This is a genomic window from Pseudovibrio sp. WM33 (assembly GCF_001623165.1).
GTDB lineage: Bacteria > Pseudomonadota > Alphaproteobacteria > Rhizobiales > Stappiaceae > Pseudovibrio.
In genome coordinates, this window is record NZ_LMCK01000090.1 from 131275 (window position 1) to 188945 (window position 57671).

The 57671-nt window shown below is 51.5% G+C and carries 55 protein-coding genes (2 of these 55 only partly in view); 25 read left to right on the forward strand and 30 right to left on the reverse strand.

Going from position 1 to position 57671, the window contains the following annotated elements; all coding sequences use genetic code 11:
- Together PsWM33_RS28475 and purQ are read left to right on the forward strand one after the other, a co-directional pair.
- Nucleotides 1–21, forward strand: partial view of a phosphoribosylformylglycinamidine synthase-associated small membrane protein gene (locus PsWM33_RS28475; protein WP_193757775.1) — the 3' portion only. 87 nt of this gene lie to the left of the window's left edge; 21 of the gene's 108 nt are visible here — the last part of the coding sequence; its start codon lies beyond the left edge, outside the window; the stop codon is at nucleotides 19–21.
- A gap of 45 nt (nucleotides 22–66) precedes the next feature.
- Nucleotides 67–738, forward strand: coding sequence for a phosphoribosylformylglycinamidine synthase subunit PurQ (purQ, locus tag PsWM33_RS15980; RefSeq protein ID WP_063300878.1), 672 nt, complete (start codon nucleotides 67–69; stop codon nucleotides 736–738).
- Nucleotides 739–806: 68 nt separating this feature from the next.
- On the opposite strand, the gene chrA is transcribed toward purQ, so the two are convergent.
- Together chrA and PsWM33_RS15990 are read right to left on the reverse strand one after the other, a co-directional pair.
- Nucleotides 807–2033: a chromate efflux transporter gene (gene chrA, locus PsWM33_RS15985; protein ID WP_063289572.1), complete on the reverse strand. Its 1227-nt coding sequence runs from the start codon at nucleotides 2031–2033 to the stop codon at nucleotides 807–809.
- Nucleotides 2034–2105: 72 nt separating this feature from the next.
- Nucleotides 2106–2918, reverse strand: a complete 813-nt coding sequence (locus PsWM33_RS15990; protein WP_063300879.1) for an AraC family transcriptional regulator — start codon at nucleotides 2916–2918, stop codon at nucleotides 2106–2108.
- A 147-nt stretch (nucleotides 2919–3065) separates the two neighbouring features.
- Between PsWM33_RS15990 and PsWM33_RS15995 the strand changes: the two genes are divergently transcribed.
- Entirely contained in the window at nucleotides 3066–3602 is a 537-nt protein-coding gene (locus PsWM33_RS15995; protein ID WP_063300880.1) for a peroxiredoxin-like family protein, read from the forward strand.
- A gap of 67 nt (nucleotides 3603–3669) precedes the next feature.
- Here the strand turns inward: PsWM33_RS15995 and PsWM33_RS16000 are convergent, their stop codons facing one another.
- A complete protein-coding gene (locus PsWM33_RS16000) occupies nucleotides 3670–4716 on the reverse strand; it encodes an FUSC family protein (protein ID WP_063300881.1) in 1047 nt (348 codons plus the stop codon).
- Between the two features lie 11 nt (nucleotides 4717–4727).
- The gene (locus PsWM33_RS16005) at nucleotides 4728–5711 is read right to left on the reverse strand and encodes an HlyD family secretion protein (RefSeq protein WP_208994586.1); all 984 of its coding nucleotides are present in this window, start codon (nucleotides 5709–5711) and stop codon (nucleotides 4728–4730) included.
- A gap of 285 nt (nucleotides 5712–5996) precedes the next feature.
- On the opposite strand from PsWM33_RS16005, the gene PsWM33_RS16010 reads away from it, so the two are divergent.
- The 5 genes from PsWM33_RS16010 (at nucleotide 5997) to PsWM33_RS16030 (ending at nucleotide 10609) form a co-directional block, all read left to right on the forward strand.
- Nucleotides 5997–6587, forward strand: coding sequence for a hypothetical protein (locus tag PsWM33_RS16010; RefSeq protein ID WP_208994587.1), 591 nt, complete (start codon nucleotides 5997–5999; stop codon nucleotides 6585–6587).
- Nucleotides 6588–6814: 227 nt separating this feature from the next.
- Entirely contained in the window at nucleotides 6815–9016 is a 2202-nt protein-coding gene (gene purL, locus PsWM33_RS16015) for a phosphoribosylformylglycinamidine synthase subunit PurL (protein WP_193778421.1), read from the forward strand.
- A 113-nt stretch (nucleotides 9017–9129) separates the two neighbouring features.
- Nucleotides 9130–9363 (forward strand): BolA family protein, encoded by a 234-nt coding sequence (locus PsWM33_RS16020; RefSeq protein ID WP_057462580.1) that lies wholly within the window; start codon nucleotides 9130–9132, stop codon nucleotides 9361–9363.
- A 130-nt stretch (nucleotides 9364–9493) separates the two neighbouring features.
- Nucleotides 9494–9829 carry a Grx4 family monothiol glutaredoxin gene (gene grxD / locus PsWM33_RS16025; protein WP_063289577.1) on the forward strand — a complete coding sequence of 112 codons (336 nt, stop codon included), beginning with the start codon at nucleotides 9494–9496 and terminating at the stop codon, nucleotides 9827–9829.
- 117 nt (nucleotides 9830–9946) lie between these two features.
- Entirely contained in the window at nucleotides 9947–10609 is a 663-nt protein-coding gene (locus PsWM33_RS16030; RefSeq protein ID WP_063300882.1) for an HAD family hydrolase, read from the forward strand.
- A gap of 839 nt (nucleotides 10610–11448) precedes the next feature.
- Here PsWM33_RS16030 and PsWM33_RS16045 read toward each other — a convergent pair.
- The 6 genes from PsWM33_RS16045 to PsWM33_RS16070 form a co-directional block, all read right to left on the reverse strand.
- Nucleotides 11449–11946 carry a hypothetical protein gene (locus tag PsWM33_RS16045; RefSeq protein WP_063300885.1) on the reverse strand — a complete coding sequence of 166 codons (498 nt, stop codon included), beginning with the start codon at nucleotides 11944–11946 and terminating at the stop codon, nucleotides 11449–11451.
- Nucleotides 11947–12042: 96 nt separating this feature from the next.
- Entirely contained in the window at nucleotides 12043–13008 is a 966-nt protein-coding gene (gene ttcA / locus PsWM33_RS16050; protein WP_063300886.1) for a tRNA 2-thiocytidine(32) synthetase TtcA, read from the reverse strand.
- Between the two features lie 131 nt (nucleotides 13009–13139).
- The gene (gene rpsD, locus PsWM33_RS16055; protein WP_057462588.1) at nucleotides 13140–13757 is read right to left on the reverse strand and encodes a 30S ribosomal protein S4; all 618 of its coding nucleotides are present in this window, start codon (nucleotides 13755–13757) and stop codon (nucleotides 13140–13142) included.
- Nucleotides 13758–13995: 238 nt separating this feature from the next.
- Complete coding sequence (locus tag PsWM33_RS16060) at nucleotides 13996–15441, reverse strand: alanine/glycine:cation symporter family protein (RefSeq protein WP_193778422.1); 1446 nt, start codon at nucleotides 15439–15441, stop codon at nucleotides 13996–13998.
- 152 nt (nucleotides 15442–15593) lie between these two features.
- Entirely contained in the window at nucleotides 15594–16367 is a 774-nt protein-coding gene (gene murI, locus PsWM33_RS16065) for a glutamate racemase (RefSeq protein WP_063300888.1), read from the reverse strand.
- On the reverse strand, nucleotides 16367–17137 hold the full coding sequence (locus tag PsWM33_RS16070) for an RNA methyltransferase (RefSeq protein WP_063300889.1): 771 nt from the start codon (nucleotides 17135–17137) through the stop codon (nucleotides 16367–16369). The genes murI and PsWM33_RS16070 overlap by 1 nt, the downstream gene beginning before the upstream one ends.
- 288 nt (nucleotides 17138–17425) lie before the next feature.
- Here PsWM33_RS16070 and PsWM33_RS16075 point away from each other — a divergent pair, with 288 nt between their 5' ends.
- The gene (locus tag PsWM33_RS16075) at nucleotides 17426–18016 is read left to right on the forward strand and encodes an HdeD family acid-resistance protein (protein WP_208992032.1); all 591 of its coding nucleotides are present in this window, start codon (nucleotides 17426–17428) and stop codon (nucleotides 18014–18016) included.
- A 90-nt stretch (nucleotides 18017–18106) separates the two neighbouring features.
- Here PsWM33_RS16075 and PsWM33_RS16080 read toward each other — a convergent pair whose 3' ends face one another.
- Nucleotides 18107–18697, reverse strand: a complete 591-nt coding sequence (locus PsWM33_RS16080; RefSeq protein ID WP_063300890.1) for a DUF2585 domain-containing protein — start codon at nucleotides 18695–18697, stop codon at nucleotides 18107–18109.
- Nucleotides 18698–18923: 226 nt separating this feature from the next.
- The gene (gene fabF, locus PsWM33_RS16085; RefSeq protein WP_063300891.1) at nucleotides 18924–20186 is read right to left on the reverse strand and encodes a beta-ketoacyl-ACP synthase II; all 1263 of its coding nucleotides are present in this window, start codon (nucleotides 20184–20186) and stop codon (nucleotides 18924–18926) included.
- Nucleotides 20187–20645: 459 nt separating this feature from the next.
- On the opposite strand from fabF, the gene PsWM33_RS16090 reads away from it, so the two are divergent.
- The 3 genes from PsWM33_RS16090 to PsWM33_RS16100 all read left to right on the forward strand — a co-directional run bounded on the left by PsWM33_RS16090 (nucleotide 20646) and on the right by PsWM33_RS16100 (nucleotide 24362).
- Nucleotides 20646–21863 carry an NADP-dependent isocitrate dehydrogenase gene (locus PsWM33_RS16090; RefSeq protein WP_063298038.1) on the forward strand — a complete coding sequence of 406 codons (1218 nt, stop codon included), beginning with the start codon at nucleotides 20646–20648 and terminating at the stop codon, nucleotides 21861–21863.
- A 184-nt stretch (nucleotides 21864–22047) separates the two neighbouring features.
- Nucleotides 22048–23169: a hypothetical protein gene (locus tag PsWM33_RS16095; protein ID WP_063300892.1), complete on the forward strand. Its 1122-nt coding sequence runs from the start codon at nucleotides 22048–22050 to the stop codon at nucleotides 23167–23169.
- 212 nt (nucleotides 23170–23381) lie between these two features.
- Complete coding sequence (locus tag PsWM33_RS16100; protein WP_063300893.1) at nucleotides 23382–24362, forward strand: glycerophosphodiester phosphodiesterase family protein; 981 nt, start codon at nucleotides 23382–23384, stop codon at nucleotides 24360–24362.
- Here the strand turns inward: PsWM33_RS16100 and PsWM33_RS16105 are convergent.
- From PsWM33_RS16105 to recA, 3 genes are all read right to left on the reverse strand, one after another.
- Nucleotides 24352–25527 carry a cyclic nucleotide-gated ion channel gene (locus PsWM33_RS16105; protein ID WP_063300894.1) on the reverse strand — a complete coding sequence of 392 codons (1176 nt, stop codon included), beginning with the start codon at nucleotides 25525–25527 and terminating at the stop codon, nucleotides 24352–24354. The genes PsWM33_RS16100 and PsWM33_RS16105 overlap by 11 nt on opposite strands.
- 188 nt (nucleotides 25528–25715) lie before the next feature.
- Nucleotides 25716–28376, reverse strand: a complete 2661-nt coding sequence (alaS, locus tag PsWM33_RS16110) for an alanine--tRNA ligase (RefSeq protein WP_063300895.1) — start codon at nucleotides 28374–28376, stop codon at nucleotides 25716–25718.
- Nucleotides 28377–28566: 190 nt separating this feature from the next.
- On the reverse strand, nucleotides 28567–29631 hold the full coding sequence (gene recA / locus PsWM33_RS16115; protein WP_063298041.1) for a recombinase RecA: 1065 nt from the start codon (nucleotides 29629–29631) through the stop codon (nucleotides 28567–28569).
- A 301-nt stretch (nucleotides 29632–29932) separates the two neighbouring features.
- Between recA and PsWM33_RS16120 the strand changes: the two genes are divergently transcribed.
- The 3 genes from PsWM33_RS16120 to PsWM33_RS16130 all read left to right on the forward strand — a co-directional run bounded on the left by PsWM33_RS16120 (nucleotide 29933) and on the right by PsWM33_RS16130 (nucleotide 32665).
- Complete coding sequence (locus tag PsWM33_RS16120; RefSeq protein ID WP_063300896.1) at nucleotides 29933–30856, forward strand: carbohydrate kinase family protein; 924 nt, start codon at nucleotides 29933–29935, stop codon at nucleotides 30854–30856.
- 32 nt (nucleotides 30857–30888) lie between these two features.
- Nucleotides 30889–31803, forward strand: coding sequence for a pseudouridine-5'-phosphate glycosidase (locus PsWM33_RS16125; protein WP_063300897.1), 915 nt, complete (start codon nucleotides 30889–30891; stop codon nucleotides 31801–31803).
- Between the two features lie 394 nt (nucleotides 31804–32197).
- Complete coding sequence (locus PsWM33_RS16130; protein ID WP_063301110.1) at nucleotides 32198–32665, forward strand: hypothetical protein; 468 nt, start codon at nucleotides 32198–32200, stop codon at nucleotides 32663–32665.
- A 71-nt stretch (nucleotides 32666–32736) separates the two neighbouring features.
- Here the strand turns inward: PsWM33_RS16130 and cckA are convergent, their stop codons facing one another.
- The 7 genes from cckA to flgB all read right to left on the reverse strand — a co-directional run bounded on the left by cckA (nucleotide 32737) and on the right by flgB (nucleotide 38842).
- Nucleotides 32737–35301, reverse strand: a complete 2565-nt coding sequence (gene cckA, locus PsWM33_RS16135; RefSeq protein WP_063300898.1) for a cell cycle histidine kinase CckA — start codon at nucleotides 35299–35301, stop codon at nucleotides 32737–32739.
- Between the two features lie 95 nt (nucleotides 35302–35396).
- Nucleotides 35397–36473 carry a flagellar biosynthesis protein FlhB gene (gene flhB, locus PsWM33_RS16140; protein WP_063300899.1) on the reverse strand — a complete coding sequence of 359 codons (1077 nt, stop codon included), beginning with the start codon at nucleotides 36471–36473 and terminating at the stop codon, nucleotides 35397–35399.
- Between the two features lie 11 nt (nucleotides 36474–36484).
- On the reverse strand, nucleotides 36485–37258 hold the full coding sequence (gene fliR, locus PsWM33_RS16145) for a flagellar biosynthetic protein FliR (RefSeq protein ID WP_063289596.1): 774 nt from the start codon (nucleotides 37256–37258) through the stop codon (nucleotides 36485–36487).
- Nucleotides 37259–37301: 43 nt separating this feature from the next.
- Entirely contained in the window at nucleotides 37302–37568 is a 267-nt protein-coding gene (fliQ, locus tag PsWM33_RS16150; RefSeq protein WP_057462613.1) for a flagellar biosynthesis protein FliQ, read from the reverse strand.
- A gap of 57 nt (nucleotides 37569–37625) precedes the next feature.
- The gene (locus tag PsWM33_RS16155) at nucleotides 37626–37934 is read right to left on the reverse strand and encodes a flagellar hook-basal body complex protein FliE (protein WP_208860463.1); all 309 of its coding nucleotides are present in this window, start codon (nucleotides 37932–37934) and stop codon (nucleotides 37626–37628) included.
- 35 nt (nucleotides 37935–37969) lie between these two features.
- The gene (gene flgC, locus PsWM33_RS16160; RefSeq protein ID WP_057462615.1) at nucleotides 37970–38395 is read right to left on the reverse strand and encodes a flagellar basal body rod protein FlgC; all 426 of its coding nucleotides are present in this window, start codon (nucleotides 38393–38395) and stop codon (nucleotides 37970–37972) included.
- A gap of 39 nt (nucleotides 38396–38434) precedes the next feature.
- Nucleotides 38435–38842: a flagellar basal body rod protein FlgB gene (gene flgB, locus PsWM33_RS16165; protein ID WP_082827033.1), complete on the reverse strand. Its 408-nt coding sequence runs from the start codon at nucleotides 38840–38842 to the stop codon at nucleotides 38435–38437.
- A 445-nt stretch (nucleotides 38843–39287) separates the two neighbouring features.
- On the opposite strand from flgB, the gene PsWM33_RS16170 reads away from it, so the two are divergent.
- Both PsWM33_RS16170 and fliP read left to right on the forward strand, forming a co-directional pair.
- Entirely contained in the window at nucleotides 39288–40742 is a 1455-nt protein-coding gene (locus tag PsWM33_RS16170) for a flagellar biosynthetic protein FliO (RefSeq protein ID WP_063300900.1), read from the forward strand.
- Between the two features lie 10 nt (nucleotides 40743–40752).
- Nucleotides 40753–41514 carry a flagellar type III secretion system pore protein FliP gene (fliP, locus tag PsWM33_RS16175; protein ID WP_082827034.1) on the forward strand — a complete coding sequence of 254 codons (762 nt, stop codon included), beginning with the start codon at nucleotides 40753–40755 and terminating at the stop codon, nucleotides 41512–41514.
- An 84-nt stretch (nucleotides 41515–41598) separates the two neighbouring features.
- On the opposite strand, the gene PsWM33_RS16180 is transcribed toward fliP, so the two are convergent.
- From PsWM33_RS16180 to PsWM33_RS16200, 5 genes are all read right to left on the reverse strand, one after another.
- On the reverse strand, nucleotides 41599–45603 hold the full coding sequence (locus PsWM33_RS16180; protein ID WP_208994588.1) for a hypothetical protein: 4005 nt from the start codon (nucleotides 45601–45603) through the stop codon (nucleotides 41599–41601).
- A 105-nt stretch (nucleotides 45604–45708) separates the two neighbouring features.
- Complete coding sequence (locus tag PsWM33_RS16185; RefSeq protein WP_063300901.1) at nucleotides 45709–46407, reverse strand: MotE family protein; 699 nt, start codon at nucleotides 46405–46407, stop codon at nucleotides 45709–45711.
- Nucleotides 46404–46970, reverse strand: coding sequence for a DUF6468 domain-containing protein (locus PsWM33_RS16190; RefSeq protein WP_057462618.1), 567 nt, complete (start codon nucleotides 46968–46970; stop codon nucleotides 46404–46406). The genes PsWM33_RS16185 and PsWM33_RS16190 overlap by 4 nt, the downstream gene beginning before the upstream one ends.
- Nucleotides 46971–48194: a flagellar motor switch protein FliM gene (gene fliM, locus PsWM33_RS16195; RefSeq protein WP_063289603.1), complete on the reverse strand. Its 1224-nt coding sequence runs from the start codon at nucleotides 48192–48194 to the stop codon at nucleotides 46971–46973.
- A gap of 11 nt (nucleotides 48195–48205) precedes the next feature.
- Complete coding sequence (locus PsWM33_RS16200) at nucleotides 48206–48703, reverse strand: flagellar basal body-associated FliL family protein (RefSeq protein ID WP_057462619.1); 498 nt, start codon at nucleotides 48701–48703, stop codon at nucleotides 48206–48208.
- Nucleotides 48704–48982: 279 nt separating this feature from the next.
- Here PsWM33_RS16200 and flgF point away from each other — a divergent pair, with 279 nt between their 5' ends.
- From flgF to flgH, 4 genes are read left to right on the forward strand one after another with little or no spacing between them, the layout of a single operon-like run.
- Entirely contained in the window at nucleotides 48983–49723 is a 741-nt protein-coding gene (flgF, locus tag PsWM33_RS16205; protein ID WP_063292781.1) for a flagellar basal-body rod protein FlgF, read from the forward strand.
- An 11-nt stretch (nucleotides 49724–49734) separates the two neighbouring features.
- The gene (flgG, locus tag PsWM33_RS16210; RefSeq protein ID WP_057462621.1) at nucleotides 49735–50517 is read left to right on the forward strand and encodes a flagellar basal-body rod protein FlgG; all 783 of its coding nucleotides are present in this window, start codon (nucleotides 49735–49737) and stop codon (nucleotides 50515–50517) included.
- 12 nt (nucleotides 50518–50529) lie between these two features.
- Nucleotides 50530–51498, forward strand: a complete 969-nt coding sequence (gene flgA, locus PsWM33_RS16215) for a flagellar basal body P-ring formation chaperone FlgA (RefSeq protein WP_063300902.1) — start codon at nucleotides 50530–50532, stop codon at nucleotides 51496–51498.
- Nucleotides 51498–52259 carry a flagellar basal body L-ring protein FlgH gene (gene flgH, locus PsWM33_RS16220; RefSeq protein WP_063300903.1) on the forward strand — a complete coding sequence of 254 codons (762 nt, stop codon included), beginning with the start codon at nucleotides 51498–51500 and terminating at the stop codon, nucleotides 52257–52259. Before flgA ends, flgH begins: the two co-directional genes overlap by 1 nt.
- A gap of 357 nt (nucleotides 52260–52616) precedes the next feature.
- Here flgH and dksA read toward each other — a convergent pair whose 3' ends face one another.
- Together dksA and PsWM33_RS16230 are read right to left on the reverse strand one after the other, a co-directional pair.
- Nucleotides 52617–53033 (reverse strand): RNA polymerase-binding protein DksA, encoded by a 417-nt coding sequence (dksA, locus tag PsWM33_RS16225; protein WP_057462624.1) that lies wholly within the window; start codon nucleotides 53031–53033, stop codon nucleotides 52617–52619.
- Between the two features lie 158 nt (nucleotides 53034–53191).
- Nucleotides 53192–53629 (reverse strand): flagellar assembly protein FliX, encoded by a 438-nt coding sequence (locus tag PsWM33_RS16230; RefSeq protein WP_057462625.1) that lies wholly within the window; start codon nucleotides 53627–53629, stop codon nucleotides 53192–53194.
- Between the two features lie 249 nt (nucleotides 53630–53878).
- Here PsWM33_RS16230 and PsWM33_RS16235 point away from each other — a divergent pair, with 249 nt between their 5' ends.
- From PsWM33_RS16235 to PsWM33_RS16250, 4 genes are all read left to right on the forward strand, one after another.
- Nucleotides 53879–54997, forward strand: coding sequence for a flagellar basal body P-ring protein FlgI (locus tag PsWM33_RS16235; protein WP_057462689.1), 1119 nt, complete (start codon nucleotides 53879–53881; stop codon nucleotides 54995–54997).
- Complete coding sequence (locus PsWM33_RS16240) at nucleotides 54997–55326, forward strand: rod-binding protein (RefSeq protein ID WP_057462626.1); 330 nt, start codon at nucleotides 54997–54999, stop codon at nucleotides 55324–55326. The genes PsWM33_RS16235 and PsWM33_RS16240 overlap by 1 nt, the downstream gene beginning before the upstream one ends.
- Nucleotides 55323–55823 (forward strand): flagellar protein FlgN, encoded by a 501-nt coding sequence (locus tag PsWM33_RS16245; RefSeq protein WP_057462627.1) that lies wholly within the window; start codon nucleotides 55323–55325, stop codon nucleotides 55821–55823. The genes PsWM33_RS16240 and PsWM33_RS16245 overlap by 4 nt, the downstream gene beginning before the upstream one ends.
- Before the next feature lie 192 nt (nucleotides 55824–56015).
- A complete protein-coding gene (locus tag PsWM33_RS16250; protein WP_063300904.1) occupies nucleotides 56016–56480 on the forward strand; it encodes a hypothetical protein in 465 nt (154 codons plus the stop codon).
- A 210-nt stretch (nucleotides 56481–56690) separates the two neighbouring features.
- Here the strand turns inward: PsWM33_RS16250 and PsWM33_RS16255 are convergent, their stop codons facing one another.
- Nucleotides 56691–57671, reverse strand: partial view of a flagellin N-terminal helical domain-containing protein gene (locus PsWM33_RS16255; protein WP_063300905.1) — the 3' portion only. 639 nt of this gene lie beyond the right edge of the window; 981 of the gene's 1620 nt are visible here — the last part of the coding sequence; its start codon lies off the right edge, out of view; the stop codon is at nucleotides 56691–56693.

Consider the following 57671-nt stretch of genomic DNA (forward strand, 5'->3'; position numbering starts at 1 on the left):
GCGGTGTTTTTACTTCTGTAAAATCTCGTCTGTAACAAGCGGCCCTCCATCCAAGAGGAAACATTCATGAAATCCGCAGTGATCCTATTCCCCGGTTCCAACCGGGATCGCGATATGATCAAAGCGCTGGAGCAGATCTCCGGCCAGCCTGTTGCCACGGTATGGCATACTGAAACTGAGTTGCCGGACGCAGACCTTTACGTTCTGCCAGGCGGCTTCTCCTACGGCGATTACCTTCGCTCAGGTGCGATTGCAGCACGCTCCCACATCATGCCAGCCCTCAAAGCTGCAGCAGATCAGGGACGTCACGTTCTCGGCGTATGTAACGGTTTCCAGATGCTAACTGAGGCAGGCCTGTTGCCAGGTGCGTTGATGCGCAATGCATCCCTCCACTTCGTGTGTAAGGAAGTTGTGCTGGAGACCACCAGCACCAACAGCGCTTTCACATCGCATATGGAAAAAGGCAAAGTCTGGCGCTGTCCGGTGGCACACCATGACGGTAACTACTTTACTGATGCAGAAACCCTGAAAGAACTCGAAGGCGAAGGCCGCGTCGCATTCCGCTATGCTGACAGGACTAACCCAAACGGTTCTCTCAACGACATTGCGGGCATCACCAGTGCCAAAGGCAACGTTCTCGGCATGATGCCTCACCCTGAAAATCTCATCGAAGATCTTCATGGTGGCCTCGAAGGCCGTGCTTTGTTTGAAAGCGTGATGCAAAGCCTCGCTGCTTAATCAGCAAAGACAACAAGTTCTAAGACCCGGGATGCGCAGCACTCCGGGTTTTTTATTGTCTGAAGGTTTTAAATGAACGCAAAGCCGATCCCGGTCAGGCCAAGAAGTACCACGACCACCCATGGCGGCGATTTGAAAGAAACCAGCAGAACAAATCCGCAAAGCGCAGCTGCAAAATCTTTCGCCTCTAAAATCGCACTGGTCCAGACAGGCGCATATAAGGCCGCTCCAAGAACACCAACAACAGCCGCATTTGCACCAGCCATGATGCCACGTGCAGAAGGTGTCTGACGCAGCACGGCCCAGTAAGGCAGACCGGCAATTAATAACAACGCCCCGGGCAGGAAGATACCCAGCAACGCGATGCTCGCCCCAATCCACGCCGCATAGCCTGTCTGCATTTCAGCGCCCAGATATCCGGCAAATGTAAACAAAGGCCCCGGCACTGCTTGCGTTGCGCCATATCCGGCAAGGAAAGAGCTCTCACTTACCAGTCCTTTGCCAACCACCTCAGCTTCCAGCAGTGGTAACACCACATGCCCTCCACCAAACACAAGTGAACCGGAATGGTAGAAGCTGGCAAACACCCCCAGCAACGGATCAACAATAACATCACTCAGAACGGGCAGACCAAAAAGCAGCACAGCAAATAGAATGGCAGAAAGAAGACCAATCCTCCGCCTTGGGGCAAAAAGAACCTCATGCACGTCGGCTTTGGGCTCTGAGCGGCAAAACAAAAAGCCTCCCAGACCACCAGCCACAATCGCCGCGATCTGCCCTCCGGCACCACCGAAGGCAACAACAAGAACCACGGCCAGTACAGCAAGCCCGGCTCTGAGTTGATCCGCACAAAAGTTGCGAGCCATTCCCCAGACAGCCTGAGCAACAACAGCAACCGCCACCAGCTTGAGGCCATGAATCAGCCCCACACCGACGGGGCCTTCAAAAGCGCTCGCCCAATAGGCAAATCCAAAGAGCAGCAAGGCTGACGGAGCTGTAAAGGCGAAGAAGGCAGCCAAAGCTCCCAGCGGCCCCGCCCGCATAAGTCCAAGCCCAAACCCAACCTGACTGCTGGCTGGTCCCGGTAGGAACTGACACAACGCAACCAAATCACCATAGGCTTCTTCAGAAAGCCACTTCCGGCGCTTTACGATCTCCTCGCGAAAATAACCCAGATGAGCGATCGGCCCACCAAACGAGGTTAAGCCCAGCTTCAGGAAGGCAAAAAAGACTTCCGATACATGACCTTTGACAGGTTCATCCGTCAGATTAATTGGGCGTTCTGTAAAACTCATGGACAGCTCATTTGTATTCTCAAAAGAAAGCAGAGGTGTGACATTAGGACAAACACGCAGAGTGCATGTACACTAAGCAGCCACAACTGTTTTCGTTGCAACATTGCGAGGAAGCTCATTGTAGCGCCGCTGATAGGCCCGTGACAACGCCGTCGGTGAAGCAAATCCAACCCGTGCTGCAACGCTTTTCAAAGGGCGCCCAGCCTCTAGGTCCAATTTAGCCAATGCCAGTCGCCAGTTGCTCAAATACGACCCTGGCGTCTCCCCCATGACCTCCTTGAAGTGCACAGCAAACTGCGTGCGCGACATGCCAGCAACTTCTGCAAGACTTTCCAGTCGCCACTGCTTGGAAGGGTCTTCATGGATGGCAATAAGTGCTTGCGCCAGATTAGGATGAGCCAAACCGGCAATCAAACCACTGCAAGCAACACCGGACCGCACCGCATGACGCAGCAGCCGGATCACGACCACTTCACACAAGCGATTGATCACGGCAGCACTTCCACATCGAGGTGAAAGCACTTCTTCCACGACCAATGCAGCAAGACTCTCCAGCTCCGGTGCATCCTTGAGGTAAATCTCCACGTAATCAGGCAAAGCAGTGCTCAGCTGTGATCCCGGCCCACCAAACTCAACCCGAGCTCCGGCAAGAACAACAGTATCCTCGCAGATACGCTTAACTTCAGTAGGATTATTGGGGCTGACAGGAAGAAACACAAGCTTCCGGAAACCTTGCATACACCGAAGAATGAAAAAGTTGCCCTGAAGCACCTCATCCTCAGTATTTTTAAGAATATATGCCTCCACTTTAAAGCGTTCAATAAGCGAAGAAAGGCGATCATATCGCAGCTCTCTCGGTTTCACCTCAGCAAGTGCAGTGGCCATATCCGAACTCTCGGTCAGTTATTTCGAACAAAAAGCAATTAAACGTTCAATATCATATCAAATACAAATCAGCCACTGCTAATTGCCCTTTCAAAAAATCGAATTGAGCAAAGCTACAAAAAGAAAATTTAGCTCAGGAGAATAATAATGCTTATCCCTCGCAAGACAGTCCCAAGCTTATCTGCGAACCTCGTTGGTGGTGGTACATTCGATCTGTCAGCCGATGCTTCTGACTTTGCCACTCTGGTCGTTTTTTACCGTGGTCTGCACTGTCCCATTTGTGCGACCTACCTGAAAGAACTGGAACGCCTGACACCAGAGTTTGAGGAACGTGGTGTAAAAACCATTGCCCTCTCAACCGATACAGAGGACCGTGCCCAAACATTTTCCAATGCGATTAAAGCAGACAAACTGCGCGTTGGTTATGGCGTTACTCTGACAAAAGCACGTGAATGGGGTCTGTTCATTTCAGCAGGCCGCGGAAAAACGTCTATCGGTATCGAAGAACCAGGTCTCTTTGCTGAACCCGGCCTGTTCTTCGTAAGGCCTGACGGCACTCTTTACTTCGGGAATGTGCAGACTATGCCATTTGCACGCCCTGACTTTAAACCAATGCTCGGTGCTCTCGACTTCTGCATCAAGAATGATTATCCCGCTCGCGGTGAATACACCGGGGCTCTTTAATCAATTGTACCACAAACACTATTCTTGATGCACAGGGAGGTTGCGATTTCGCAGCCTCTCTTTTTTATTAGTCCTTCGTCTTCTGGGATGGATGCTCCCGGGCGATATGTTCGATGTTCCTAGGTTCGGCACCTTGCCACACTCTGACTGCATACAGGACTGCAATGCCTAAGACTGCGCCCAAAACAACACCGACCAAACGGTCAAGTACACCCTCAATATCATTTACTGGCCCGGACGAAGTAAGGACAGCAATAACAAAGGCATAGCCACCTTGTGTACCTGCATAGGCCCAATAGCTTTTGCTGTGATGAAGCGCACACAAAAAGAACAGTCCGCAAAAAACACCTATCACCCACCAGAAGAATGACTGCAGCCCCAGCATCACCAAAAACAATCCCAGCAGCCCACCCATCAGACAGCCAACCAACCTATTTAGAGCAACTTTTTTGACTTCCTGAACCGGACCGTAAAGAACCACAAGAGAAGTAATGGTAATCTGCACCATGGCAATCAGATCATGCTTCACATAAATGATTGGCGCAGCTATCGCGACTATGGCCCCTGTTATGCAAAGAGCCATAACCCAGCTATAGTCAACTTCTTCAAGCCTGCTAATACCAATGGGGCCGAAGCCGACCTTGATAGAACTGCCCTTGGTCAGCCAATACATAACAACGGTCGCAACTCCTACCCCAATCAAGACGGTAACACTCCGATCCACCATCTTAGAAAAAAGTGCATTTATCTCGACCACTGAGATGTACATTGCAAGCATCGCAGTGATGGTGCCAAGCAACCAGGCATAGCTGTAATCTGGGCTTGCCATCCGTTTGTAAATTGCGAGCGCAGCAAGCCCTCCAATCGCAATCACTTGGAAAATAGGAATGTTTCTGAACATGATAGCAAGCGTGTAGCCAAACACGGCACCAGCAATCGTACCGAATAATCGTTGAGCTCCTTTGCGCCATACGTTAGTCCAGTCTGCATTTGCTACAGTCATCGCAGACATTGCCGCCCACCAAGGGTCATCCGCATCCGCAGCAAGCGCAACAACAGAAGCCAGCGTTACCATCAAAGCCGTACGAAAACCATTGTGATAATCCAGCTTCATCTGCCTCTCCCCTAATGCACAAGAAAGATGCGAGCGTCGCCGCCATGCATCGGCTGATGATGTTCAAGATATTCGCCCATATCGATCTCAACAGGAAACCGTTGAGAAAGCCGGATCCAGGCAGTCGTCAAGGGAATGTATGGCAATACCCTCAAATCTAAATCCATTCTGGACACACCGCGCCCAATAGATCTCACCGTACCTTTATGAATGCGGTAAGGATCACTAGAAACTTGAAACCACACCGTCTGTCCAGGAATGAGACGAGCCGCGTGACGTTCCACCAAATTGGCTATAATTCTCCAGTTCGTGTTCGTGATCAAAGCCAGTTGAGGAATGCCTTCCAGCACATAATTACCCGGGTTAACCGTGTATTCGCTGACCACACCATCGACAGGCGATAAAAGAGACGACTTACGAAGATTATATTGCGTAAGAGCTGTAGCTGATTGAGCCGCCTCATAAGTGGAGCGCATCACCTCAACCAGATGCGTAGCCGCTCTCAAGGCATCACGCGCAGAATCCGTTTCCGCGTTTGCCTCCTCCAACGAGAGCGTAATGTTATCGAGGCGCTGCTGTGTCACAAATCCATTATCGGTCAATTCTTCAAAGCGTTGCTGCTGCGCAGACAGATTAGCAACCTTGGCAACGGCAGCAGTCACAGAAGCTTCCGCAACCTGCACTTCCGCTTCAGACCGGCGGAGACTGGCCAGTGCCTTTGCTTCTTCTGCTCGTGCTTCCTGAACAGCTAAGGCAAAGGGTTCAGGATCAATTTGCAGGAGGAGTTCTCCGGCCCCAATTTTCGTGTTCCGGGCAACTGGCACTTCGGTAACAAACCCAGAGATTTCTGGAGCAACGCGCACAACATCTGCGGAGACATAAGCATCAGCGGTGTAGGTGAAGAAGTAATCTATGATCATATAAGCGCCGATCAAGGCGCATGCGCCTATGATCACCTTGATCGGACCACTTATTTGATAAATGCCTCCAGGCACCCTTTATCTCCGCTCACCTGATACTACGCAAAACATAAGTATCGGCGAATTCTTGTTAGACAAACCGGCGTTAAGCACTGGCAAAAGGCGCCCATTTGGAGGCACGAGAAAGCATCGCAAATGAGGGTTTTAAATTCGTGAAAACCATCCCTCTAAATTCAAAGTAGGTAGTAAATACAGTAATTTAACGAAGATTTCCAAAGTGTAAATTTTAAACACACGCTCATTGCAAGCTACGAAACAGAAAGCTAACCAGCTCTCAAAGCTTCCATTGAAAACTGTTCAGTGGATGTGATTGCATCTGTCAAAGAGTATGCAGTTTACGGAAATCAACCCAACACCGAAGAAAGAAAACCAATGGCCCACTTTCGGAAGTCAGTCTCTGCATCATCAACGTTTGCAGCAGTGTTTTTCTTCTTGATAGCCTCATTGGTCTCAGCTCAAGCTGAGCAGATAGATGTTCGAGCAGCAAGTTTCGCACAGACAGGACAACTGGCGACTTTTGGACTCTATAACAACGCAATTATTACCGACCAACTCAACCTTAAACGCATCAACGCAGACTACGTTTTCATGGGGGCAAATCCTAAAGATCCGTTCGAGCTGGTTTCAGGTAGCTGCTTTGGTGGCGCACTCGTGCAGAATTCAAAAATTCAGGGCGGCGGCGTGTGCAGCCTTAAAGACAAAAATGGGGCCCCTTTTGCCATCAGCTTTGAAGTCTCCACGATTGAAGGTGGCAAATATTCAGGGACTTGGGCAATTCTGGGTGGCAGTGAAAAATGGGCCTCCGCTAAGGGCAGCGGTACCTGGAGCCGTTTCCAGCTTCCCAACATGCACCTTTCCGTTACTGACTTAAAAGGCGAAGTCACTTTTTAAGGGTTACGCAACAGCACCTCTATGGTGAATAATTTTGCAGGTAGGTCAAAAATTTGGCACTTGCATACGAAAGTACCTGAAGTGTACTTCCAGACATCATTTTATCGCGGTTCTGGCGCAAAAATCGCAAAAATTCGGTGTCCTGATGTTTCCTTTTTACTATGAATCCTGTTAAGCAGCCCGTGACATTTGGCCCCGGCGCACTGCGCCCAAATTTTCTGAGTGTGATGATCCAAAATAGCGTCAAGATCACCCCCGAACTCATTGAGGCCCACGGTCTTAAGGAAGATGAATATGCTCGCATCCTGGAGCTGATTGGCAGAGAGCCAACCTTCACCGAGCTTGGAATTTTCTCCGCAATGTGGAACGAGCATTGCTCCTACAAATCCTCCAAGAAATGGTTGAAGACACTCCCGACCACCGGACCTCGTGTTATTCAGGGACCGGGCGAGAACGCAGGCGTTGTCGACATCGACGACGGGCAGGCAGTCGTCTTTAAGATGGAAAGCCACAACCACCCATCCTACATCGAGCCATATCAGGGCGCGGCAACTGGCGTTGGTGGCATTCTGCGCGACGTGTTCACCATGGGTGCACGTCCGGTCGCAGCCATGAACGCTCTGCGCTTCGGTGAGCCAGATCATCCACGCACCCGCCACCTCGTATCCGGCGTTGTTTCCGGTGTGGGTGGATACGGCAACTCCTTCGGTGTCCCGACAATGGGCGGCGAAGTTGAGTTCCACAAATCCTATAACGGAAACTGTCTGGTCAACGCATTTGCAGCGGGCCTTGCCGATTCTGACAAGATCTTCCTGTCTGAAGCAAAAGGGGTTGGCCTCCCGGTCGTATACCTCGGTGCCAAAACAGGCCGTGACGGTGTTGGCGGCGCCACAATGGCATCCGCTGAGTTTGATGATTCCATTGAAGAGAAACGTCCAACTGTTCAGGTTGGTGATCCATTCACTGAAAAGTGCCTGATGGAAGCCTGCCTTGAACTGATGAAGACCGGCGCAGTCATCGCCATTCAGGACATGGGCGCAGCTGGCCTTACCTGTTCAGCAGTTGAAATGGGCGCAAAAGGTAACCTTGGCATCGATCTGGATCTCGACAAAGTCCCAGCCCGCGAAGAGAACATGAGTGCCTATGAGATGATGCTCTCTGAAAGCCAGGAGCGCATGCTCATGGTTCTAGAGCCATCCAAGGAAAAAGAAGCCGAAGCCATCTTCACCAAGTGGGGACTGGACTTCGCAATCTGCGGTGTAACCACAGATACCCTGCGCTTTGTTGTGAAGCAGCACGGCGAAATCATGGCCGATCTGCCAATCAAGGAACTCGGCGACGAAGCTCCTGAGTATGATCGTCCTTGGACACAGTGGGCTGAGCCGGAAGAAATTGCAGCAGCCAATATTGAAGAGCCAGCAGATTACAAAGAAGCTCTGCTGAAGCTTATCGGTGGCGCTAACGGATCCTCCCGTCGCTGGGTCTATGAGCAATACGACACCCTCATTCAGGGCAACTCTGCAGCAACTCCGGGCGGTGACGCTGGCGTCATCCGCGTGGACGGAACAGACAAGGGTCTTGCATTCTCCGTAGACGTCAACCCGCGCTATTGCTACGCAAACCCATATGAAGGCGGCAAGCAGGCAGTTGCAGAAACCTACCGCAACCTGTCCGCAGTTGGGTCCCTTCCGCTGGCGATCACCGACAACCTGAACTTCGGCAATCCCGAAAAACCTGAGATCATGGGCCAATTCGTTGGCTGCTTGAAAGGCATCGGTGAAGCATGCGAAGTGCTGGAAACTCCGATCGTCTCCGGTAACGTGTCTTTGTACAACGAAACCTATGGCGAAGGCATTCTGCCAACACCTGCAATCGGCGGCGTTGGCCTGCTCAAAGACGTGACCAAGCGCGTTGGCAGTGCATTCGTTAGCACAGGTGAAACCATCATTGTGCTGGGGGGCAAAGGCAAACACCTCGGTTCATCTCAGTATCTGCAGGAAGTTCTAGGCAGCGATGAAGGTGCCCCTCCTTCAGTGGATCTGGAAGTTGAAAAGCTCACCGGAACGTTCGTACGTGAAGCCATCACCGCGGGCCGCATCACAGCAGCTCATGACATCTCGTCTGGCGGCCTTGCTGTTGCTCTTGCGGAAATGGCCATCAAAGGCAAGCTCGGTGCTACTGTAAAAATCACCGGCGAACATCCTCATGCCATTCTGTTTGGCGAAGATCAAAGTCGCTATGTTGTGACTGTGGCAGAGGAAAAGCTCGCTGCCTTCTTGGAAGATGCGATCGACGCTGGTATCAGCACGGAAGAAATCGGTAAGACTGGAGGTGATACTCTCGTTCTTTGTGATAAAATCAGTGCGTCAGTTGAAGAGCTGAACAATGCTTTCGAGGGATGGTTCCCGCATTTTATGCAGGCGAGCTGATACTCGTCCACCGAACTGCTAAACTGAGTTCTAAATAAGATTCGCTTCCCTCCTCATTTGGGTGAGGGAAGCAGCCAAACAGAAGTAACCCAGTCGGGCAAGGAGGCATACCCATGGCCATGGACGCAGGCGAACTACAAAACCTTATCAAAGAGGCTTTGCCAGACGCACACGTGGAAATCAGAGATCTGGCAGGTGACGGCGACCATTACGCCGCTGTCGTTATCTCAGAGAGTTTCCGCGGTAAATCCCGCGTACAGCAGCACCAGTTGGTGTATCAGGCTCTTAAGGGTAAAATGGGCGACGATTTGCACGCATTGGCGTTGCAGACCTCTGCTCCAGAATAACAAAACTAAGGCAGTGCGACCTTTCTCTTGCATTATCCCTGCAAGTTCCCATATGAGTGCCGCACTACGAACAATATACAATCACGGTCACCGGGCTTTGACCCCGGTCGAGCGAAAGGAACTCGACGACATGAGCGATATCCAAAGCTGGATCAAACACGAAGTAGAAAACAACGATGTAGTGCTCTTCATGAAAGGCACTCCAAACTTCCCACAGTGTGGCTTCTCCGGCCAGTCTGTGCAGATTTTGGATTACATCGGCGTAAAATACGTCGGTCATAACGTTCTGGAAGACGATAGCCTCCGTCAGGGCATCAAAGATTATAGCCAGTGGCCAACAATTCCACAGCTCTACGTCAAAGGCGAGTTCGTTGGTGGCTGTGATATTATCCGTGAGATGTTCCAGTCTCAGGAACTTCAGGCTCTGCTCTCAGAAAAAGGCATCGAGATCGCACCAGCTGCGTAAGTCTCTGCTGAACATAAAATTCATAAAACGGGCCTTCGCATGGAGGCCCGTTTTTTGTTGTCAGGCATTTGAAAACCATTAGGTTATTCTGTAAGCATTCCTCAAAGCAGGCAACATATGTTTAAGACCATTGTTTTCGATTTGGATGGCACTATTTGCCATCACAAAGCATCCTACTCCAAAATGTTCTTTGATATTTTTGGCGAACAGTTCAACATGCATAGCGACACTTGGCTACGCCACATGCTGCACAATGGCGAGCACACCGGGTTGGAGGCTGTGCAGTCGTGTTTCCCAGACATGCAGGCTGACGAACAGAAGCACGCACTGGCAACGTTCACCCAGAGATGGGCGGAGGCACAAGCTCCTTTCTCTGGCATTTTTGAAGCAATCGCACTTTTGAAGGCGAACTTTGACTGCCAGATTGGTGTCATGACCAATGGTCCTTCAAATTTCCAATGGGCTGTCATGAACAAGCTTGGAATTCTGGATCACGTCGACTTTGCGTACGCCAGTGGCGATACATTCCCCGCAGAGTGCAAACCAAGCGTGTCCCTTCTTCGCAAGCTTGAGAACAAACACGACTTTATCGCAGAAACAGCTCTGTTCATTGGTGATAATCTGGAAAAAGACATCAAACCCGCCTGCGAAGCAGGTTGGAGTGCCCTCCATGTTGCTCCCCACGAACAAAAAGCAGATGCGCTGCCCCTTAAAAACTTCACAGAAGCAATAGCGCAGGCAGAATGCTTAGAGGTTAACTGGAGTAGCCTGACCGCTTAACCTTCCTGAACGCTAAATGAACACACCTCTCAGAGCTCTCTCACATTCCCCTTGCTAAAACAGTCTCACCAACAGTTCATCGGGGGATGAGAGATGCAAGTTTATCTGAGAGTTTTGCTCCTTGGCATAATCACAGGCACCACAATGGGTGCAGTCGCCGCAGCCATTACGCCAACCACGAAGGAAGGGTTAGCTCGCTACGAGTGCAACCACATAACCGTTTTCCAAAAACCGTCTCTACTGAACGGCCCTGACGCCTGTAAGTACTATGGGGGGATGAAGTGAGAACTCAGCTGCACTCATACTGCTGCTTCACCACGGTGATAACACCGTCTCGCAAGTTGAAGCGCTCAGTCAGCTTGCTACAGCTATCACACAGCGGAACAATCTGAGCCCGACTTCCGCTCAGCCATCTCAGGTGTGATCCTTGGGTGGGCTTTCTATGACAATCTGCATTGCTGCATGTAGATGGCCAGTCACGTTTTGAATGTCTGATCCAGTGCAACTTCCAGGAACCGCACTGACAGGATTGATCAGCAGTATCTCTCTGCTTTTTCCATCCAAGGCCGTTCAAGCCATCAATCACCATATTCATAGTTACCTCCAATGCCTTTCGTGGAAAATTCACATCGAGAAACTAAAAAAATATCGCCACGTTAAACCCAAGCCTGACCGTCGTAATATCTGTCCTAATTCAACTTTAGTTACAGGGTTTGGATACAATCTTTATTGAATAGGTAAAATAACGTAGCTTTTGCAATTATTTCTCACAGTTTACGTATTTTTATTACCTAACAAGAATTTAAAATACCGCAGGGAATCTCCAGCAACATTGGAGATCAAACACCATTGAGCCGGCGATACTGGTTGATTTGCCCTGCCATTTCTTCAGGAGACTGCTTGTAGGTGCCTGGTAGCACCCCATCAACACCCAACCCACGCACAGCTTGAGCATAAGGAAACTTCCGCTTTCCCTTCAAATCCAGCACAACGCGCTTGGCCAGCTTAAACCCCATAAAGCTGAGTTGCTTTACATCCACACTCTCAATCTCATTCCAGGCCAATCTGCGCTTAATGAGAGCACGGTGATAAATAATCCCGCCTTTTCCAATCTCGGCATAATTGAGCGAGGGAAGATGAAAGATGCAAGCAGTGCCAAGTGCGATGGTAATGCCAATCAGAAAGAACGTGGTGATGCTTATACCAAACACCTCTTCAAGCAACGGAGAGAGATCTGCAAATCCTCGCAACTGTGAAAACACCACAAACATCAGCGCGGTAAAGACGTTTTGCAGAACCAAAGCCGTGTTACGTGCCCGAAATCGAAGTGGTGTCATGTCTCTATCCAATGCAACCGATCAATCTATCGAAAAAGCAAAACCGCTCCATCAAAAGATGCAGCGGTTTGGGATTACAGCAGTTAAGCCAAATGACTAAAACTCATTGCCAAACAGTTTCTCAGTCATCGCAGCAGCGGCGGAGCAAGGTTCCTGATCACTCTCTCCCAGCTCGCCTGTATTAGGACGCAGGCCAACAAAATCAAACGCCTGTGCATCATGTAAATGAGATGGACGCACGTGCGCCAGAGCACGAGCCATAATGCCCAGCCGGCCCGGGGTCTCCTTCTCCCACTGTTGCAACATCTTCTTCACCTGAACACGCTGCAAGCCATCCTGTGAGCCACACAGGTTACAAGGAATGATTGGGAAGTCCATTGCCTTGGAGAACTTCTCGATATCCACTTCAGAGGAGGTCATCAGCGGACGCAGCACCATCAGGTCACCTTCATCATTCACTAACTTCGGCGGCATGGAGGCCATACGTCCACCAAAGAACATATTCATCATAAAGGTTTCCAAAGCATCGTCCCGGTGATGCCCCAGCACAATTGCCTCACAGCCCAGCTCACGCGCAGTGCGATATAAAATACCGCGGCGCAGGCGAGAGCACAGGGAGCAATAAGTAGACGTTTCAGGCAGCTTGTCAGTCACAATGCCGTAGGTGTTCTCGCGCACGATCTTGTTAGGGATTTGGTAGCGCTCAAAGAACTCAGGCAGAATGTGCTGCGGAAAATCTGGTTGGGACTGATCAAGGTTGCAGGCGATCAGGTCAACAGGAAGAAGACCACGCCACTTCAGATCCATCAGAACAGCAAGCAGAGTATAGCTGTCTTTACCGCCAGAAAGGCAGATGAGCCATTTGGTTTTCTCCGGGCTCGCCCCATCCGGAACCATCTTATAGTCAGAGATTGCCTGACGAGTTTCACGCAGCAAACGTTTACGCAGTTTTTTGAACTCAACCGAACTTGGCACCTCACGGAAAAGTGGATGACACTCTGAATCGAAACTCTTGTCCTCAGCGGCTGTATCAGTGGCGTGTTCTGCGCTTAACTGGCTCATGGCGTTATCTTATCTTCACTCGTTCTCAATCAAAAATGGCGAATGCATTATGCTGCGGGAGGAATAGCACCACCAAAAGAAAAGGGCCACCCAAAGGGCAGCCCAAATCAAATCCTTCAGGATCAAACCTATTAGCGGGAATAGAATTCCACAACCAGGTTTGGTTCCATCTGAACTGGGTAAGGCACGTCGCCAAAAGCAGGAACACGAGCAAATGTCGCGGTCAGCTTGTTGGTGTCAACGTCAAGGTAGTCAGGAACGTCGCGCTCAGCGGACTGTACTGCTTCCAGTACGATTGCCAGCTGCTTGGACTTTTCACGAACTTCAATAACGTCACCAGGCTTACACATGTAAGAACCGATGTTTACGCGGCGACCGTTTACGTTCACATGACCGTGGTTGATGAACTGACGAGCAGCAAACACAGTGAGAACGAATTTTGCGCGGTAAACAACTGCGTCAAGACGGCACTCGAGAAGACCGATAAGGTTTTCAGAAGTATCACCGCGCTGACGGGAAGCTTCATCATAAGTCTTACGGAACTGTTTCTCAGAGATGTTGCCGTAGTAGCCTTTCAGCTTCTGCTTAGCGCGCAGCTGCACACCAAAGTCAGAAAGCTTACCCTTACGACGCTGACCGTGCTGGCCTGGGCCATATTCACGACGGTTCGCAGGGCTTTTAGGACGACCCCAGATGTTTTCACCCATCCGACGGTCTAATTTATACTTGGCGCTCTGGCGCTTAGACATCGCAGTTTCCTTAGCGTTTATCTGTAATTTTAAAGGAAACGCGCCCTCCTTTTCCTTCACAAACCCAAAGGCTCACAAAGATTGACAGCGGTCCTGGCAAATAGCGCATGCCGAACCACACGGGTGCGTAAAATCAAAGCGGCTCCATAGGAACCGCCATGAACAGCGCATTCCTATTGAAATTGCACGCAAGAGTCAACGGAATATGACAGCAAACAGCTGAGAAATAAGAGCACTATCAATAGCGCTTTTGTGCTTCTTCACCACGCTCTTTGCTCCAGATCGTGGCATCAACCCCATCCGCAAGTTCAGGATGTTCGGCAATGTCAAACATTGGCTCCTTCCCTTCCTTCAGCTGCTTGATGTAATCCTTGGTGATCAAAGTCACTTTTGGTGCCAGAAGCACAATCGCGGCCAGATTGATAGTCGCCATCACAGCCATAGCGGCATCCGCTGCATTAAACACAGTGCCGACTGTCTGCAAGGTACCCCAAAACACCATTGCCAACGAGAGAAGGCGAAGGATTGTAAGTCCCGGTTTCCAGCCATGCTCCAAATAAATCATGGCATTCTCCGCATAGGAGTAATTTGCCACGATCGAGGTAAAAGCAAAGAAAAAGATCGCGATAGCGATGAAATAGACACCAAAATCACCAACATGCGCTTCTGCGGCTGATTGTGTCAGCGATATACCGGTCACACCTGTTGTTGGGTCGTAGATGCCGGAAAGCAGAATAATCAATGCAGTCGCAGTACAAATCACAATCGTATCGATGAAGACACCCAGCGCCTGCACGAAGCCCTGAGAAGCAGGATGATGTGGATCAGGAACGGCTGATGCAGCAATGTTTGGTGCAGATCCCATTCCAGCTTCGTTTGAATAAAGACCACGGCGGACACCGTTCAACAGTGCTGCCATCACACCACCGGATATCCCGCCAACCGCTTCTTCAAGACCAAAGGCGTGCGCGACAATACTCCATAAAACACCTGGCACTTCTTCGTAGTTCGCAGCCAGAATACCAAATGCAATCACCACATAAGCAATCGCCATAAACGGAACAACAACCTCTGCAAAATGTGCAATCTTTCGTAGCCCACCAAAGATGACCAGCCCAGCGGCCAGAACAAGCACCACGCCTGTGACGATCTCCGGCACGTTAAAAGCACTGCTCATAGCATCAGCGATGGAGTTGGACTGCACTGCGGAGAATACGATACCAAAAGCAAAAATCAAAGCAATTGCAAAGACATGACCAAGCAGCTTGCTCTTCAAGCCTGCTGCCATATAAACCGCTGGACCACCGCGAAACTGACCGTCGTCATCTTCGACCTTATAAAGCTGGGCTAACGCACTTTCTGCGTAGGCAGTTGCCATGCCAACCAGAGCAACCATCCACATCCAGAAGATTGCCCCCGGCCCGCCCAGCGTCAGCGCGACTGCAACCCCGGCGATGTTACCGGTACCAACTCGTGACGCCAGACTGGTACACAAGGCCTGAAACGGGCTAATCCCGTTGCGATCTTCATGCCTCGATTTGAGAAGAACACTGAAACACTGCCCAAAATAACGAAACTGGATAAAGCCTAATCGAAACGTGAAAAACACACCAACGGCAAGCAAGCCATAAAGCAGAACGAAATTCCAGAGGATGGTATTGGTGTAATCGACAACAGTATTGATGATATCCAAGGCTTCGACTCCAGCAAATCCGCAGGTGCCGACTGGGTATCAAAACAAATTCAAGATCCGCCTAGAACAACCAATTAAATAAGAGAGGATTTGAGCCAAGGCAGGCAACACTCCAGCAACCTATACGCTTACAAGAGAGCCCCTCAGCTGGTCAGGAAAAACAGATCCTCACACCCGGTCGCCACAGATCCCGGTTCCATCACCTGAATCAGCCGTCTGGCAATCGCGGACGCTGGATCAATCCACGTGACGGGCCAGGGAGCCACTTGCTCCATTTCTTCCTGCAAAAAAGGATAGTGCGTGCATCCAAGCACAATGCAATCGGTGCGCTGACCGTCTTTCTCGACAAAGCAAGGAACAATTTCCTGCCGCAAGCGATCAAGGTCAACTGCTCGACCTGCCAGCTTGTCTTCTGCAAGTGCAGCAAGACCAGTCGCCCCAACAAGTGCAATATGGTGCTCAGGCGCAAACTCGATGATCAGGTCCTGCGTGTAGTCACGCTTTACAGTCCCCGGCGTTGCAAGCACTGCAAAAACGCCGCTTCGTGTTTGTTCAGCAGCAGGCTTAATAGCAGGAACAGTCCCAACCACAGGAACGCTCAACATCTCTCGTAATCTCTTGAGCACAAGCGTCGAGGCCGTATTACAAGCCACCACAACCGCGCTCGGTTGCCACGCTTCACTGACGGTCTGCACCAATGAGCAGATGTGTTCACGCAGTTCCGCCGCATCCCAGTCGCCATAAGGGAAAGCCGCACGGTCCGCCAGATACAGCAGTGCAACATCAGGAAGCATTCGCTTGATCTCACGCTGCACAGACAGCCCCCCGACACCACTATCCAACACCAACACACGGCCAGACGCATCCGCCCGCATGTGCATTTGCTGAAATAGAACGACAGGGGAGCCGGTCAGCATCAATCTTTGTCCTTCACGCCATACTTCTCAAAGCAGGAAATCACACCACGCATGATACGCACTTCATTTTCGGTGAGATCTGCTTTTTGAAAGATGTTGCGCAGCCTGCGAATTGTTACTGGCTTCTTTTCAATAGGTCGGAAGAACCCGCGAGAATCTAGCCCTGCTTCCAGATGCTCAAACATTCGTTGAATGGACTCTTGTGTTGCCAGCTCTCCATCATAATCGTCCAAGGAGAAAGGCAGTGCACCTGCTGTAGCCACACGGCGCCATTCATAGGCACATACCAGAACAGCCTGGGCAATATTCAAGGACGCATAGGTTGGATCAACCGGAAGGGTCACAATTTTATTTGCAAGCGCCACCTCGTCATTGTTCAGGCCCCAGCGTTCTCGGCCAAACATATAACCGGACGAGATCCTGCGCGCACCCTGAGCAACACTCTCAGTCGCGGCCTCATCAGGTCCAACAACAGGCTTTGGAATGTCACGGCTACGTGCGGTCGTTGCAAAAACGAGTTTCAGATCGGCAACAGCTTCTTCAACACTGTCGAAAACCCGTGCTGCATCAATAACATGATGTGCCCGGCTGGAAGCTGAGCGTGCTTTTTCACTCGGCCAACCGTCGCGTGGGTTGATCAGACGCAGGTCGTGCAGACCAAAATTGGCCATAGCACGAGCAACCATACCGATGTTTTCGCCAAGTTGAGGTTCACAAAGAACGACAACAGGAGGAATGGCAATATTTGTTTCAGGAGTGCTTTCAGACATGCGGATCCTCTAGCCGATCACACTGGAAATTACCAGAGCCGTTTTGCCTCCCAGCAGTCTCAGAAAACGCAAACTCCTATCAGAATAAGCCTGTCGTTTTCCCTCGGCGATAAGTCACCACCTGCACCTCAGTCACATGATATGGCGTAGGAACTCTGACCAATCACCTAAAGAGGGTAAAATTCGGCGAATTCAATCAAGAGTAAAGCTGTGTTTTGCTGTTACCTAGAGTGTTAGCCGTTTCAATGCAGCCTCTGAATGGCATGACCCTCTACGAAGGAGACCCCGATGACAATGTCTGGACAAGAACCCAACGCAGGTGGCACCCCGCCTACAAATGTCCCGGACCTCACGCAGTTAGTGCGTGACAACTGGTTGAAGTTTCTGGTGCTCGGAGTATTGATGGTGATTGGTGGTACGATTGTGTTGGTCATACCATACGCGTCCTCCATCGCAGTAGCACTGGTAATTGGATTGGTTCTGATAGTCGTCGGGGTTCTTCAACTCTGGCACGCCATGCAGGTAAAAGAATGGGGAGGCTTCCTCGGACAATCACTGATTGGAATCATAGCACTGGTTGGTGGAGTAGCAATCTATTATAACCCTGTCGCCGGAACAGGAGCACTGACACTCGTGCTCTCTGCTGTCTTCATAGCGCAAGGCATCGCGCAGGTGTTGTTCTCATTCCGTTTGCGACCTCACGCCAGTTGGGGCTGGATTCTGGCCTCTGGTATCATAGCAATGGCAGCCGGCTTGATGATCCTGCTCGACTTCCCTGCTTCAACCGCTTGGGCTCTGGGCCTTGTGGCCGGCATTTCCATCATGTTCAATGGCTGGAGTTATGTGGCCATCGCACTGGCCGCGCACAAGAAAGCATAGAGTGCTTTGATTGAGAACTTCATTGCGAAAGTGAACTCAGAAAGACAGCGTGCCGCGCAATCTAAAAATGAGCGCGGCACAGTTTTGTAATCAGTAGGCCTGCATCTGCCATTCTTTGATGGCATCCAACGGATAAACCAGCATGATCACATTGAGTGTGAGGTTATCCCTGATGATCGCCCCAACAATCAACTCCATGGCAAGAATGAGCACAACAGACAGCCAAACTGGTAACCGTGAAGCAAGCCAAAACCCGAAAATCATCCAGATGATATCAAACACGGAGTTCAGAACACTGTCGCCAAAGTAATCTAGGGCGATAGTCGCTTCACGGTAACGATTGATGATGTAGCTGGAATTCTCGACAAGCTCCCATGTCGCCTCAACAATAACCGACAGAACCAGCCGGAAGCCCATTGGCCAGCCTGCCCCACCTGTAAAGAGACGGCCCATCCACCAGAACAAAGCATAAAATAGCATGCCGTGGATGATGTGAGACGGCGTGTACCAATCTGAGATGTGCTGGCTGCTATCAGCACTGTTGGTAGTGCCCGCCCAAAGTTTGATCACCCCACATTTGCAGATTGGTTCCCGCCCCATAGCAAGAAGGATAGCGGCAGTCGCAATTAGCAACAGAACGGTGATCAAAGCATAGTGCTTGTTGTTCAAACGGTTGAGCATCAATCAAACTTTCAAAATGAGCAGGAACTAAAATCATATCTGCGAAGGATGAACAGGACCTTCAAACAGGCCTGCGTATATAAGCAACACCTAATTAAATCAACGAAAACTGCTAGAAACGTGAGTTGAATTAGGTCAGTAAGGTGCAGCTAAAAGAACAATGTGGCAAAAAGAAAAGGCCCAGAGAACCCCTGAGCCTTTTCCAAAACTATGTTGTCGCCAGCTGTCAGCTCGGCTTTCCAAAGATCACGGAGGCATTCACCCCACCAAAACCAAAGCCGTTGGACATGACGTATTTCAGGTCTTTCTCTTTGGATGCATTCGCCACCAGATCAAACTGAGAAGCCTCATCATCAGGCTCTTCCAGGTTCAGTGTCGGAGGAAGCACACCTTCCCGCAGTGCCATAATAGAAGCGATTGCCTCAAGAGCACCGGCAGCTCCCAAAAGGTGCCCCGTCGCAGACTTGGTTGAAGAAACAGCCAGATCTTTCCCACGATCTCCAAACACAGCCTGAATGCCTGCAATCTCTGCAGCGTCCCCAACTGGTGTGGATGTACTGTGGGCATTGATATAATCAATATCGTCAGGATTAATCCCTGCCTGCTTCAATGCTTTACGCATCGCAGCTTGCCCACCTGCGCCATCCGGAGGAGAAGCTGTCACATGGTGGGCATCAGCTGACGTGCCATACCCCAGGATCTCAGCAAGCGGTGTCGCACCGCGAGCAAGGGCATGCTCAAGCGTCTCAATCACCAACATCGCAGCCCCCTCACCCATGACAAATCCATCACGGTTTTTGTCAAAGGGACGAGAAGCTTTACTAGGCTCATCATTAAACCCGCTCGACAGCGCACGGGCTGCAGAAAAGCCAGCGAATGAGACAGCATCAATACAAGCCTCAGCACCACCAGCAAGGGCGACACTTGCCTCACCACTCCTGATCATGCGCACCGCATCACCAATGGCCTGCACACTGGCAGCACATGCGGTCACCGGCGTTCCCAAAGGCCCTTTAAACCCATTGGCAATCGAAACCTGACCCGCTGCAAGGTTCGCCAGAAAGCTCGGCACAATGAACGGCGACAATCGCCGCGGACCTTTGGTCTCCACAGCGCGTGTAGCTCCGGTCATAGCTGGAAAACCACCAACCCCGGATGCAATGATCGTCGCAGTACTTTCCTTCTCTTCGTCCGTTTCAGGACGCCAGCCAGCCTGTTCAACGGCTTCCTTGGCTGCAACCAGAGCATAATGGATAAATAAGTCCATCTTCTTCTGGTCTTTAAAAGGAATAGCAACACTGGCATCAAAGCCAAATTCATCTTCGTCGATGGTTGGAACCTGTCCTGCCACCTGACAAGCATGCTCGCTTCCATCAAATCTGGTAAGAGCGCGAATACCACTTTCAGAAGCTACCAGTCTCTTCCAAAACGGGTTGATCCCAACACCTAGGGGCGAAACAACCCCCATACCGGTTACAACAATCCGCATCTTCCCTTACTCCTAAGTCAAAGAACGCAGGAACCGACTCCTGCGCGCTCTACAAAATGCTCGCGTCCCAATTATGACGCCATCAGGTCGCCAGAGTAATTGGATATGTTTTGAGAGTTAAGAACAAACTGCACAATTGCAACTCATAGTGGATAACATCTTGGGATTGCGGAGTAATCAGTTTTTGCGCCCTAAGCAGAATGATCGACAATCCACTCGAAAAGGAGAAAGGTCTGACAAGATTATGGGCAGCAACTCACACCACGCATGAGAGCAAATACAGTTGAAATTGCAGTTTGTTAGCAAACACCACTTCTGTGCGGCATACGAATTTGGTATTACAGGCCAACCGAGCTAGCATTTCCACTGGCATTAAATTGCGCACATGTGTATACACATGGCAATTCGAGCCACTTCAGGCTCCATTTTCATGTACCTAAAAACACGAGGTCTACTAATATGGCGAAGATCAAGGTAGCAAATCCAGTCGTCGAGCTCGACGGCGATGAGATGACTCGCATCATTTGGCAGTTCATCAAGGACAAGCTGATCCATCCTTATCTGGACATCGATCTGAAGTACTACGACCTCGGCATTGAGTCCCGCGACGCAACAGACGATCAGATCACCGTTGATGCTGCAAACGCAATCAAAGAACACGGCGTTGGCGTTAAGTGTGCAACCATCACTCCAGATGAAGCACGCGTTGAAGAATTTGACCTGAAGCGCATGTACCGCTCTCCAAACGGCACCATCCGTAACATCCTGGGTGGCGTTATCTTCCGTGAGCCAATCATCATGTCCAACGTTCCGCGTCTGGTTCCAGGTTGGACTCAGCCAATCATCGTTGGCCGTCACGCATATGGTGATCAGTACCGCGCGACCGACTTTAAATTCCCTGGCAAAGGTAAGCTGTCCATCAAATTCGTTGGTGACGACGGCGCTGAGATTGAGCACGAAGTATTCGATGCTCCTTCAGCAGGTATCGCAATGGCGATGTACAACCTGGATGATTCCATCCGCGACTTCGCCCGTGCTTCCATGAACTATGCTCTTGGCCGTAAGGTACCTTGCTACCTGTCCACCAAGAACACCATCCTCAAAGTATACGATGGTCGCTTCAAAGACATCTTCCAGGAAATCTATGACGCTGAGTTCAAAGAGAAGTACGAAGCAGAAAAAATCTGGTACGAGCACCGTCTCATCGATGACATGGTTGCTGCATCCATGAAGTGGTCCGGTGGTTACGTTTGGGCTTGTAAGAACTACGACGGCGACGTTCAGTCCGACACCGTTGCACAGGGCTTCGGTTCCCTTGGCCTGATGACTTCCGTTCTCATGTCACCAGACGGCAAAACCGTTGAAGCAGAAGCTGCACACGGCACAGTGACCCGTCACTTCCGTCAGCATGAAAAAGGTGAAGACACTTCCACAAACTCCATCGCATCTATCTTTGCATGGACCCGTGGCCTGGCTCACCGCGCAAAACTCGACAACAACGCTGAGCTGAAGAAGTTTGCTGAAACTCTTGAGCAGGTATGTATCGATACAGTTGAAAGCGGTCACATGACCAAAGATCTGGCTCTTCTCGTAGGTCCAGAACAGAAGTGGCTCACCACAACTGGCTTCCTCGACAAAGTCGACGAAAACCTTCAGAAAGCTATGGCTGCTGCATAAGTACTGCCAAAGCGCTGATTTATGAAAAGGGTGCCTCCGGGCACCCTTTTTTGTGGGCGAAACAATTGCGCAGGCCAGTCAGCCAAACCGATTGAAATTCCAGTACTCCATTTAAATCAAGGGAGCCCCGAACAATGCATCCTTCACGAATACGGCCCTACCGTAATCAAAAAGGATCCAGACGATGAAACCACAACTCTTACTGTTCCTGCTCGGCGCGGGATTGGCAAACTTTGCACAAGCTCAGGATAATGACGCCATAACCGCCAAGAAAATTGGCCCATACTTCCAGCTGGAAATACAAACTACAGTCTCGTCTGGTGAAAAAAAGAGCTCGATCTTTGTGATGGATACAGGATCAACCGGCATCGTTGGCTCTGCAGGCTTTTTTATTCCCACAGCTGAAGAGCAGGTAAGTTCCACCTGCACCACCCTGTCCTACTCCAGCTCAGGGAACACCTATGCTGGATACATAATCAATCGCGATCTCTCGTTTGGAACGCCCGGCAAGGTCCCTACAAAACACCTCAAAAACTTTCCGGTCTTTGCCGCCGTACAGCACTGCCCAAATAGTAAGAACAAGCCCACCTGCTCAAAGTCCCCCGCACCCACTTGCAATCTCAACCCTAAGGTTTTCATGATGGGTGTTGGTTTTGACAGTCCTCATGGCATTTCCCAGGTGGATGCAGATCAAGCCACTCCCGCAAATCCATTTCTTAACCTGGTCGACGACAATGGCGTCTCTTTTGAGAACCAGAATTACGCCCTCACAAGCACGCACTCAAACAGCAGCAGTCTTGATGTCTATCTGGCATCCCCTCAAAACCCACTCCCCAATCTGGGCAAAACACTCACGCTTCCACTATCTACGTCACCAACAAATCCAACGGCTTTGGTGGCACCTGTCCTCCCCTTTGCAATCACAAGCAAGTCCAACGGCGAGATCGTTTATCCGCCAACCGGTCCCCAACCAGCCCGCGTTCTCCCGGATACAGGTATTTCATATGGCATAGTCTCAGTAGCTGAAAACACGCCCCCGTGTTGTACTGCCAGCCCTAACAGCGGACCGATTGAGACGTCAGACTATGAGATGCAGCTTTACGTAAATGAGCAAAGCAAAGAGCCTCTGGTGGCACTAAGCTATGGGAGCAATCAGGCTCTCGGCCACTCAGCCAGATGGTCCTTAGGGCACAAGGATGTTAGTCCGATGCTATTTAACAGCGGCCAGCTGTTTTTTGAGCATTGCAATTACTTCTACTCCCCCGCGGATAAGCAAGTGACCCTAAGCTGCGCTTCAGGAAAATAAGGCTAACAGGGAGCGGAACAGCTGCTCTGACGCTCCCTGACGAACAGACCAATCAGATTTCAACATGCATCTGCCTGATTATCGCAATTTCCCAAGGGCTTCACCGGCACCTCGATGCCGAAATCTTGAGTACGCCAAAACAACGCCTAAGTGAGAACACATTAGGCTTTCAACCTAGGCGGACGGTCTCTGTTTCCAACCCGGCGCCTCTTATGTTTAAAAAGATTGTCCTGCTGCTCCTCCTCGCCTTTGCCGGGGTCTACCTCTACAACGCCTCATGGCTTTCAAGCCAACCCTTATCCGGCAAACCTAGGTTCATTGCTCATCGCGGGGTCCACCAAACCTATCATCGCAACGAGCTGACCAATCAGACTTGCACCGCAGAACGCATTGACGCGCCTTCTCATTCCTATCTGGAAAACACAATTGCCTCTATGAAAGCCGCGTTCGAAGCTGGCGCAGATATTGTGGAGCTGGATGTACACCCGACTGCAGACAACAAACTCGCCGTCTTTCATGATTGGACACTGGACTGCCGCACCAATGGCCTAGGCATCACCAGATCTCATTCACTTGCAAAGCTCAAAGCACTGGACATCGGCTATGGCTACACCGCAGATGGCGGAAAAACCTATCCATTGAGGGGAACCGGCATAGGTGCCTTACCAGAACTTGAGGAGGTGTTCCGCGCCCTCCCCGGCAAGAAGTTCCTGATCAATTTCAAGGAGAAAGAACTACGCTCGGCAGAACTCCTTCAAGAGAAACTCAGCAGACATCCGGAATGGAAAAAGCAAATCTGGGGAGTCTATGGAGCTGCCGCCCCCACCTGGAGCATTGCAGATAGCACCGAGGAAATCGTAGGCTTCGACAAACGCCAAACCAAAGCCTGCTTAAAAACTTACGTCGCTCTCGGCTGGAGTGGATACGTTCCACATGATTGCAGAGGCACCGTCATTGGTGTCCCCTCAAATTACACATGGGCTGTGTGGGGCTGGCCACATAAATTCCAACAAAGGCTCAAGGAATATGGCAGCGAAATCATCGCATCGGGCCCATTCAAATCACAGGGTGCAGGTGGCGGCATAGATACAACCGAACAGCTTGCTGCAGTGCCTGATAATTTTGATGGCTACATCTGGACCAACAAGATCGAAGTGCTAGCACCTTACATCCAGGGCAAGACTAAGATGTAAACTCCACATCCGTATGATGGCTCTTGCGCTCATCAATAGCTTCATCAATGATCTTCTTGGCAACAGCCGGTTTGCGATCCATGAAGCGGCGCAGGTCTTCCATCTTGAGCACCATAAGCTGCACCGGTGTCCGCACTACAGCGCTGGCCGTTCGCTTGCGATGAGCAAACAACGATGCCTCACCAAAGTGCTCCCCCTCACCATGCAATATACGATGATCAGCAAACACTTCTTCCACTTCACCAGACGCAATCAGGTAAAGGCTGTCTCCATCCTCCCCTTTCTCGCAAATGGTCTGCCCGGCAGGCACACTGTGCGAATGTAAAAGCTCAGTCACAGCGGCGATCTCAACTGCAGACAAGCGCTCAAACAACGGAATAGTGGCCACCATTCCCCAGGTGATAACAAAGTCTCTGCTATGGATCTCACGCGCAAACGCGGTGCCAACAATGCCAACCGGCAGCGCAAACAGGCAGTACCCCATCAACATCACAACACTTGCAATGGTTTTGCCCACGGCAGTGACAGGCACAACATCGCCATAACCCACCGTAGTGAGTGTAGAAAACGCCCACCACAATGCACTTGGAATGGTGCCGAAATGCTCTGGCTGGACAGCGTGTTCAACACTGTAAAGCAGCGTAGCGGCTACAAGAGCAACACCCAGAATCAGCACTAGACTGCCCACAATCGCCCTCTGCTCAGCAACCACAGCAGAAATCAAAGAACGAACAGCAGGCGAATACCGCGCAATCTTCAAGAACCGCAACAAACGCAGAATAACAAGCGACTTCCAACTGATGCTGGCAAAAAACAATGAAAGCCAGAAGGGCAGCACAGCCACAAAATCAACCAGCGAGAGCGGCTGCATCGCATAAACAGCACGTGCTTTGAGCGGACCATATTTCCTCAAAGGAGGATGCAGGTCTGAAACCCAAAGCCGCAATAAATATTCAACGGCAAAGATTGAGCCAGCAATGAAATCCAGCAAAAAGATCTGCCAGACATACACCTCTCCGATGCTCGGCTCCGTCTCAAGGACAGCAAGTCCCACATTCACAACAATAAAAATGATGAGAATCGCATCAATCTGCTTGGCAAGCCGGTTACCGGCACTGCTGCGCTCCAGCAAATTATAAACTTTCAACTTGATGGAGTGTACCACCAACGCCCCCAATAAAGTTCTCGGGCACTTGAAGAAACAGATAAAGCAATCCCAACAGCAATGAACCTCCCTTCACCATTTTACAGGCCCACGCAAACCGCAAAAAGAGGCACCCAGCGAAAGTAACTGGCAAAAAATAAAGGGGAGATTAAATCCCCCTTTGCAACTCTTAGATCTTTGGTTCGGTATTAAAGCGTTTCAAGGTGAGCCTTAATCGCAGCAATCGCCTCATCAGCCTTGCTTGCATCCGGGCCACCAGCCTGCGCCATGTCCGGACGGCCACCGCCACCACGACCACCAAGAGCAGCAGAACCAATGCGAACAAGCTCAACCGCACTGGCTGTCTCACTCACATCCTTAGTCGAGCCAACAACGATCGCAGCTTTTCCATCTTCCGCTTTGCTGATCAGCACAACAACACCGGAACCAATCGCAGTCTTGCCTTCATCGGCAACAGACTTGAGATCCTTCGGATTGATGCCTTCAAGAACACGAGCCATAAGCTTGAACTTACCCGCTTCAGTAACACCGGCATCCCCATCGGAGCTGCCACCGCCCATCGCAAGTTTCTTCTTCGCATCCGTCAGTTCACGCTCAAGCTTCTTGCGCTCATCCAGCAAGCTTGCAATACGAGCAGGAACGTCAGCTGCAGCAACCTTAAGCAAACCAGCACTCTCACGCATCAGCGCATCCTGCTCAGCCAGATACTTACGTGCTTCATCACCAGTAAGTGCTTCAATACGGCGAACACCAGCAGCAACAGCACCTTCAGAAACAACAGTCACAAGACCGATGTCACCAGTGCGCTTCACATGCGTACCACCGCAAAGTTCCACAGAGTAAGACTTTCCGGCTTTCTCGCCAGTAGTCGCCGTACCCATGGAAACCACACGGACTTCATCGCCATACTTCTCACCGAACAGAGCCATCGCGCCAGCTTCGATCGCCTCATCAACTTCCATCAAAGAAGTCTCAACTGCACCGTTTTGCAGCAAGATCTCGTTGGCCAGAGCCTCAACCCGTACCGTTTCTTCAGCGCTGACAGGCTTTGGATGCGAAAAGTCAAAACGCAGACGTTCTGGCGTAACCAAAGAGCCCTTCTGAGCAACGTGAGTACCAAGCACTTCACGCAATGCTTCGTGAACCAGGTGCGTTGCGGAGTGGTTGGAACGAATAGCACTGCGGCGAGAATGGTCAACAACCAACTCAAGCGCATCGTCCACCTTAACTTCACCGCTCTCAACACGAACAAAATGGACGAACAGACCGTCAGCTTTCTTCTGCGTGTTGGTGACAGCAAGGGAAACACCATCTGCAACCATGGTACCACAGTCGCCAACCTGACCACCGGATTCGCCATAAAACGGCGTCTGGTTAAGGATCAAAGACCCTTCTTCACCCTGCTTCAGAGAAGTAACTTCTTCACCATCCTTCACAAGGTTCAAAACAACGCCTTCTGCCTTCTCAGTCTCATAACCGAGGAACTCAGTCGCGCCTGCTTTCTCCTTAATGGAGAACCAGATCGCATCGGTTGCAGCATCGCCGGAACCTGACCACGCCGCACGCGCTTCAGCACGCTGGCGCTCCATAGCAGTATTGAACCCATCGGTATCAACCGCAATCTCACGGCTACGCAATGCATCCTGTGTCAGATCGAGCGGGAAGCCGAAGGTGTCATAAAGCTTAAACGCTGTTTCACCATCAAGCTGATCACCAGAACCCAGAGAACTGGTTGCATCTTCCAGCAGGCCAAGACCGCGCTCAAGAGTTTTGATGAAACGCTTTTCTTCCAGCTGAACAGTCTCTTCAATAAGCTTTTCAGCACGTGGAAGCTCAGGGAACGCCTGCCCCATTTCACGCACAAGTGTCGGCAGCATATTGAAGATAACCGGCTCTTGCGCACCCAAAAGGTTTGCATGGCGCATCGCACGGCGCATGATGCGGCGCAGAACGTAACCACGACCTTCATTGGAAGGCAGAACACCGTCAGCAATCAGGAAGGCCATGGACCGCAAGTGATCTGCAATCACTCGGTGGCTCGCCTGTGCTTTGCCAACAGCTTCAACACCGGTGAGATGCTCAGAGCTCGCAATCAGAGCCTTGAAGAGATCGATCTCGTAGTTGTTATGTACGCCCTGCATAATCGCAGCAAAACGCTCAAGACCCATGCCAGTATCGATGGATGGACGCGGCAGATCGATACGCTTTTCTGGCAGCTGCTCGTACTGCATGAACACGAGATTCCAAATCTCGATAAAGCGATCACCATCTTCCTCAGGAGATCCTGGAGGGCCACCCCAGATATGTTCGCCGTGATCGTAGAAGATCTCGGAGCATGGGCCACAAGGACCGGTATCACCCATGGCCCAGAAGTTGTCTGAAGTTGGGATGCGGATGATTTTCTCATCAGCAAAGCCAGTCAACTTCTTCCAGATCTTGAATGCTTCTTCATCCTCGGAATAAACGGTGATCAACAGCTTGTCAGCCGGCAGCCCGTATTCTTTGGTGATCAGATTCCATGCCAGCTCAATAGCGTTTTCCTTGAAGTAATCTCCAAAGGAAAAGTTGCCCAGCATTTCAAAGAAGGTGTGATGGCGCGCAGTGTAGCCAACATTGTCCAGATCGTTGTGCTTACCGCCAGCGCGGACACATTTTTGCGAAGATGTTGCACGCACGTAATCCCGTTTTTCCAAACCGGTGAATACGTTCTTGAATGGCACCATACCCGCATTTGTAAACATCAATGTCGGATCATTGCGTGGCACCAGTGGACTGGAAGGAACAACTTCGTGTCCGTTCTTTGCAAAGTAGTCGAGAAAAGCCGACCGAATTTCGTTGACGCCACTCATAGGTATTGATGTCCGTCTCGTTTTCTAGTGGGCAGCTACTTCAACAATCACAGCCGCCAAATTGCAGGGTATGCGCATCAAAAACGATGCAACAAAAAATTAGTATCTGCCGCGTTTTAGCCATATGCAGCAAATCTGTCCATAAAACCCTACAAAAAAAGAGGCTGGATAAATCCAGCCCCTCTAAACTCTATTGGTTTTCCGCAGCTTTTTCCGGATCATCAATCTTTTCAGCAATCAAACCTGCATTCTGTCGGATAGCAAGTTCAATCTCATCCGCCAGTTCAGGATTCTCTTTCAGGAAGGTTTTCGAGTTCTCTCGCCCCTGCCCCAGCCGCTGGCTGTTGTAAGAGAACCACGCACCTGACTTCTCAACAATGCCGCCTTTCACACCAAGATCCAGCAATTCCCCCATTTTGGAGATGCCTTCGCCGTAGATGATGTCAAACTCAACCTGCTTGAATGGAGGCGCCAGCTTATTCTTCACCACTTTCACGCGGGTCTGGTTACCAACAATCTCGTCACGATCTTTAATCGCACCGATACGGCGGATATCCAAACGCACAGAAGCATAGAACTTGAGCGCGTTACCACCAGTTGTCGTCTCAGGCGAACCAAACATCACACCGATCTTCATGCGAATCTGGTTGATGAAGATCACCATGGTATTGGATTTGGAAATGGAAGCGGTCAGCTTGCGCAGCGCTTGGCTCATCAAACGAGCCTGCAGGCCAGGGAGCGAATCGCCCATCTCACCTTCAAGTTCTGCTTTTGGCGTCAGCGCAGCAACGGAATCGATCACCAGCACATCAATCGCACCCGAGCGAACCAGCGTATCGGCGATCTCAAGCGCCTGTTCACCAGCATCCGGCTGAGAGATGAGCAGGTCATCAATATTCACACCAAGCTTGCGTGCATAAATCGGATCCAGCGCATGTTCAGCATCAATAAAGGCGCAAATCCCGCCTCCTTGCTGCGCACAGGCAACTGTGTGCAAAGCCAGCGTGGTTTTACCGGAGCTTTCAGGTCCATAGATCTCAACGATACGCCCTTTTGGGAGCCCGCCGATTCCAAGGCCGATATCAAGACTGAGAGAACCAGTCGAAACGCTCTGGATTTCTACGGCCTGCCCCTGGCCCATGCGCATAATGGAGCCTTTACCAAAGGCTCGTTCAATTTGGGAAAGCGCTGCATCCAGTGCTTTATTCTTGTCCATCTGATTGCCCTCAACAAGGCGAAGTGAAGTTTGTGCCATACGTTCTCATCCCTTATTCCACGATGGACGCGTAGTTTCAAAGTCAGTTATTTGTACTCATTTTGTTCCAACTCCGCAATACCTGATAACTAACTAATAAAAATGGATTAATTTCAATATGTTCTCCTATTGTTCAACATGTAGATAACTTTTCCCGACACCCGTTTGGAGGAACGCATCTGGAATCAAACAGCAAAATGCACTTTTGATACATCACCCACAGTCTGTATTTGCTCGTAGCTTGCTTTGGCCAACCACATTGCATATCAACTGTCTTTCGATGTCGGGAGGAGAATTGGTTATGTCCACTAAAAAGGTCGGAGTAATCGGAGCAATCCATCTGGACAGGATTGCCCATGCAGATCGACCATTCAAGCCGGACACCTCAACACCCGGGAAAATTATGTCCCGTGCTGGAGGTGTTGGAGCAAACATTGCACGTGCAATGGCCCGGCTAGGCATGCAACCAACAATGCATGGATGTCTGGGGGACGATGCAGATGGAGCATTCCTCGCAAAAAGTCTGACAGAATGCGGGATTGATACTTCCAGTATCACCACTGTCGCAGAAGGGAGAACCGGATCCTATCTGGCACTTCACAATCCGGACGGTACGTTATTCTCCGCTATTTCGGATAGTGAAATCACAGCGATGGTGAGTTTCTCACAAGCCCATCCAATCCCACAGGCTCTGCTGGACTGCGACATCTGGCTCTGTGAAACCAATCTGGAAGAAGCAACGCTTCTCTCACTTGCCAATGCCAAGGAGCATCGCCTTCTCGCAGCAGACACCGTCTCAATTGCGAAGGCGCCCAAACTGCGTCCCCTCCTCTCAAAAATCGACATTCTTTTTACCAACACAGATGAAGCCACAGCTCTTTTGGAGTGCGAACCAGGAGAATTCTCAGCAGAAGAACTAGCTCAAAAGCTGGCAACTGCGGGCATTCCAATTGTTCTGGTCAGCAATTCCAACAAGCCACTGGCTCTTCACTGTGCAGGCAGCACAAGCTCGCACACTCCATTTTCTGTTGTTCCCGTGGATGTCACCGGCGCAGGTGATGCCTTCATTGCAGGCTTTCTTTATGCAAGCTGCCTCAATGAAGCCCCGGTTTCAGCAGTAAAAAGCGGCCTTGCTTCTGCATCAATTACAGTGGAAGCGACTGGCGCCGCGCCAGAAACGCTTTCACCCCAATCGCTTAAAGCTCGTTTATTAGAACATGCCTAAGCACCAACAACATACGAAAGACTGGGAAAACCATGGGAAGTTCAATTAAAATCCATCATTCAAAAGAAGTTGCAGATGCTCTGAGCAATGGCGCCCCTATTGTTGCGCTGGAGTCCACCATCATTACCCATGGTATGCCGTACCCGCAAAACGTTGAGACTGCCCGCGAAGTAGAACAGATCATCCGTGACGGTGGCGCAGTCCCTGCAACAATCGCAGTGTTGAATGGCGAGCTTCACGTAGGTCTGGAAGACAGCACTCTGGAAGAACTGGCAAACGCCAAAGACGTCATGAAGTGCTCCCGCGCAGATCTGTCCTTCGCGATGGCGCTGGGTAAAAACGGTTCCACAACCGTAGCCGCAACCATGATGGCAGCACACGCAGCTGGCATCCGCGTATTCGCAACCGGCGGCATCGGCGGTGTCCACAAGGGCGCGGAAATCAGCTTCGATATCTCAGCTGACCTGGATGAGTTGTCCCGCACTCCTGTTTGTGTTGTTTCCGCAGGCGCAAAAGCCCTGCTCGACATTCCAAAGACACTGGAAGTTCTGGAAACACGCGGCGTTCCGGTCATTGGTTTCAATTGTGAAAACGTACCAGCCTTCTGGTCTCGCGATTCAAAAATCAAAGCGCCTTACAGCCTGGACGATGCTTCCGACATCTCCAAACTGATCAAGTTCCGCGAAACATTTGGCGATCACGGCGGCATGCTGGTCACCAACCCGGTACCTGTAGAAGACGAAATTCCATCTGACGAAATGCAGGTGTTCATTGATGCATCCATTCAGGCAGCTGAAGAACAGAACGTCACCGGCAAGGAAGTAACACCGTTCGTGCTGCAAGACATTTTCGAGCGTACCAAGGGCCGCAGCCTTGCAACCAACATTGCGCTGGTTAAAAACAACGCAAAGCTTGCAACAAAAATTGCCTGTGGTTTGACTGCATAAGCAGCTTTTAAACCAAACAGAAATACAAATCCGGGCCGGTCAATCCAGCCCGGATTTTTTTATGCGCAACCTGCGTTGTTTCTTCTGCTCACCCCGACACTTTCAATCAACTCAAATCATGCAGAGACGTTCACATCTCTTTGATCGAAAGATTCCGTTGTTTTTCGGTCCCGATTATTTTAGGTGTTCTAAAGCTATAGAACTTTACATCTCTGTGTTTCTATTGGCGCATCTGCATCTTGTGGTCATAGAGTGCTCATCAAAACGCCATCAGGCGGGCATATGCGAGAAAGGCCGGTCCCATTTATTGGGTGGCTCCATTGAAATCACGCCAAACAGAATTTCGCGGTTGGCGGCAGCTGCTTCTGTTTTTGTCACCCGCAGGATTTACGCTATGAAGAAACTTATTTTTATCGGATTAACAGCAGCTCTCGCAGCTTGCCAAAGCGGCCCATCCAATCGCAGCGGCCAGCCTGCCATTCGTGCAGACGCAGATTCTCAAACCATCCAGATCAACGCATCACCTGAAACTGTTCGCAATACACTGGTAGACAGCGCAAGCGCACGCGGCACCATCGTGCAGCAGAATGAACCAAACATGGTGGTGATGGAAAGCTACGTGCGCGGCGAAAACGCTGTTTTGGATAACGAGTTCGGCGCCTCTGACTCCGGTGAGCGCGCATATCGTATTCGTGTGCGCTTCTCTGGCGCACAGTGCCGCACAAATGTTGTTCAGGACCTTGCACTGGTCAACAACATCTACACCCCGCAAGAACAGTCTTTCCAACTTCCAGGAAATCCGGGTTCCATGCAGAGTCTTCAACGATTGAAGTCCAATGCGGAATCATCTGCGGGCTGCTAAGCATCCAGAATTCAAAAAAAAGGCCGGAAAGCTTCACAGCTCTCCGGCCTTTTGCATTAAAGAGTAAGAAACTAGGCGCGTTCTTGCGTCTTGGCTTCCAGAGTTTCTTTCACGGTTGTTGCAAGCTGCTTGAGTGTGAACGGCTTCGGCAAGAAGGTGAAATTCTCCTCAGCAGGCAAGTTCTTCTCAAACGCATCCTCGGCATAGCCAGAGATAAAGATGATCTTCAGGTCAGGACGCGTCTTGCGCAGCTCAATAAGCAGGCTTGGCCCATCCATTTCCGGCATCACCACGTCAGAAACCACAAGGTCAATCGCCCCGCCTGTTTCTTCCATCACTTCCAATGCTTCAGTGCCGGACCCTGCTTCATAAACCTCATAGCCGCGGCCACCTAATGCGCGCGCAGCAAAGGCTCGCACTGCCTCTTCATCCTCAACAAGAAGAATGGTTGCAGAACCAGTCAGGTCAGCCTCTGTTACTTCCTGTTCCGGCTTAACCTCAACAACCTCTTCCTTCTCGGTGGAGATGTGACGTGGCAGGAAGATGCGGAATGTCGTTCCCACGCCAACTTCACTGGTGCAGAACACATAGCCGCCAGTCTGCTTCACAATGCCATAAACAGTTGAAAGCCCAAGCCCCGTTCCCTTGCCAACATCTTTGGTCGAGAAGAACGGCTCAAAGATCTTGTCCATCACGTCCTGAGACATGCCGTGGCCGTTATCAGCAACTTCGATCAGCACATACTCACCCGCTGGCATACCGCGCGTGTTTTCATAGGTTTTGGAAACAGCTTCTTCAACGTTGAGCGTACGAATGGAGACCTCGCCGCCACCTTCCATCGCATCACGGGCATTCACAGCAAGGTTGACGATCACCTGCTCAAGCTGGTTCACATCCGCCATCACAGGCCACAACTCGCGGCCATGTACCAGCTTCAGCTCAATCTTCTCACCAAGCAGACGATCCAGAAGAATAGAAACATCAGCAAGCACATCCGCAAGTGCCAGCTCCTGCGGACGCAAGGTCTGACGGCGAGAGAACGCAAGCAGCTGACGCACAAGACCAGCGGCCCTGTTCGCATTCTGCTTGATGTTCATGATGTCCTGGAACGCCGGATCCGTTGGACGGTGACTTGCCAGCAGCAGATCAGAGAACCCGATAATAGCAGTCAGAACGTTATTGAAATCATGCGCAACACCACCAGCCAGCTGACCGATCGCCTGCATCTTCTGGCTCTGGGCAAACTGAGCTTCAAGCGCACGCTGCTGGGTGGTTTCCAGAACATAGATCACCGCAGCATCTTCACCGGCCTGACTGTCCTGCACTGCAGAAACGTAGAAGGTCGCGGAGCGCGGATCACCATTCCCTTTAAGCGAGACATCAAGCGGCGCAATCTCGCTCTTGCCCAGCGCAGCTTCCTCTAGCGCGCTTTGCAGAGCAACACGATCGGTTTCAACGACGAACTCGGTGAGCTTCACATCCTTGCCAAGGCCTTCACCCTGCTCAAACAAGCGCATGAACGGGCCATTGGTGCGCTCCACAAGGCCATTCTTGTCGATAGAGGCAATCGCAACAGGCGTATTGTTGAAGAAACGTGAAAAGCGAACCTCGGCAGCTCGCAGCGCTTCCTCATCATCATTGCCCGCAGAGCGATTGATCACAAGCGTACGACTGTCACCAGCAAGCCCATCAGCTCCAAACGGAACACGGTGCACAAGGCGCACAGGCAGACCGGTGCCATTGCGGGTCACCAGATCAATATCAAAGCTCTCGGTCTTAACTTCACCCTCAGAGCCCAGCAGTGCCTCAACAAGAGCCGCCCCTTCTCCGCGCACGATGTCTTTCAAAGACAGTTCGCCGGAGATGAATTGGGTCAGATCATAGCCAAGCCAGTCAGCAAGTGTCGCATTCAGATAAACCAGCTTACCAGTGCTGTCCGAAGAGAAGAACCCACAGGGTGCATGATCGAGGAAATTGATAACTCGTTGCAGCTCTTGGAAGGAGTTTTCCTGTTCGGTTCGGTCACGAGTGATATCAGAGACCTGCCAAATGGTTATGCCGCTTTCAACGCCAACCGCAGCGTCCTGATCCAGCGGCCTTACGCTGATGCGATACCAGCGCGCGCCGCTGGCAATTTCACCAACCGCGTTCGGCAGCCGCACCTCTTCTGTTGCATATCGCCCGCTCCGCACCGCTTGCGACAGTCGGAAAATGGCATCAGCAGCATCCGGGTCTGACGAAAACACCCGCTCCACCGTGCGCACATCCGCAGGTCCACGGGCCCCCGTCAACTCAGCATAGGACTGGTTGGCGTAAATGATACGGCCATTGTGATCAGCGAGAAGTACGCCATCATCCAGCGAGTTCATGAAGGATTCAGCAAGCGGATTGCGATGAGTTTTGGAGATAAACCGCAAAAGCCCGATTGCCATAGCAAAGAGAGAAAACACCCCGACAACAGCCAGAACACCCAGAAGCCCGAGAATATAGGGCTCTGCCTGTTCTTTGCGCATCAACGCAAAGGCGGCTGTCGCTGCGACAAGGCCTAATGCAAGCAGCATCAAGGCCCCAAGGCTGCCGCCCTTGTCTGTCCTGTCTATCACCGGCTCAGGTCGCCGCGCTTCGGTCTTCGTCATCTTACCCTCTCTACGGCTGCCCCGCAGACGATTTGACTCCATCGCGCCATGAGAATAGTCCGCTCCAAAGCCGACACTCCGACACGTAAATGCCGTTAAGACCGCCAGCTCTTCTTTTTACGCAGTTGCATGACATAACCAATCACCTTAGCAACCGCGGCGTAGTGCTCCTCAGGCACATAATCATTCAATTCTATCGTTGCATACAACGCACGTGCCAGTGGTGGGTTCTCCACGATCGGCACATCAGATTCTTTCGCAACCTCTCGTATGCGGAGCGCCAGTTCATCCACCCCAAGCGCAACACATTGCGGTGCTCCCATGCCCTCTTCATAACTCAGGGCAACCGCGTAGTGGGTCGGGTTTGTAATAACAACCGTCGCATCCGGCACACTTGCCATCATTCTGTTGCGTGAACGCTGAAGGCGCAACTCTCGAATTTTGGCTTTAATCTTGGGATCACCCTCAGATTGCTTGTATTCCTCTTTCACTTCCTGCTGGGTCATCTTTTGCTTTTCGAACCATTTTTTCCGTTGCCACACCAAATCAGCCCCAGCAACAACAGTCATAAGCGCAAGAATTGCTCCAATCACCATAATAGCAAGTTCGCGGACCTCCTCCAGCACAAGGCCCGTTTCTCTGAACACCACTGTATCCAGACGGTCTCTTTCCGGCCACAGCACCAGAAAGACAACCACAGCAACCGCAATGATCTTCACGAGCCCTTTCAGAAAGTTCGCAAGGCTGTCTTTAGAGAACAACCTCTTCATTCCTGAAAGCGGCGAGATCTTGTTCAACTTTGGCTTCAACCGTTCAGCTGTCCAAAGTGGTTTGTGTTGAACCACATTGCCAACAACGGCAAGCACCAGAAGTGTGAGCAACGGCAGTGCCACCACACCAAGTATTTCGGGCCCAGTTATTTCTAAAAGGAAAACAAGAGCGCTCGGATCAACAGCAATCGTGTCTGCATGGGCAAAAAAGCCCTTTAAAATTGTAGAAATGCCCCCAACCATCGCAGGAGCAAGGAAAGAAATCACCAAAGCAGTCCCCAACAACGAGAACCAGGCACTCACTTCCTGCGATTTCGGTATGTCCCCTTTCTCGAATGCATCATCGAGCCGTTTTTGGGTGGGGTCCTCGGTTTTCTCCGAATCGTCGGTATCGTCAGCCATTACATCCCTCGTTAATTCAGTAGGAACGGCTGAAGCGCATTTCGGAACTCTGTCAGGTAGAAACCCATCAGGGTTGAAAGCAGCAGCAAGAAGATACCAAACCCGATCAGAATATTGACCGGCATGGCGATGAAGAAGATCTGCATCTGTGGCATCAGCTTGTTCAACAGGCCCAGACTGAAGTAAAACACGATCCCGACTACGATGAACGGGGCACCCATGCGAAGGGCGACAGAAAACATGTGCGACACCGTCGCAATCGCCTGTGCTGAGAGGTCGCCAACCGGCAGCGGATTACCTGGAGGGAACAGCGTGAAACTGTCTTGCATGGCAGCAATCATCACGTAATGCAGGTTAGTCACAAACACCATGCAGATGCCAAGCACATTCAGGAAGTTGCCCATCAACGCGCCCTGCTGACCAGAGTTCGTTGCATCACCGCCCATCGCAAAAGCAAGGCCGGATTGGTTGGCCATGATCGTACCAGCAGTAGAAAGGGCGTAGGAAATCAGCTTCATCGACAGACCGATAAAGAACCCCACCAAAAGCTCCCCACCCAGCAAACCCAGCAGGCGCGGCAGACTGCTCATGGCATCTGGCGGATAAAGATCAGCATTGATGGGGGCCAGCACGTAAGTCATCAAAAGCGCGATGGTCAAACGGACACGGACTGGAATGAAGGATTCGCCAAAGGCAGGCACGAGCATAAACATTGTGCCGATACGCGCAAACATCAGCAGGAAACCCATAACGATCACCGGTAGAAAATCCAGATTGACCGTCACAAATTTGCCCCCAGAATGCGCGCCGCCCTGCGCTGTATCTCGCTCAATATCCGGAGATAATCAACCCGGCAATGCGGTTTGTAAAAGAATTCATCAACTCCCCCATGAAAGGAAGTGTCACGAGCAACGCAATAAAAATACTCAGGATCTTAGGAACAAACACCAGCGTCTGCTCCTGAATTTGTGTCAGCGCCTGAAACAGCGCCACAATCACACCAACCAGAAGCCCGATAAGCATCACAGGAGACGACACCAGAATAAGCGTCCATATGCCCTCGCTGGCAATATCCAGCACTTCTGCTCCGCTCATCCTGCTTTAACCACCCTCTCGCTCATCATCTTGGCACCGACACATATAGCCAAGCTGTTAGATTGGCATCCGCATAATTTCTTCATACGCAGAAATAACGCGATCACGAACCGAAACGACGGTCTCCAGAGCAAGCTCAGTCTCGGCAACCGCTGTCACCACATCCACCACATTGGCTTTGCCCTGCAACAGGTTAAGGGACTGCACGTCAGCAACCTGACCACCCTCATTGATCTCGCTGATCGCAGACTGCACCATATTGCCAAAAGCACCGCTTTTGTCACCGCTCTCACTGGCAGCTTCAAGTGGATTGCTCAGTTTTGCTGTGTTTGCATAAGCACTTGCAGCAATAGAAGCATTAGACATGATTGTATCTCCTTCCGGTGTCAGCCAACCGGTCATCAACCTCTAAGAATATCGAGTGTTTTCTGCATCATGGAACGTGAAGACTTCACCACATTCAGGTTCGCTTCATAAGAGCGGGTCGCTTCCTGCATATCCGCCATCTCAACCAGCGTACTCACATTCGGCATCTTCACGTAGCCTTTGTCATTGGCCGCCGGATGGTCCGGCTCATATCGAAGCTTGAACTCGCTCTGGTCTTCACGCACCTTGCCAAGCTTCACCAGCTCAGCTTCCACCTTGCTGTCAAAGCTGTTTGTGAACGTGGGAACCTTGCGACGATATGGATCTTCACCCGGTGTCTGGCCGGTGGAATCAGCGTTGGCAATGTTTTCTGCGATCACCCGCATGCGACCTGTCTGAGCCTTCAGCCCGGACGCTGCGATAAACATCGACTTAATAAAATCCATGGGTTCCTCCCACATTAACCTCAGTGCTCATCACACCAAGGCAACTGCTCTCACTCATCGTCTCAGCGCGGTCTTGAACATGCCAAGGCTACGCGTATAAAGGCTTGTTGCTGTCTGATAGTCAATCTGGTTCTCGGCGATCTTCATCATCTGCTCTTCAAGAACCACACTGTTGCCGTCTGGAGTTCTTTCAAAGCTGGAAGCCTTGCTTACTTTCGTCCCGACACCAGCGCTGATCCCGCCACTTGTAATGTGCCCGGCATTTGTCGCTACAGGGCGCAACGCACCAGATCCAGCCTCGGCCTGGACCATGTCACCAAAGCTCAGATCCTTCAGGTCCTTGCTGCGGTAACCAGGCGTATCTGCATTGGCAACATTTTCAGCCAGTACACCCTGACGTTGTTGGTGCCATTGCATCTTTTGGCGCAACGCCTGAAACATCGGAAGATCAGTTAAGGCCATCTGACAGCACAACCTATGAGAACAGATTTGGTATATTAAACTAGGTAGAAAGTGCCTAGGCAATGGTTAACAAAAAGTTAACATTAAGGTTCTATTAATATTTACGCACCGAAGAATCCTTAAAAAGCAGAGCACTACCGAAATTCCGAGCGCATCAGAGCTCTGAAAAGAATCATAGGCTTTAGCACCTATTAAGAATTGTGGCCTGAGAAGTGGAATATTTTGCCGAGCCAGCAAAATTCACCCGTCCAAAAGTGCAATTTCGTGATTTTCGCGTAAAAACTCGGGTAACGCCGCCAACTTCATCCCTGTGAACTGTTCATTCTACATAAACTATAGGTTACAAATGCGCGCATGAGTTAATGCGGGGATTCGTACCCCAATTCCGGGCTGTTTTATCAAAAGAGCAGTCCGCTGAATGCTGAATACGAGTTGAGGAACATTCATGCCTGATTGGCTGGCCCAAACCACTGGTATGTCGCAGGGAAGCGCACAGCTTCTTGCTGTCGTACTGGCGATGTTGATTATCGCGGTTCTCATCGCGGTCTGCATTCCGCTTTTGAAGCGCTTAGCAAGAACCAGTTACAAGGGGTCGCGAAGTCGCCAACCTCGTCTTGCAATCATGGATGCGACCGATATCGATGCGCGGCGCAGATTACTGCTTGTCCGCCGAGACAATGTTGAGCACCTCATCATGATTGGGGGCGCCAACGACGTTGTTGTTGAGCAAGGCATCATTCGTGGCATGCCGGTCTCGGCCCCGCCTCGCGGACAGATGTTTACAGGCAATGGGCAAGTCGGCACCACACCGGCAACACCAGAACAAACGCCCTCTTCAGAAGAACCAACAGCACGCCTGAACTGGGGTGAAGACACCGCACCAGTAACGGCAGAGGTCAAACCTGCACCTGCAAGTCGCCCTGCTCCAAAGCAGCAGCCTGAAGTAAAGGCACCTGTACAACCTGTAGCGACAGCACCTGCCCCGGCGCCAGCAGCAATCAAAGAAAAAGTTGTTGCAGTGCCTCAGGCAGCACCAATCCCACAAGCTGCAGCAACAGGGCACATGACATCTGCGCGACCAGTAAGACCAACTGCCCCAGCACCGACAGCTGCGCCAGCAGGCAGACCAGCTGCTTTGCAGACGCCAACCATTGGCGGCGCACGAGGTGTTCAAAAAGTAGCAGCACGGCCAATCACAGCACGGCCGTCTCCAGCGCGTCCGGCCTCACCACGCTCACTCAGCCCGTCACAGCCAAGCCCAGCCCCGAAGCAAGCAGAGCCGATTGCGCCAGTACCAGAGAAAACTGCAGAAAAGCCTGCACCAAAACCGGAAGCGCCACAGCCAGAAGCACCGGCAGCATCCAAGCCTATTCCAAAAGCGGCAATGAAACCGCCTTTGAATGGTCCGGCAGCAAACGCAGCAAGTGCTTTCATGCGCCCTCGGGTAACTGAGACGCCGGCCAAAGTGCAGGAAGAGAAGAAAGACACGCCAAAACCTGAGGCGGCAGCCGAAAAGCCTGTCGCAAAAGCTGAAGCTGCTGCTGAAAAGCCTGCGCTGAAGCCAGAAGAGACAAAAGCTGACGCAGCACCAGCAGCTATTCCAGCTGAAAAAGCAGAGGCAACGCCAACACCTGCCGCAGAGCAGCAGCCCGAGCCAGCCAAGGCAAAGGAAAAAGCCGCCAGCAAAGCAAAAGCCAAGAAGCCAGCTAAGCAGGAAAAGGCACCTGAAGCTGAGAAAACAGTAAAGCAGGAAGAGAAGGCAGAAAAGCCGGTAGCTTCCGAAGCTGCTCCTAAAAAAGCAGAGAAAACATCACCTAAAGATGATCCCAGCGAAGCTGTAGATGGCATCGCAAAGGAAATGGCAGACCTGCTAGATGACATTGAGGCCAACACAAAATAATTTAGCAGGAATGGTGAAAGCAAAGCTGAGCGAAAACAAAGGCCGATTGGGGCTTTTGGGTTTCGCTCTCTTGCTTTTCTGGTTCGGTCCTGCTGCTGCTCAAAGCATTTCAATTGATTTTAGAGGCGGAGAAGGCAACTCGGTTACAGAGCGTGCTGTTCAGCTGGTTATGCTGCTCACAGTGCTCTCACTGGCGCCGAGCATCCTGATCATGGTGACAAGCTTCACGCGTATCGTTGTGGTTCTTTCACTGCTCCGCTCTGCAATCGGGCTTCAGACTGCACCACCAAACGCGGTCATGTTATCCCTTGCCATGTTCCTGACAGCCTTCGTCATGGCCCCAGCCTTTGAAACTGCATGGGATCTCGGCGCAAAGCCCATGATTGAAGGCACCATCGACCCGCAAGAAGCATTCAACCGGGCATCCGAACCCTTTCACGAGTTCATGCGTCAACAAGTACGCGAAACTGATCTCCTGCTCTTTCAGGAACTCGCAAAGACCCCTGCCCCGGAAACTCCTGAAGAGCTGAGCCTGCGCGTTCTGGTGCCAGCCTTCATGATCAGCGAGTTGCGCCGCGCCTTTGAAATCGGCTTCCTGCTCTACCTGCCGTTCCTCATCATCGATCTCGTGATTGCATCAGTCCTGATGTCCATGGGTATGATGATGCTGCCACCAATCGTGATCTCGCTGCCATTCAAGCTCATCTTCTTTGTGCTCGTAGACGGCTGGCAACTGATCGCAGGCAGTCTGGTCCGAAGTTTCGGCGGTTAGCCACTTCCCCGTTCAGCCAGACATCAAACAAAAACACCGCATGAAAGATCATGCGGTGTTAAAACTGCTTCACGACGAGGCTGCTTAAGCAGCTCCCTCACTTGTATCTTCAGGATAAAGGAAAGCTTCCTCAGTCGGAATAATCGGCGTTGCTGAGAGATATTGACGTCTGTACTCCTCAAGGAAGGACACCAGACTATCCCCACCACCAATCGACTTGGCAACATTCAGGAACTCAACGCCGCGATCATCAATGGGCCGCGTCACAATCTCAAATGTTTCAGCCTGCGGAGACTCGCTCATTTTCTGCGAGTATTTCTGCCGCAGCCGCTCAAGACCCAAGCTATCTTCAGCCAGCGTATAGGCAATCGCCGCGCGGATGACATCAACACGCTCATGGTCAGCAAGCGGCACTTCATCAGACCAGCGACTGCCGTTCATCTGTTCCAGCTGCTCACCAGCCTTCCGCCAGGACCGCGCCGACCAAAGCGTATCAGCCCGCAAACGATCCACGTCTGACCCAGACATGTTACGCACCAGCTCCAGAGCAAGATCAGGACGCCCGCTCTCACTCAAAGCACGCGCCTCAACAATATTTCGCTGGCGCTGCAAAGCAGCCGGCAATTGTCCCTGACGCGTTTGCGAAAGCACCCGCAGCGCTTCTTCCGGCTTCCGGTTCAGCAGATAAACAACAGCCAGATCAGCAGCGATCTGCGCCCGCGCAGCACCTTTCAGACGCTTGTCGATCTGATGCCGCAAAACAGAGGCTGCCTGATCCAGCAGGTCCATATCAATCAGACGACTGGCCAGCATCCGCGCCATCTCATCACCTTGACGACCAGCAGGCACCAACTCACGGAAATCATAAAACAGCGCAAGCGCCTTCACAGGCTCCAGAGCTTGCGCCCTGCCTTCAAGGAACAGGGTTGCAAAGACAGAACCCATTTCCTGCTGAATGTTCGAGGTGATTTCTGCGCCTGCATCAGATTGCACAGCCTGAGACATCGCCTCAAAGGCCCGGCGGTAATTGCCTTCCTGCGCATGCAGCTGAGCCATCAGCCGCAAAGTCTTCAGCTCAGTTTCATCACCACGCCACGACGCAGCAAGCCCCTCCAGTTCGGAGAGAGCTTCATCCGCATCAATCAAACCATCCCGATACCGCAGCTTCACACTCAGGAACTTGGCTTCAGCAGCCTCCGGCCCATCACTGGAGCGCACCACCAGATCATACACATCCAGCGCTTCCTGTGAGCGGCCAGAAGCATCGGCAATCCGCCCGCGCAGCAAGTCATACTGAATGGCCTGCTCTTCATTCACATCAGAAGGCTCAATCTGCGACAAAGCCCCCAGCGCCCGACCATAGTTGCCAAGAGCCAGATGCGTCTTGGCAGCCGCAAGGTTGAAATACACCTGCAACATCACCGGATAATTGGCCATAACAGCCAACCCGCGCCCAAGATTTGCATGAGCGCCCTGCCAGTCCCCTAGCGAGGAATGCGCAAAGGTCCGCCACACCGCAGCATCAGGACTGCTGGCAAGTTCGGGAGCAGCAAGATACTCAAGCGCTTCACCCGGTCGCGACGCCAACATCTGCGCAGCACCCATCATCACATTGAAGGTGGCGTCTTTCTCGATGAGAGGATCGTCCTCTTCCATGATGCGCAAGGTGCCAATAGCTTCCTGCGCAAATCCACTGGAAAGGAAAAACCGTGCCATATCCAGACGTGGGCCACTCAACTGCTCCGGATCAGCCTTCGCAATCGCATCCTCATGCGCTCGAAGGCCTTGCATGTAATCCTCAGGCTTTTGCTGGTCCAGCTGCGCAAATTCAATCAGGCCCGGTTGTGTCGGGTCCTTAACATGAGCGCCAATCGTCGTGCCTTTGGAAAGACCACGATTCGAAATCTTCAATCCGTCAGGTCTGGAGATCACAAGATCTTCACCCGACAACTCAACATCAATCCCATCAGCACTTGGAACAACCGCAAGTCCCTGAGAGCTGCGCAGAATCTGTACCTGAGGGAACCGGTGCGATTTCAAAATGCCACGAACAGGCGCAGGACCGCTGACCACATAAATCCGGTCACCGACGCTCTTGTCAGTTAACACATGCAACCGCCCACTTGCACCAAACGGCAAACGCAGAACATTCGAGCCATCACCCTGCACATTCCGCTCAACATCAACCGGATCAGTCTTTGTCGAGATCGACGGCCCCAAAGTGATCGCCCAGGCGTCATCCTGATACTCGATGGAAATCAACGTGGTCCGCTTCAGGTCAAACCGCAGCACCTGCGCGCCATCAACTTCATCAAGTTCCACCTTGCGCGCAAGATCACTCAAGACGGCTGGAATACCGCGCCCGTCCAGATGCTCCTCACTGTCGAACACCGCCCAGACTTTTTCATCACGGCGGAAAACAGCAGCACCAACCTCGTTCTCAAACGGAAACACCAGACGAACAGTATCACCAATGCTATACGTCTCAACGCCAACAACACGCGCTGCCGCGTCGTTCTCTTCCTGAATAATTGTTTCAGCAGAAGCACGACGCGCAATCGGCAACTCCTCGTCTGCATCAGCAACAACAGCTGCAGCAGCCGGAACAGCATCAGCGCCCGCGCCTTGTTCAGGTGCAAGCGTCACTGGTATCGAGGTCTGCCCACCTGCGTTCACAACCTCGGCAATGAGATCTGTTTCCGGAATGATCTCAGCAACAGGCGCCACATCAGTTTCAGGCGCAGGCTCAGGTTTCACACGGCGAACAGGTTGCGCCTTTACAACAACAGCTTCAACGGGCTCTGGATCCTTGCCAGCCTCAGCCTGCAAGTCTTCTTCCGAAGGCTTTGATAGAGGAATGTCAGCTGGAGCAGGCCGGTCAACCGGATCACCAATACGTTCCAACTCCGGCTTTTCAACTGGCAACGGCATCGGCGGAAAATCAAGACCATCATTCACGCTGGTTTGAGCAGTCTGTACAGGTTGAGGCGTTGGAAACAGACTGCCCGGAGCAGCAACCGGAGCCTGATCAACAGCAGCAGACACGGCAGGCGCAGTTGCAGCGGGTGCTGCATCTTTATTACCAAGCGTGTTTATGACATTCGAAGCACCTCGTGGCACATCCCCATTGCCAAAAAGCTCATCGCGAACTTCGGAAACCCGTGGATCCAACTGGCCGATGTCTTCAGGTGTGACATCAACAATAAGCTGCTTCCCCTCCTGAAAAGATCGCACATCAACACTAGGATCAACAATCATGTTGAAGATCAGATCATTGTCGCGGGTTTGGGAGCCAACATCCAACACAGTACGCGGTAGACTTGCTTTGAACTGAGACAAATCCAGATCAGCTGCCTGATCAAACTTAACGCGAATATTGTTTCCGTTGCGCTCAAACGCACTGCCAACCTTCACATTCCAATCGAAGATCAGGCGCGTAAATGTTGGATGCGTCCCAATCCGCAGCTTGACCTTGATCTCCTGATCTTCAAGCGCGTTCGCTTCTTCCAGCACACGAATACGTTCAAGAGCTTCCGCAGCCCGTCGGGCAAGCTCATCGACCACATCCTGTGGTAAAGACGGGGGACGGCCTTCATAATTGGCGGGAAGCAGGTCAATAAAGAGCTTCTCTCCAGCTTCCATACTGTTGATGTTAACCGGCTGCCGCAATGCAAAACGCAGCGCAGCACCATCAGGATCAGCACGAGCAATGGAGATGTAGTCCATCAATGCTTCCGGCACATCATCAACATCCGCTGCAATGCCTTCCGGAAAGGAAATGCGCAGGACACTAGTGGAAATGGAAGCCTCATAGGGCGGCAACAACGAGTGATCTGGGAACGTGATCACCATGCGAGCAAAGTTGCCGGTGTCTTCAACTTCAAGAACAGCAGAGGCTGGCTCAGCCCAGGCACTTAAAACACTGCCCCCTAAAGCAGTTGTGGCGAGCATAAAGGAGACAAGCCAAGCCTTACCCTTTACCCTCACAATGCGTGCTCCATGCAATGCACGGCGCGGCACAAAAGGTAAAGTGGCGCGCAGAAAGGAACGCTTCTGCTTATCTTTAAGGTCGCCCCCAAAATCGCCCATGCCTGAGTCTTACTCCTAAAATTAATTAGGTATCTGTAACAATTGGCTATTAACGCAAGCTTACAGTCTCCTGAGCCAAGAGCGAAAAACCGCCAATTTGCTCAGTTAATTCCCCTGAATCTTTGGAAGAATTGTGGAAGTCGTCTTCACATTGCGGCTCTCGCCTGCTGCCAGTGCAATTGTCAGCTGCTCCGCCATTTCCGGATCCATCTCAGAAAGCACATCCGCCATCTTCCGTGGCTGCATCTCCTTCACAACCTTCAGCATGATGTCCAGATCCAGACGGTTGAAGATCCGAGCGGCGTTTTTAGCCTTCATGCTTTCATAGATCTTCACCAGATCCAGGATCTCTTCCGTAGCCTGCTTTTCCTTGCGCTCAACTTCAGAATCGATCTTCGCTTCAAGTGCCTTAAGCTCCTGAAAGCGCTTATTAAAACGCGCCTCAGCAGCTGCAAGAACCTGCTCGCGAAGCTCCAGATCACTTTCACGCTGGTTCAGCACATCACGGCGATTACCAAGGCTATTGAGAACGGCAAGTTCAGAAACGGAGTTCGTTGGAACACCACTTTCTTTCACACCACTTGTATTTTGAGCGACCTGAATCTTCCGTGCGCCAGATGGATTGGGAAGAACGTTTGGAGTAGCAGGTGCCTCTTCCTCAGCCTTCGCCACTTCCGACTGCTGCGCATCGGCAACCCGAACAGCACCAATTGGATAAGTATCACCTAGAAACAAACCAAGCAGTTTCAAAACCAGAAGGGCGCTACCAGCAAATACGACAATCGGAAGGAGCCTTAGTTTCATGCTACGCGGTCCTGCGCTTGTCTACGGAAGCGCTCAAGGCGCGCAGCTGATTCATTTGCAGCTTCACGAATGTCACGGGTCACAGAGCGGGTCGCAGCTTTAGGGGCTGGAGCGCTACGTGTTTCAGCCGGATGCATCGTTTCCTGTTCCGCAATGATCCCGGCAGCAAGTCCCTCCGCTGCGGTTTCATAAGTGCGGGACATTGGAGCTGATGGCGCAGCCACACGGGTATCACGATCAGCAAGTGCACGATCTGCAACACCACCAATGCGGTCCAGCACATCTTCACCGGCTCCCAACTGATTAGTCAGTTTGCGGGAAACCGCCTCAGCTTCGCCCAGACGCACCCCAAGAGTACGGTCCGCATTTCCGCAAGTGGACTTGAGACCCATGATCGCACGCTCTGCAATTTCAGTCGCTGTAATCAGCTCAGAAATAGTTGCGCGCAAGGACTCTTCGTCAGAGCGGAGACGACTTAAGCGACGGTTAAGTGTCCAGCAATACCCAATGGTAATCACAAGAAGAACCGCAACGATGCATTCAATAATAAGACCTAGGGACATCTAGTTTGTCTCCAGTTCGCTTTGCAGGGACTTTTCAAAAGCGGCGAGCGTCATTTTCGGTTGCTTCAGCTTCTTTGAAATTTCGATGGAAATTCGGTCATCAACATGGCCCATAAGGCCCTCTGTCAAAGCCACACCGCCGCATTTCACCTGAACAGGATCACGCGGGCCGGTATCAAACAGCAAGGTCTGACCAACTTCCAGATTCAACACCCGCTGGAGCGGGATGGTGTTTTCATAAAGGACAGCATCAACCTGCACTTCTGAGGAATAAACCTCAGTGGCAAGGTGCTCTTCCCAAATAGGATCACGCCCGAACTTCTCACCCATGAACATCTGCAGAAGCAGTTCACGGATTGGTTCAAGGGTCGCGTAAGGCAGCACAATCTCAACTTTACCGCCGCGATCTTCCATATCGATGCGCAGCTCAACCATAATGGCAGCATTCGCAGGACGGGAGATCGCAGCAAAGCGTGGGTTCGTTTCCAAACGCTCAAGCGGGAAACTCACAGGGGACAACGGTCCAAAAGCCTGCTCAGCATCTAGTAGAATAATCTCGATCATCCGGCGCACCAGATTGCTCTCAATCGTGGTGTATGGCCGCCCTTCAACGCGTGTAGGTGAAGACCCACGACCACCACCAAGCAACACATCAATGATGGAATAGATCAGAGAGCTCTCAACGGTAACAAGTCCAAAGCCATCCCATTCTTTCGCCTTGAACACGCCAAGGATCGCTGGAAGTGGAATTGAGTTCAGATAGTCACCAAAACGCACATTGGTCATGGAGTCCAAGGAGACTTCAACATTGTCCGATGTGAAATTACGCAGAGATGTCGTTGTGAGACGTACGAGACGGTCAAACACGATCTCCAGCATCGGCAGGCGCTCGTAAGACACCATTGCCGAATTGATCAGCGCACGAATACCGCCTTCATCACCAGCCAGAGACCCATCCAGCGTAAAGCCCAGAAGGTTGTCGATCTCTTCTTGATTCAGAATACGGTCAGCACCACGAGACGCGCTCTCTACATCCGGTTCGCTGTCGTCGATCATCGCAGCCCATTGAGCTGCGGCCTCTTCACCGCCTTCTACGCCTTGCTCCTGAAGCGCAGCGCCCCACGCCGCGGCAAGATCCTCATCACTGTCACCACCCTCAGCTTCAGAAAGAGCGGTGTCCCAGGCATCATCCATATTTTCAGGGAGAGTATCGGTATCTGACATATGCCGCTCCCCTACTGGATCAGGATCTCTTTAAAGAGAACCCCTTCAACCTTGGCTGGATAGATTGCAGAGTTGATGCGGCGCAGAAGTTGCTCCTTCAAGCGGAACAGTCCGGCAGATCCTTCCAGATCAGCAGGGCGCAACTCACGCAGATAAATCTGGAAAGCATCAAGAATGCGCGGAAGATAAGGCTCCACTTGAGAAACCATGCTGTCGCTCTCAACTTCAAGAGCGATGCGGACTTTCAGGTAGGTCGTGCGGCCTTGGGTAGAAAGGTTCACCGTCATTTCTGGCAGATCGTAAAAAACGACAGGCTTGGTTTGGATCTGCTCAACAGTGCCATCCGCCCGCTTGACGGTGGCTGTGTCGCCCAGATTGATCCAGTCCATTACATATGCACCGCCCACACCAAGGGTTAACAGCAAGACGCCAGCAATCGCTCCGATAACGATCTTGCGTTTGCCGGACTTACCGTCATCCTCAGTATTTTGCAGTTCCGCATCTGCCATTTTTGCGTCCCGGTGAATCGCAATTAAAAGTTTAGTAACTAATAATGCAACCTAGTTGGTTAACACTGATTACCGAATGGTTAATACCGTCATTACTAAGCAATTTTTGCCCACTAGGAAATTAAAGTAGGCATATTTTATCAAATACTTAACAGATAATTTGCGCTTCCCTCCGTCAAAACAGCAGAATTCAGCCAAAGTTTCAAACTGGCACAACTCCTGCAAGAACCTTGGCGCTGCGGGTCTGGGGAGACCTGTTGCAATGCTGGGGAGCATAAAATGGAAAACGCACAGCTGATCGGCTTATCACGCCAAAGTGCCCTTCGTCGGAACTTGGATGTGGTGGCCAACAATCTGGCTAACATCAATACGACTGGCTACAAGGCTCAAAGGCTTATCTTTGAAGAGTTCTTGATGCCAACCGCGCAGGCGACTGAATTCCAGCGCCCGGATCGCCCTTTGTCCTTTACGCAGGATGTAGGGACAGCAACAGTTCTGACACAGGGCTCGATCCAGCTGACAGGTAATCCGCTGGACGTCGCAATCGAAGGTGACGGCTATCTGGCTGTGACTGGCGCAGGCGGTGAGCAGCTTTACACTCGCTCAGGCAGCCTTGCCATTGATCCTGAGGGCACGCTCGTAACAGATGCAGGCCTGCCAGTTCTCGCTGACGGCGCTCCAATCCAAATCAATCCAGAAGATGGTGAAATCACCATCACCAAAGAAGGCGTGATCTCCACCCCACAGGCTCAACTTGGCCGATTGGATGTTTACACCTTCGACAACCGCCAAGAGCTTTTGCACGTTGGCACAAACCTGTTTTCCGGCTTAAACCCAATCCCAGCAAATAACCCGACTGTCGTCCAGGGCGCCCTTGAAGGCTCCAACGTGGAAGGCATTCAGGAAATCTCCCGCATGATTGAAATCACCCGTCAATACAAAAGCGTGTCCAAGATGATGTCGCAGCGCAACGAACTTCGTCAGCGCTCCATCCGCGAACTTGGATCGGTTGAAGCTTAAGGAACAGCCCAATGAAAGCCCTTCACATCGCCGCAACCGGCATGAAAGCTCAGGAACTGAACGTCGAAGTTATTTCGAACAACGTGGCCAACATGCGCACCACTGGCTACAAGCGCCAGCGCGCAGACTTTCAGGATCTGCTCTACGAAAACCAGCGCCGCATGGGCACCGAAACATCCGATGCAGGCACAATCGTTCCAAACGGCGTGCAAATCGGCTCCGGTGTGCGCACAGCAGCAACCACACGCATCATGTCACCGGGCTCTGTGACCCAGACCGGCAACGAGTACGACATAACAATTCGTGGCGAAGGCTTCTTCCAGATCCAGCGTCCGGACGGCACAACCGGCTTCACCCGTGACGGTTCTTTCGCACGCTCCCAGACAGGCCAGCTCGTCACCAAAGACGGCTATACAGTTCAGCCTGGAATCACAATTCCGGACAACGCCCGCGATCTGACAATCAACGTCCAAGGCCTCGTGCAGGCCATGGACGATAACGATCAGGTGCTGAACCTCGGACAGCTCGAAATCGCCCGCTTCACAAACAAAGCTGGCCTAGAAGCAATCGGCGACAACCTCTTCCTGGAAACACCGGCAAGCGGCCCGCCACAGACAGACAACCCGGGCAACGCAGGCTTTGGCAACATCCTTCAGCGCCATCTTGAATCATCCAACGTCGATGCCGTGACCGAGCTTTCCAATCTGATTTCTGCTCAGCGCGCTTACGAGATGAACTCCAAGATCATCAAAGCAGCCGATGAGATGTATTCCACCACAACGAATCTTCGCTAAGGAGTTGAGTTGATGAGAAAGTTGGCAACCACACTCATTGCAGGACTACTGGCCCTGACAGCCAGTAGCGCATTTGCGGCCTCAACCCTGCGCCCAACGGTCAACGTAACCGGACCAGTCGTCACTATTGGTGACTTCTACACCGAAGCGGGAGAACTAGCTCAAACACCAATCTTTCGCAGCCCGGACCTTGGCACCACTGGCAACGTTTCTGCATTGATCATCGCACAACAGGCACAAGCTGCCGGCTTTATTCAGGCCGACACCAACGGCCTGACCACTGTGAGTGTGCACCGCCTTTCCATCCCGGTAGATGAAACACTCATCTCAGATATCCTGCGCAATGCATTTGCGGAGCGCGCAAGCGTGCAGCCGGACGAGATTGAAATCTCCTACCATTCACCACTTCCGGTGAACATGCAGGCAGACGCCAACTCCATTTCTCCGCTAACCATCGGGCACATCAACTGGTCACCGCGCACAGCACGCTTCAAAGCAATCCTCAATGTGGTGCAGGAAGGCCAGAGCAAGCCAATCTCTGTCATTGGCAACGCATCTCAGATGGTGTCCATCACCACACTGGCTCGCAATCTGGAACGCGGCACCGTTATCACAGCCAAAGACATTCGCGAGGAGCGCAAGCCAGCTTCCCGCTATGCCGGACGTGAGTTTCTTGCAGCCGCAGACCTTCTGGGAATGGAAGTGCGCCGTAACATGCGTTCTGGCTCCACCATCACCCCAAGGGATGTAAGCGCACCGATCCTCGTCAAGCGCGGTGCTAAAGTGACAGTGATCTATAAGATCCCCGGCATGAACATCACAACTCAGGGCAAAGCCAAATCTGAAGGCGGCAAAAATGACCTGATTGAGATTGTGAACCCAATTTCAAAGAAAACGATCCTTGCTGAAGTCATCGGCAGAGACATCGCCATCGTGACCACCGCTAAAACGCAGGTCGCAGCCGTATTGGAGAACCGCTGATGCCGAGAACATCTTCAGCAACCAAAATCAAACAATATGCTGCGCTCACGATTGGTCTGTTCGCACTTGTCGGCTGCGAGACAGCTGACAAACTTTCCAAGGTTGGGCAAGAACCTGTGCTGACCGCGATTCAGGACCCACGCACGCAGCCTGGCTATCGTCCGGTACAAATGCCAATGCCAATTAAGGAAGTGGAGCGCTACAACGCCAACTCTCTTTGGCGCACCGGCAACAGAGCCTTCTTTCAGGACCAGCGCGCAAAACGTGTTGGTGACATCGTAACGGTAAACGTCACCATTTCCGACAAGGCTGCCTTTGAGAACACCTCAAAGAGTTCACGCAGTGATGCGAAGAATTCCGGAGCTGGTGGCGCACTCGGCGGTGCAATCAACACACTGGCGCTTCCTGCCAGCGCGTCAGCAGATGCACTCGCATCAATCAACAGCTCCGACAACTTTCAGGGCACCGGCTCTATCGACCGCACAGAAAGCCTGAAGACCACCGTCGCAGCTGTCGTGACACAGGTACTGCCCAACTCCAACCTCGTCATCGAGGGCCGTCAGGAAGTGCGTGTGAACCACGAAGTTCGTGAGCTGATCGTAGCAGGCGTCGTTCGTCCGCAGGACATTGCATCCGACAACACTGTTGAGAGCACCAAGATCGCAGAGGCACGCATCGGCTACGGCGGCCGCGGCCAGATCTCCGTTGCCCAACAACCTAAATACGGCAGTCAGGTGCTGGACATCGTGCTTCCGTTTTAGAGCGTGTTCCGTTTCATTGGCTTCAGTCAAACGGCAAGAATTCGCTCCAACAAAGATGTTAGAGCGCGATGCGTGACTGTAAATGAACGCGGCGTGCTCCAAAAAATCAAAGAACCCAAAACCGCTTAATTAGCTCCCCAGCTTGAGCGGTACATAAAGCGAGCTCGGCAACATGCTCCCCAGCATGCCGGGCTCGTTTTCTTTCGTGCACCAGAACACCGCACACCGACGTCCGGCCAAAACAAAACAAGGGAAGCACAGCTAAGCCGTGCTTCCCTCGTAAAGTCATACTTCAAGTACTAGAGCCTAAAAACTTAGGACCACAGCTTGAAAGGCGATATCCTGTCTCCCTGAGGATCAGTCATCCCGATAGATTTTCTCGCGCCGCTCATGAGCCTCTTGGGCTTCAATAGAAAGCGTTGCGATAGGTCGTGCATCCAAACGACGAACAGAGATTGGCTCGCCAGTCTCTTCGCAGTAGCCGTAGGATTTGTCTTCAATGCGAGCAAGAGCAGCGTCGATTTTGGAAATCAACTTTCTCTGCCGGTCACGCGCACGTAATTCAATCGACCGATCGGTTTCAGAAGAAGCACGGTCAGCCAGATCTGGGTGATTAGTGCTTTCTTCTTGAAGCGCAGCAAGGGTCTCCTTGCTCTCTTTCAGAATATCTTCCTTCCACGCAAGAAGCTTTCTACGAAAGTACTCGCGCTGTTGGTCGTTCATGAATGGTTCATCCTGTGTTGGACGATAATCAATTGCGACATCAACTGCCATCTGAAACTCCGCCTATTTATATGGGCGGCTGGAATATAGCGAGAGGAACCTGAAACAACAATCTACTAAAAAGATGAAATTGTCTAAGAACACAATTATTCAGTGCATTCAGCAACTTATACGGTTGGAAACCTTTGATACTATCGTAAATGGATAGGCTATTCTACGTAATGACCCAGCTTTGCGAGCTCGATTCTTGCACGCAATTCAATATCTTCGACCACTCTGTCGAGACCGGGGTTACCACTTTTGACCTGCATGGACAGGTTACCAACAAGCCGCTCAAGGCGCTCTGGCTGCACTTTGCCTTGCAGCAAATCGATCCGCAGCGCATCTAGTTGATCCAGAAGTTTATTTCCATGCTGCACAGCGCGCTGCTTGTCATCGACCTGCACTTCCATCTGCTGAAGAGCCAGCAAAGAATCCACACCCTGCAGCGACGGTGTTGGAACACCAGCCTGCGACTGCGCAACGCTGGTGGTCTCCTCCTCAACGGCAAACGCACCCGCCTGCTCGCCTTCGGAACCTTTGCGACGTTTCGTGCCCACTTTACTCGTGGAGTTCAAACCAGAAACTGGAGTGCTGCGTACAAGCAAGACCTTACCCTCAGAGCTATGGAACTGGACAAAAGCTTAAACCCGAACGCATTTGCCGAGCTGATCACGTAAAACTTTACCAAGCAGGCAACAATTGCCGCATAAAAATTTGCAGTGCTTTAACTTTTATCCACCCTCTACTAAAAATACCCAGTAAATTCAGCAGGTTAAAAACTAGCAAACGCAGCACTGAAACTGGCACAAAATTCGCATATTTCCGGCATGTGTGAACTGAACAGCCGGGTACCAATGCGCTCTTTCGCAAACTTACGTAGAATCGCCGCAGCGGCACTGATCGTCCTTATGGGCGCGACCCTTCAGGGAAACGCAGCCTCAAGGATCAAAGACATCACTGACTTTGAAGGCATCCGGGACAACCAGCTCATTGGTTACGGTCTCGTCGTCGGCCTTCAGGGCACTGGTGACTCTCTCAATGCCTCACCATTCACCCGGCAATCTTTGCAGGCAATGCTGGAACGCCTTGGCGTCAACACCAACGAAGCAGACCTGAACACAAAAAACACCGCCGCCGTGATGGTGACTGCCAACCTGCCAGCGTTCTCAACACAAGGCACCCGCATCGACGTGACCGTGAGTGCACTTGGCGATGCAAAGAACCTTCAGGGCGGAACACTGCTGGTGACCCCACTGATGGGTGCAGACGGAGAAGCCTACGCCATTGCGCAAGGCCCGGTGGCAATCGCTGGCTTTGCAGCACAGGGCGACGCAGCTTCCGTTGTGCGCGGCGTCCCAACATCTGGCCGCATTCCTAACGGTGCGCTTGTGGAGCGGGAGGTTGAGTTCAAACTCTCTTCACTCAGCACTATTCGCTTGGCCCTGCGCAACCCGGACCTGACCACATCCCGTCGTATTGCTGTGGCAATTAACGAGCTGATTGGCCTACCGACTGCAGAACCACTCGACCCATCCACTGTTCGCCTCACACTTCCAAAACAGTTCGATGGCAACATTGTCGATCTGATCACTGATATCGAACAGCTGATCGTAGAGCCTGATTTGCCGGCCAAGATCGTGATTGACGAAAGCTCCGGCATCATCGTCATGGGTCAGCAGGTGAAAGTCTCCACCGTCGCAGTCGCACAGGGCAATCTCACAGTCACCATCGCAGAATCACCAGAGGTGGTTCAGCCGCTGCCATTCGCACAGGGCCAAACGGCTGCGGTGCCTCGTACAGACGTGCAGGTGACTGAAGACAATAGCCAGCTGGCACTCGTCAACGAAACAATCACACTGCAGCAGCTTGTTGATGGATTGAACGCTCTGGGCATCGGCCCAAGAGACCTGATCTCCATCTTACAGGCCATCAAAGCCGCTGGCGCCCTTCAGGCAGAAATTGAGGTCCTCTAATGCTCCAACAAGCACAACTGCCCTCACCTGCGCTGACAAGCTCTGCAGACCTGATCGCGGGCGCCAATCAGGCAGGCAAACCACCAGCTGCCAAAGATCCGCTGATGGAAAAGGCCAAGGAATTTGAAACCGTATTCCTCAATGAGATGTTGCAAAACATGTTCACCGGCCTTGATGAAGGCGGGACCTATGGCAACGGCGAAGGCTCAGAAGCGTGGAAATCCATGCTGATCAACGAGTACGCCAACACAATGTCTCAATCTGGCGGCATTGGTATTGCAGCTTCAGTTCACTCGCAATTATTACAACTTCAAGAGAACGCAGTATGACCAACCAGTACGACGCTGAAACTGTTCCAAGTACAGTATCGTTTGAAGAAGAACCTATCCAGACACGGATGCAAGCCGAGGTCTTCTGCGAAAATTTTGAGACGGCAATGGACAACCTCGTAGATATCATCGAGACCGAAACAGAGCTGCTACGCGAAGGGCAAATTTCTGAGCTGCCAACCGTTGCCCCCAAAAAACATGCAGCGATCGAGTCATATCTCTCCGGCATCCGTGTGGCGAGTGCAAACGCCATCGCGCTTGGCAACCTCGCTCCGCTGTCCATTCAACGTATGCGCGAACGTCACGGTAATCTACGGCCAATTCTTCAAACCAACCTGCAAGTGGTCTCTACGGCACGTTCAGTAACAGACAACGTCATCGAGACCGTTGCCAAAGCCGTTGGTTCTCAAATGAAGACAAGAGGTTACGGCGCAAACGGCATGATGAGCTCGCCACAGAGATCCGCTCAGGGCATCGCCGTTAACCAAACCCTCTGAACAGCGCGATATTAAGCGTGCATATTAACGAAATAGCCTGAAGACCGCCCGGAGCCTCCCTAAGAAATAGGGGTATTTGGCGGTTTTCAGTCGCATTTCTCTAAATATTTAGTAAATTCCGAGCGTTAAGATTAATCTTATTTAAGAACATTCCCCATAAAGTTGTCCGAGATTGAACACGTGGGGGACATTATGGAAATAGTCACACAAAGACCAACGCTTTTACATCAGGCACTGACAACACAGGCAGCACCGGTAAAATCGGAGACCGAACAGGTCAAAACCGAACTCTCCGGCGCTCGGGCCGTCACTGCATCCTCTGAGTCAGAGGATAACTCAACCGCCACCGAAAAGTCATACCTCTCAGACTCCCGTCTCGGCGTCATCCCTAGCAAACCTAAGGACGACCAGAGCCGCATTGAACGCGGTTACAATTATGATGAAGAGTCAGATGAGCTCATCTATTCGATGACGCAAGAGCCAGAAGGCGACGTCATTTACGAACTGCCATCCAAAACAGCTCGCCGCATTCGCGCATTCCTGGATGAAGTCCTTCAGGCACAAGAAAAGCGCAGCTTAGGCGGTGAAGATAAAGATATTGATCCTGCAATCTACGAAGCCAAGCAAGTCGAACCAACACAAGCAAAGCAGGCCTAAGCCTCACAGGCTTTATCCTCCCTGCAAACCAGACTTATCCCCCTTGAGCTATGCCGCCCCCGCAGCATGGCTCTTTTTTTGTCTGTCCAGTGACCACCACATAACAACGCGCCCACCACCAAAAAAACGCAAAGCAACGCACATACCAACGCAAAAAGAAAAACGCGCCCCAAAGAGCGCGTTCTCCAAATTCTAAATCTGAAACAAAGCTTATCGGATAAGCTGCAGCACAGACTGACCAGCCTGAGTTGCCAGAGACAGAGTAGAAGTAGCAATGGAGTTCTGAGTGTTCAGAGCCGCAAGGTTCGCACCTTCCAGGTTGGAATCAGCCAGCGTCAACTTACCAGCACCAACTTCCAGAGTGTTGATGAGATCGGCAGTAAAGTCCTGACGGTTGGTTACAACAGACAGGTTTGTACCGAAAGTAGAAGCCTGCGCACGCAGATCCAACTGAGCCTGACGGATTTGATCAAGAGATTCTTCAATCAACTCATCGGAACCCCAACCGCGACCAGCAACTGAATCAAGGTCTTTGCCGACTACGTTTTTCGCAGCATCAGCAAACTCACCGCCACTTCCAGCTCCATCAAAGCCAAAAGTGAGATCTTGTTTACCAACATCAAGAATCAGCTGTCCGTCTTTGAAAGATGCATTAACTTCTGTCGCAACACCATCAGCAGTTTCAATTGCCGCTCGCAAATCTTCGACAGTGTTAGAATCTGTAACATCAAAATACTGACGAGCATTGTCACCGTATTTGAATGAGATTCTGTCACCGTCCTCAAACGCACCAAGATCAGACAGCTTGGTATCTTTGATATCGTAAGTACCTCTGATCTCTAGCGTATCAAGAGCTTGACCAGCGGTACCACTAGACGTTTTGTGCTCGAGTTCAACAGAGTTTTTCAGACCGGACAACGTCAGCTGACCATCTACAGAAATACTTGCAGAAGCATTTTCTTCTCCAGCATCTCTCAAGGCCTGCGCAATACCATCCCCAACTTCCTGTAAGGTATTAGTACCCAATGTAGTAAAGGAAACATCGTTACCATCAGCATCCTTCAGATAGTTGCCGTCAGCATCTTTGACCTTAATGACATCACCAGTCGTAATATCGGTAAAACCAGTTGCGCCAGTACCACCAACGGTTTCATCGCCATCAATTGGGGCCGGCGTACCAGCCGCATCTGT

Bases quoted from the DNA above. Each gene is read 5' to 3' on its own strand.
- purQ (WP_063300878.1), top strand. From the start codon at position 67: ATGAAATCCGCAGTGATCCTATTCCCCGGTTCCAACCGGGATCGCGAT.
- chrA (WP_063289572.1), bottom strand. From the start codon at position 2,033: ATGAGTTTTACAGAACGCCCAATTAATCTGACGGATGAACCTGTCAAA.
- PsWM33_RS15990 (WP_063300879.1), bottom strand. From the start codon at position 2,918: ATGGCCACTGCACTTGCTGAGGTGAAACCGAGAGAGCTGCGATATGAT.
- PsWM33_RS15995 (WP_063300880.1), top strand. From the start codon at position 3,066: ATGCTTATCCCTCGCAAGACAGTCCCAAGCTTATCTGCGAACCTCGTT.
- PsWM33_RS16000 (WP_063300881.1), bottom strand. From the start codon at position 4,716: ATGAAGCTGGATTATCACAATGGTTTTCGTACGGCTTTGATGGTAACG.
- purL (WP_193778421.1), top strand. From the start codon at position 6,815: ATGATCCAAAATAGCGTCAAGATCACCCCCGAACTCATTGAGGCCCAC.
- PsWM33_RS16020 (WP_057462580.1), top strand. From the start codon at position 9,130: ATGGCCATGGACGCAGGCGAACTACAAAACCTTATCAAAGAGGCTTTG.
- grxD (WP_063289577.1), top strand. From the start codon at position 9,494: ATGAGCGATATCCAAAGCTGGATCAAACACGAAGTAGAAAACAACGAT.
- PsWM33_RS16030 (WP_063300882.1), top strand. From the start codon at position 9,947: ATGTTTAAGACCATTGTTTTCGATTTGGATGGCACTATTTGCCATCAC.
- PsWM33_RS16045 (WP_063300885.1), bottom strand. From the start codon at position 11,946: ATGACACCACTTCGATTTCGGGCACGTAACACGGCTTTGGTTCTGCAA.
- ttcA (WP_063300886.1), bottom strand. From the start codon at position 13,008: ATGAGCCAGTTAAGCGCAGAACACGCCACTGATACAGCCGCTGAGGAC.
- rpsD (WP_057462588.1), bottom strand. From the start codon at position 13,757: ATGTCTAAGCGCCAGAGCGCCAAGTATAAATTAGACCGTCGGATGGGT.
- murI (WP_063300888.1), bottom strand. From the start codon at position 16,367: ATGCTGACCGGCTCCCCTGTCGTTCTATTTCAGCAAATGCACATGCGG.
- PsWM33_RS16070 (WP_063300889.1), bottom strand. From the start codon at position 17,137: ATGTCTGAAAGCACTCCTGAAACAAATATTGCCATTCCTCCTGTTGTC.
- PsWM33_RS16075 (WP_208992032.1), top strand. From the start codon at position 17,426: ATGACAATGTCTGGACAAGAACCCAACGCAGGTGGCACCCCGCCTACA.
- PsWM33_RS16080 (WP_063300890.1), bottom strand. From the start codon at position 18,697: ATGCTCAACCGTTTGAACAACAAGCACTATGCTTTGATCACCGTTCTG.
- fabF (WP_063300891.1), bottom strand. From the start codon at position 20,186: ATGCGGATTGTTGTAACCGGTATGGGGGTTGTTTCGCCCCTAGGTGTT.
- PsWM33_RS16090 (WP_063298038.1), top strand. From the start codon at position 20,646: ATGGCGAAGATCAAGGTAGCAAATCCAGTCGTCGAGCTCGACGGCGAT.
- PsWM33_RS16095 (WP_063300892.1), top strand. From the start codon at position 22,048: ATGAAACCACAACTCTTACTGTTCCTGCTCGGCGCGGGATTGGCAAAC.
- PsWM33_RS16100 (WP_063300893.1), top strand. From the start codon at position 23,382: ATGTTTAAAAAGATTGTCCTGCTGCTCCTCCTCGCCTTTGCCGGGGTC.
- alaS (WP_063300895.1), bottom strand. From the start codon at position 28,376: ATGAGTGGCGTCAACGAAATTCGGTCGGCTTTTCTCGACTACTTTGCA.
- recA (WP_063298041.1), bottom strand. From the start codon at position 29,631: ATGGCACAAACTTCACTTCGCCTTGTTGAGGGCAATCAGATGGACAAG.
- PsWM33_RS16120 (WP_063300896.1), top strand. From the start codon at position 29,933: ATGTCCACTAAAAAGGTCGGAGTAATCGGAGCAATCCATCTGGACAGG.
- PsWM33_RS16125 (WP_063300897.1), top strand. From the start codon at position 30,889: ATGGGAAGTTCAATTAAAATCCATCATTCAAAAGAAGTTGCAGATGCT.
- PsWM33_RS16130 (WP_063301110.1), top strand. From the start codon at position 32,198: ATGAAGAAACTTATTTTTATCGGATTAACAGCAGCTCTCGCAGCTTGC.
- cckA (WP_063300898.1), bottom strand. From the start codon at position 35,301: ATGACGAAGACCGAAGCGCGGCGACCTGAGCCGGTGATAGACAGGACA.
- flhB (WP_063300899.1), bottom strand. From the start codon at position 36,473: ATGGCTGACGATACCGACGATTCGGAGAAAACCGAGGACCCCACCCAA.
- fliQ (WP_057462613.1), bottom strand. From the start codon at position 37,568: ATGAGCGGAGCAGAAGTGCTGGATATTGCCAGCGAGGGCATATGGACG.
- PsWM33_RS16155 (WP_208860463.1), bottom strand. From the start codon at position 37,934: ATGTCTAATGCTTCTATTGCTGCAAGTGCTTATGCAAACACAGCAAAA.
- flgC (WP_057462615.1), bottom strand. From the start codon at position 38,395: ATGTGGGAGGAACCCATGGATTTTATTAAGTCGATGTTTATCGCAGCG.
- flgB (WP_082827033.1), bottom strand. From the start codon at position 38,842: ATGGCCTTAACTGATCTTCCGATGTTTCAGGCGTTGCGCCAAAAGATG.
- PsWM33_RS16170 (WP_063300900.1), top strand. From the start codon at position 39,288: ATGCCTGATTGGCTGGCCCAAACCACTGGTATGTCGCAGGGAAGCGCA.
- fliP (WP_082827034.1), top strand. From the start codon at position 40,753: ATGGTGAAAGCAAAGCTGAGCGAAAACAAAGGCCGATTGGGGCTTTTG.
- PsWM33_RS16180 (WP_208994588.1), bottom strand. From the start codon at position 45,603: ATGGGCGATTTTGGGGGCGACCTTAAAGATAAGCAGAAGCGTTCCTTT.
- PsWM33_RS16185 (WP_063300901.1), bottom strand. From the start codon at position 46,407: ATGAAACTAAGGCTCCTTCCGATTGTCGTATTTGCTGGTAGCGCCCTT.
- PsWM33_RS16190 (WP_057462618.1), bottom strand. From the start codon at position 46,970: ATGTCCCTAGGTCTTATTATTGAATGCATCGTTGCGGTTCTTCTTGTG.
- fliM (WP_063289603.1), bottom strand. From the start codon at position 48,194: ATGTCAGATACCGATACTCTCCCTGAAAATATGGATGATGCCTGGGAC.
- PsWM33_RS16200 (WP_057462619.1), bottom strand. From the start codon at position 48,703: ATGGCAGATGCGGAACTGCAAAATACTGAGGATGACGGTAAGTCCGGC.
- flgF (WP_063292781.1), top strand. From the start codon at position 48,983: ATGGAAAACGCACAGCTGATCGGCTTATCACGCCAAAGTGCCCTTCGT.
- flgG (WP_057462621.1), top strand. From the start codon at position 49,735: ATGAAAGCCCTTCACATCGCCGCAACCGGCATGAAAGCTCAGGAACTG.
- flgA (WP_063300902.1), top strand. From the start codon at position 50,530: ATGAGAAAGTTGGCAACCACACTCATTGCAGGACTACTGGCCCTGACA.
- flgH (WP_063300903.1), top strand. From the start codon at position 51,498: ATGCCGAGAACATCTTCAGCAACCAAAATCAAACAATATGCTGCGCTC.
- dksA (WP_057462624.1), bottom strand. From the start codon at position 53,033: ATGGCAGTTGATGTCGCAATTGATTATCGTCCAACACAGGATGAACCA.
- PsWM33_RS16235 (WP_057462689.1), top strand. From the start codon at position 53,879: ATGCGCTCTTTCGCAAACTTACGTAGAATCGCCGCAGCGGCACTGATC.
- PsWM33_RS16240 (WP_057462626.1), top strand. From the start codon at position 54,997: ATGCTCCAACAAGCACAACTGCCCTCACCTGCGCTGACAAGCTCTGCA.
- PsWM33_RS16245 (WP_057462627.1), top strand. From the start codon at position 55,323: ATGACCAACCAGTACGACGCTGAAACTGTTCCAAGTACAGTATCGTTT.
- PsWM33_RS16250 (WP_063300904.1), top strand. From the start codon at position 56,016: ATGGAAATAGTCACACAAAGACCAACGCTTTTACATCAGGCACTGACA.